Genomic DNA, 55,082 nt, shown 5'->3' with positions numbered 1-55,082 from the left:
CATGAGCATCAGCATCGGCTGGCCGCCGCTGGCCACCAGCAGCGACAGCGTGGCATGGCCGTTCTCCCAGTAGCTGTCGTCGGCGGCATCGACATGGGCCGGCAGGAAACCGCCGGGCGGCAGGCTCAGCAGGCGCACGCCGCGCAGCCTGGCGAACGGCAGCCGTTCGATGGTGGTGCGCGTCAGCGGGATGTCGTAGCGCGCATCCCAGTCCCAGCCGGCGCAGTCGTCGGCCTTCCGGGTCGTCACGCTGTCGTCCATCGTGGTGCCGGTCGGCCCGCGCCGCAGGCCAAGCCCTTCCAGCGAACGGTAGCGGCCGATGATGGCCTGGCCGTTGCGGTGGCGGTCCATGTGATCGAGCTGCTCGTCATCGGCCACCATGAACCAGCGCCGCCGGTTTTCCGGCAGCAGATGCCGTTCGTTGACCAGGATCGGCCGGAACAGCGGCACCAGCGCCAGCAGTTCAGCCTCGACCGCCGCCCGGTCGTAGTCGAAAGCCAGCGGCGCATAGACCGGCTGCCGGAAAAGCCCTTGCGTGAATTTGTTCATGTTTTACCCCATAATGCTCACAAGCATCTGGGGCGGCCCAAGGGCCGTTACAAGAGGTCGGAAGCAGCGGGAAATGGCTGGGGGACTAGGATTCGAACCTAGACAACCAGAGTCAGAGTCTGGGGTCCTACCGTTAGACGATCCCCCAGCAGGGATCGGGCCGGGATATAGCCGGTCCCGTAAGCCTTTGCAACCCTTCTCCCGGGCTGTGAGGGTACCGCCCTAACGCCTGAAAATGCTGAAGATTTCCAGATGCGGCGACCAGCGGAACTGGTCGATCGGCACGGCCTTTTCCAGCCGGTAGCCGGCATCGACCAGTCCCCGGGCATCGCGCGAGAAGCTGGAAGGGTCGCAGGACAGCATGACGATCAGCCCCGGCGCCTCGCCCAGCTTGGCGGCTTCGGCGATCTGCTGCACCTGGGCCTTGGCGCCGGCACGCGGTGGATCGAGCAGGATGGCATCCAGCTTTTTCAGCTCGGCCCGGCTGAGCGGCTGGCGTTCGAGATCGCGCGCCGTCGCGGTCAGGCGGCTGAGGCCCGCGGTCTTGGCGGCGGCCCCCAGCATGGCAATCGCCGGCCGGTCGGCATCCACCGCCCAGACGGTCTTGCCCACAGCCGCCAGCCGCAGCGCGAAGGCGCCGCAGCCCGAGAAGAGATCGGCGACCCGCTTGGCATCCTGCAACGCGTCCAGCGCCAGATCGGCCATCGCCTGCTCGGCCTCGGCCGTGGCCTGCAGGAAGCCGCCGGGCGCCAGCGTGACCGGCACATTGCCGAAGCGCACGCGCGGCGCCGCCTCGCCCTGGTACAGCAGTTCGGGATCGCCGCGTTCGTCGAAACGCAGGCTGAGCCGCGCCAGGCCGGTCGCCTTGGCCGCCTTGCTCAGCTCGATCCGCTCCTGCACCCGCATCTTCAGCTTGCCGGTGATCAGCACATCGGCGCCGGTCTCGGTCCAGGTCACCTTCAGGTCGACCGCCCAGCCATCGCCCAGCACGGGAAACATCATGCTGCGCAACTGCGGCAGCAACGCGAGCAGTTCGGGCCGCAGCACCAGGCATTCGGTGAGATCGACCACCTTGCGGCTCTGCGCCTCATGGAAGCCGAGCAGCACCTTGTCCTTCACGCGGCGGGTGATGAATTCGGCGCGACGGCGCGTGCGGTCGGGCACGGCGACCAGGTCGCCCACCGGCACATCGGCGAGCTCGCGGCGGGTGAGCGCAGCGCTCAGCTTGTCGCGTTTCCAGGCGCGATAGGGCGTCTCGGCCCAGTGCTGCAGGCTGCAGCCGCCGCAGGTCTGGAAATGGCCACAGGGGGCGTCGACGCGCTCCGGCCCGGGTGCTTCCAGCACGCTGAGCTGGGCGGCGAAGCCGTCGCCGCGCGGCTCGCCCACCTTGGCGGCGATACGGTCGCCCGGCACGGTGAAGGGCACGTAGAAACGCTCGCCGTCTTTCGACAGCACGCCATGGCCCTGCCCGCCCATCCGCTCGATCACGCCCTCGACATCACGCATCGTATTTCTCCGCCGCGATCAGAAACTCGCGGTTGCCTTCAGGACCCAGGATCGGGCTCGGTTCGATGCCCAGCACACGCCAGCCCGGCAGGCCGGACCACCAGTCGCCGATGGTGGCGCAGACTTCGTCATGCAGGGCCGGATCGCGCACCACGCCGCCCTTGCCGACGCGGCCACGACCGACCTCGAATTGCGGCTTGATCAGCGCCACCGCCCAGCTGCCCGGCTGCGCCAGGCCAAGTGCCGCCGGCAACACGGTCTGCAGGCCGATGAAACTGGCATCGCAGACCACGCAGGTGATAGCATCGGGGATCAGGGTAGCATCGAGATGCCGCGCATTGGTCTTTTCCAGCACGACGACACGCGGATCGGTGCGCAGGCGCCAGTCGAGCTGGCCCTCGCCGACATCGACGGCATAGACCTTCGCTGCGCCATGCTGCAGGAGCACGTCGGTGAAACCACCGGTGGAGGCGCCGACATCGATGGCGATGCGGTCCTGCGGCGACAGGCCGAAATGCTGGAGCGCATGCGCCAGCTTGACGCCGCCGCGGCTGACCCAGGGATGCGGCTTGCCGCGCAGTTCCAGCGGCGTATCGGCGGCGAGGCTGAGGCCCGGCTTGTCGAGCCGCTTTTCGCCCGAGAAAACCAGACCGGCCATGATCGCGGCCTGCGCCTTGGCCCGGCTTTCCGCCAGGCCGCGCTCCACCAGGATCTGATCGAGGCGCAACTTCGGGGCTTTCATGCGGCCGGCATCCTGTCCAGTCGCTGCAGCCTATGGGTCATGGCGTAAAAACGCCAGAGCAGCAGCACCGCCACCACCGCCAGCCCGACCACCAGGCCGGCCCACACGCCGATACCGCGCAGCGACGTGTAGAAGCCGAACCAGATCGCCACCGGAAAACCGACCAGCCAGTAGCCGACCAGCGTGATCACCATCGGCACGGCGGTATCCTTCAAGCCGCGCAGCGCGCCGTTGGCCACGCCCTGGGCGCCGTCGACCAGCTGGAACAGCGCGGCAATCCCGAGATAGGTGACCGCCAGCACGAACACCGTGCTGCCGGCATCCGCGACGAAGACCCGCACCAGCAACCCGCCGGAAAAATGGAAGATCAGCGCCGTGCAGAGCATGAAGGACATGCCCATGGCGATGGCGATCCAGCCGGCGCGCGCCGCGCCGGCGAAATCGCGTGCCCCGGCCGCCAGCCCGACCCGCACCGTGGCGGCCTGACTCAGGCCCATCGGCACCATGAAGGCGAGCGCCGCCCATTGCAGCGCCACCTGATGCCCCGCCACTTCGGCCGCGCCGAGCCGCCCCATCAGCAGGGCGGCGGCAGAAAAGAGTCCGATCTCGGCGCCCAGCGCCAGCGCGATCGGCGCACCGACGCGCAGGAAGGCGGTCATGCGTGGCCATGTGCTGCGCCACCAGCCGCGCGATATCCGATAGGCGGCGAATTGCGGATCGCGCGCGATATACCAGCCGAACACCAGCAGGATGAGCAGATTGACCAGGCTGGAACCGATACCGGCGCCGACCACGCCGAGCGTCGGCACGATCCAGAAGCCGAAAATCAGCACGGTATTCACCGCGGCATTGAGCAGCACTGCCAGCACGGTCAGCACCAGCGCGGCGCGCGGCCGCTCCAGCGCGGCAACAAAGCCGCGCAGCACCATGAACCATAATGCGGTGATGAACATACCGCTGACCGCCTGCATGAACGGCACGGCCAATGCGATCAGTTCGGGCGGCTGGCCGATCAGCACCAGAAAGGGTTCTATGAAGATGAGCAGCAGCGTGCAGGCCAGGCCGTAAAGACCGGTGGAGATCAGGCCGTCATGCACGGCGTGGCGAACGCCGTCGAGATCGTCGGGGTCATGACCGCGCGCCTGTGCGGCCAGCGCCGGCGTGGCGGTGGCCAGCCCCAGCCCGGCCATCCACAGGAAGCTGAAGATCGCCACGCCCAATGCCGCCGCGCCCAGCGCCTCGGCGCTGTAATGCGACAGCAGCCAGACATCGGTGGTGTGGATCGCCATCTGCGCCAGCTGCGTGCCGACAATGGGCAGCGCCAGCGTGAGCGTCGCCCGCGCTTCCTGGAGGATCATGCTGTGCTGTCCTGTTAGGCGCGGGCGGTGGATTCGCTCGGGTGACCGAGCGCCGAAAGTGCCATGGCGACGATCTGCGGCGCGTTCAGTCCGGCCTCGTCATACTGCTTCACCGGGTTGTCGTGATCGATGAAACGGTCGGGCAGCACCAGCGGGCGGATCTTCAGACCGTGATCGAGCAATCCGTCAAGACTGAGGAACTGCAGCACATGGCTGCCGAAACCACCGACCGAACCCTCTTCCAGCGTGATCAGCACTTCGTGGTTGCGCGCCAGCTGACGCACCAGATCGGTATCCAGCGGCTTGCAGAAGCGCGCATCCGCCACCGTGGTGGAAAGCCCGCGGGCGCCCAGTTCGTCAGCCGCCTTCAGCGCCTCGGCCAGATGGGCACCGAAAGAAAGAATGGCAATCTTGCTGCCTTCGCGGATGACGCGGCCCTTGCCGAGCGGCAGCACCAGGCCGCGCTCGGGCATGATCAGTCCGGTGCCCTCGCCGCGCGGGTATCTGAACGCGGACGGCCGGTCGTCGATGGCGGCGGCGGTGGCGACCATATGCATCAGCTCGGCCTCGTCGGCCGCGGCCATCAGCACCATGTCGGGCAGGCAGCCGAGATAGGCGATATCGAAACTGCCGGCATGCGTGGCGCCATCGGCGCCGACCAGGCCGGCACGGTCGATGGCAAAGCGCACCGGCAGCCTCTGGATCGCCACATCGTGCACCACCTGGTCGTAGGCACGCTGCAGGAAAGTGGAATAGATCGCGGCGAACGGCTTGAAGCCTTCGCAGGCCAGGCCGGCGGCGAAGGTCACCGCATGCTGTTCGGCGATGCCGACATCGAAGCAGCGCCTGGGGAATTTCTTCGCAAACAGATCGAGCCCGGTGCCCGAAGGCATCGCCGCCGTCACCGCCACGATCTTGTCGTCGCGCTCCGCTTCCGCGATCAGGCTTTCGGCGAAGACCTTGGTATAGCTCGGCGGACCGGCCTTGGGCTTGGCCTGGGTGCCGGTGACGACATCGAATTTCGACACGCCGTGATATTTGTCGTCGGCGGCCTCGGCCGGGCCGTAGCCCTTGCCCTTCTGCGTCACGACATGAATCAGCACCGGGCCGGTCTTGTCGGTGTCGCGGATATTCTTCAGCACCGGCACCAGATGGTCGAGGTTATGACCATCGACCGGACCGACATAATAGAAGCCCAGTTCCTCGAACATGGTGCCGCCGGCCACCATGCCGCGCGCATATTCCTCGGCCTTCTCGGCCATGTTGGCGAGGCCTTTCGGCAGAATCTTCTCGCCGATCTGCTTGGCGAGCTGGCGCAGGCCGAGATAGGAGCGCGAGGACAGCAGGCGCGACAGATAAGCGCTCATGGCGCCGACCGGCGGCGCGATCGACATGTCGTTGTCGTTGAGGATGACGATCAGCCGGGTATCCATCGAGCCGGCATTGTTCATCGCCTCATAGGCCATGCCGGCCGACATCGCGCCGTCGCCGATCACCGCGATGACATTGTTGGTCTCGCCCTTGAAATCGCGCGCCACTGCCATACCGAGGCCGGCAGAGATCGACGTGGAGGAGTGCGCGGCACCGAAGGGATCGTATTCGCTTTCGCTGCGCCGGGTGAATCCCGACAGGCCGCCGGGCTGGCGCAGCGTGCGGATGCGGTCGCGCCGGCCGGTGAGAATCTTGTGCGGATAGGCCTGGTGGCCGACATCCCAGATCAGCTTATCGTCGGGCGTGGCGAAGACGTGATGCAGCGCCACGGTCAGTTCGACCACGCCGAGCCCGGCACCGAGATGGCCGCCGGTGACCGAGACAGCATCGATCATCTCGCGACGCACTTCGTCGGCGAGCTGCTTGAGCTGGTCCAGGTCGAACTGGCGGATGTCCGCCGGTTTGCGCACCGTATCCAGCAGGGGCGTGCGATTGCTGATCATGGCTGAGCCGATGGTGTCACGAGCGGCGGGTTATAACAAACTCGGCCAGCTCCTGTAAAACCATGGAACGGGGGCCAAATTGCGACGCCAGCCGGTTTTTCGCGGAATTGGTTAACGCGCGCGCCTTGGCCCGGGCCGGCTCCAGCCCCAGCAGGCCCACGAACGTGGCCTTGCCGGCGGCGGCATCCTTGCCCACCGCCTTGCCGACCTCGGCGGCCGACCCCTCATGGTCCAGCAGGTCATCGGCGATCTGGAAAGCCAGTCCCAGTTCGGCGGCATAATCGCGCAAAACCGCGCGTTCCGCCGGCTTCGCCTGACCCAGGATGGCGCCGGCCTCGGCGGAAAAGCAGATCAGCGCACCGGTCTTGCGCGCCTGCAGATCGGCGATCTCCTCATACCCGAGCGGCAGCCCGGCCTCGCAGCGGGCCACCGCCGCCAGATCGATGGCCTGGCCGCCGACCATGCCGCGCGGTCCGGCCGCCAGCGCCAGCCCGGCCACCAGCGCCGCCTGCACGCCCGCATCGGCATGGGTGGCCGGATCGGCGAGTACCAGGAAGGCCTGGGCCTGCAGCCCGTCGCCGGCCAGCACGGCGCTCGCCTCGTCGAAGGCCCGGTGCACGGTCGGCTTGCCGCGGCGCAGGTCGTCGTCATCCATGCAGGGCAGGTCGTCATGCACCAGCGAATAGCCATGCAGCATCTCGATGGCGGCGGCGACCCGCAGGCTGCGCTCGCGCGGTACGCCGAACAGATCGGCCGAGGCCACCGCCAGCAGCGCGCGCAGCCGCTTGCCGCCGCCGAGGCTGGCATAGCGCATCGCACGGTCCAGCTTTTCGGTCGCGCCCTCCACAGCCGGCAGCAGGCGGTCGAGCGCGGCCTCGACGGCCGCCCCCACCTCCTGCATCGCCGCCGCGAGCGCGGGCGACGGCTGCTCGTTCATGTCAGTCGGCCTTGAAGGGCTGGGTGGCGGCCTGGCCATCGGCGCCGACCACGATCTTCTCGATCTTTTCCTCGGCGGCCTTCAGCTTGGCCTCGCAATGGCGTTTGAGCAGGGCACCGCGGCCATAGAGCGCGATCGAATCTTCCAGATCGACGCGGCCGCCTTCCAGTCTGGTCACGATCTCGTCCAGCGCCTTCAGCGCCGCCTCGAAGCTCATCGCCGCGATATCCGGCGGGATGGTCTCCTGATGGGCTTCCTTGTCAGCCTTGGACATGCCGCCTCCGTTCCACAAAGCCGCCACAGTTTACGGTCTAGCTTACGCCCCAACAACCCGTGCCACCGGCCGATTCGCCCAAAGCAGAGAGGCCGTATCCGGCGTGGCCGAAGCCATACAATGCGCTGTATAATTTGCCAACCCGCCAAGGGAGAATCCGCCATGTCCAGCCTCATCGCAAATCGCCGCACCCTCCTCGCCTCCGCCCTTGCGGGCGCGGGCTTCCTCATCCTCCGTCCGCTGCCGGCCGAGGCCGCCTCCGACGACCAGAGCCTGATCGATTCGGCGCGCATCACGGTCGACAACTTCGCCCATGACGGCCAGATGAGCGACCTGCGCCGCAAGCTCGCCCAGGCCAAAGGCGTCTTCGTGGTGCCGCAACTGCTGAAAGCCAGCTTCATCATCGGCGGCGAAGGCGGCAGCGGCGTGCTGCTGGCCAAGACCGGCACTGGCTGGAGCGAACCGGCGATCTATACCATGGGGGCCGGCTCCATCGGCCTGCAGATCGGCGGCGAAGCCTCGCAGGTGATGCTGGTGCTGATGAACGACAATGCAGTGAACGCCATCCTGCGCAACGAGTTCAAGCTCGGCGCCGATGCCACCGTGGCCGCCGGTCCGGTCGGCATGGGCGTGGAAGCCGCCACCACCAGCAATCTCGGCGCCGATATCTTTTCCTATGCCAAGACCAAGGGCCTGGCGGCCGGCATTTCGGTGGAAGGCGCGGTGATCTCCGCGCGGCACAGCCGCAACACCGCCTATTACGGCAAGGAAGCGCATCCGCGAAACATCCTCTACGACAACGTGGTGAGCAATCCGGGCACGCAGGCGCTGCGCCAGGCCCTGACCGCTGCCGAGATGCCGTGATCTCTCCCGCCACCCTGCGGGGCTACCGCGCCACCACCTATGCGGTGACCCTGCCCGACCGAAGCCTGATCGGCCTGCGGCTGGACGAACCCAGTCCGCAGGCCGACGCGTTTCTGCGCCACTGCAAGGCGCAATCGCTGACCTGCCTGAATGCCTGGAACCCGCGCAGCAAACGCTGGCCGGTCAGCCGCAACATGGCGGCGCATCAGGGGCTGCGGCGCGATCTGGCGGCGCGCGGCTATGTCGCACTGCCGCAACTCGGCGTGCCCGATCGCCGTAACTGGCGGCCGGAGCCGGGCTTCGCCGTGCTGGACCTGGAAACGGAAAAGGCCATGCCGCTCGCAGAACGCCATGGCCAGTTCGCTATCGTGTTTTACCCGCGTGGCGGTGTCGCGGAGTTACTCCTGACCCGCCTCGCCGTCACCTGACCAGGCGGCCTCGCCGCTTTAAGCCACCTCAAACAGCCCGGCGCCGCCCTGGCCGCCGCCGATGCACATGGTCACCACCACATATTTGGCACCGCGCCGCTTGCCCTCGATCAGGGCATGGCCGGTCATGCGCGCGCCCGACATGCCATAGGGATGCCCGATCGAGATCGCACCGCCATTCACATTGAGCAGTTCGTTCGGGATGCCGAGCTTGTCGCGGCAGTACAGCACCTGCACGGCAAAGGCCTCGTTCAGCTCCCACAGGCCGATATCGTCCATCTTGAGGCCGAAGCGCTGCAACAGCTTGGGGATCGCGTAGATCGGGCCGATGCCCATTTCATCCGGCTCGCAACCGGCCACCGCCATGCCGCGATAGATGCCGAGCGGGGCCAAGCCCTTCTTCTCGGCCAGCTTGGCTTCCATCACCACGCAGGCCGAAGCGCCATCCGACAGCTGGCTGGCATTGCCCGCCGTGATGACCTTGCCCGGGCCGCGCACCGGCTGCAGCGCCGCCAGGCCCTCCAGCTTGGTATCGGCGCGGTTACCTTCGTCCTTGGCCAGCGCGACATCCTTGTAGGAGACTTCCTTGGTCTCCTTGTCGACCACCGCCATCTTGGTCGGCATGGGCACGATTTCGGCATCGAACTTGCCGGCCGCCTGCGCGGCGGCGGTGCGCTTCTGGCTTTCCAGCGCGTAGGCGTCCTGCACCTCGCGGCTGATACCGTAGCGCTTGGCCACCACCTCGGCGGTGTCGATCATTGCCATGTAGATGTCGGGCTTGTTCTTCATCAGCCATTCGTCGCGGGCGCGGAAGGTATTCATATGCTCGTTCTGCACCAGCGAGATCGACTCCAGCCCGCCGCCGACCGCGACCGGCACGTTGTCGTGGATCACCTGCTTGGCCGCGGTGGCGATCGCCATCAGACCCGAGGCGCACTGGCGGTCGACGCTCATGCCGGCGACCGTGACCGGCAGGCCGGCGGCGATGGCGGCGTTGCGTGCGATATTGCCACCGGTCGCACCCTGCTGCAGCGCGGCGCCCATCACCACATCATCCACTTCGCCCGGCTCGATGCCGGCGCGCTTGACCGCTTCGCGGATCGCATGGGCGCCCAGCGAGGCGGCATCGGTGTTGTTAAAGGCACCGCGATAGGCCTTGCCGATCGGCGTGCGGGCAGTGGAAACGATGACGGCTTCGCGCATTTTATCCTCCCAAGAATGGCCAGAAATATTTATTGGGGCCGAACGCTAGACCCAAATTTCTTGCGGTGCAAACCTGCCGTTACGGCAAGCCTTTCCGCGTGCGTCAGGCCGGCCAGCGTTTGGCGATTTCCTCCAGCATCACCTCGGTGGCGCCGCCGCCGATGGGATGGATGCGGGCATCGCGCGCCATGCGCTCGATCTCAGAGTCGCGCAGGTAGCCGGCACCGCCGTGGAACTGCAGGCAGTCGTAGGTCACGGCATTGACCAGCTCGCCGCACAAAGCCTTGACCATCGAGACCTCGCGCACGGCATCGCGCCCTTCGCCCACCAGCCAGGCGGCGTGATAGACCAGCTGGCGCGCGGCTTCCACGCGCGCCTCCAGCATGGCGAGGCGCTGGCGGATCGCCTGCTTGTCGGCCAGCACACCGCCGAAGGCCTTGCGCGTCGTCACATACTGCCGGGTGATCTCCAGCGCGCGGCGGCATTCGCCGACGGCCATGGCGCCGAGCACCAGGCGCTCGTTCTGGAAATTGCGCATGATGGCATAGAAGCCGCGGTTCTCATCGCCCAACCGGTTTTCAACCGGCACGCGGCAATTGTCGAACACCAGCTCGGCGGTATCGGAGCAGAGCCAGCCATGCTTGCGTAAAGAACGCCCGACGCTGAAGCCCGGCGTGCCTTTCTCGACGGCGAAGATCGAGATGGCGCGCGAGCCTTTCGCCTCGGGGTCGGTCTTGGCCGCCACGAAATACAGATCGGCATGTACGCCGTTGGTGATGAACATCTTGCTGCCGGTCAGCAGGTAATGATCGCCGTCGCGCCTGGCCCGGGTGCGGATCGCGGCGACATCCGATCCCGCATCGGGTTCGGTGACTGCCACGGCGGTGATCAGCTCGCCGGCGATGACTTTGGCGAACCAGCGATCCAGCTGTGCCTTGCTGCCGGCATGGGCCAGATGCGGCGAGGCCATGTCGGTATGCACCAGCACGGTGGCGGAGAAGCCGCCGAAGCCGGACAACCCGCATTCCTCAGCCAGGATGGCGGCGGCAACCGGCGCCTGCTCGCTGCCGCCATAGGCTTCCGGGTAGCGGATGCCGAAGAAGCCGAGCGCGCCCATCTTGCGCAACGTCTGGCGCGGCACCATGCCCTGCTCTTCCCAGGCGGCGCCATGCGGGCGCACCTCCTGGTCGACAAAGCGGGCGATCTGCTCACGCAATGCTGCGTGTTCGTCGCTTTCGTAAATCGTGCGCAAAGGTTTCCTCCATGGTGATCTTTTTTTATTTGAGCTGCGGCACCAGGCGTTCGAGCGCCTGCGACAGCTTGGGCAGCGAGGCCGCGTAGCAGAGCCGGATACGGCCCTCGCCGGCCGGGCCGAAAGCGATGCCCGGCGCCAGGCCGACCTGGGCGTTGCGCGCCAGGTCGATGCAGGTCTGCAGGCTGTCGGTCATGCCGTCGAGCGCGAAGAAGGCATAGAAGGCGCCTTCCGGCTTGGCCAGCCGCACGCGCGGCAGCGGCGCCAGCGCCTGGTAGACCATGTCGGCGGCACGGCCGTAACGCTCGACCAGGCCTTCGATATAGCTGTCGCCCTCGTTCAGCGCCGACACGCCGCCCCACTGCACGAAGGTGGTGGGATGCGAGATGTTGAACTCGGTCATCTTCTCGACGGCGGCGCAGAGTCGCGGCGGCGCCACGATCCAGCCGAGCCGCCAGCCGGTCATCGACCAGCTCTTGGAAAACGAATTGACGATCACCACGGGATCTTCCGGCTGCGCCAGCGTGTAATAGCTCGGCGCGTGTTTCGCAGGCCCGTAGATGATGCGGCCGTAGACTTCGTCCGAGAGAATCCAGATGCCGCGTTCGCGGCAGAAATCTAGGATCGCCAGCAGTTCGGCCTCGCTCGCCACCCAACCGGTCGGATTGCCCGGGCTGTTGATCATGATCAGCCTGGTAGTCTCGTCGCAGGCATCGAACAGTTCATCAAGATCGAGCTTCCAGCGACCGTCGTCCTGGGCTTTCAGGAAGACGTCGCGCGGCGCGCCGCCCATCGCCGTGATCGCCGAACGGCCGTTGGGCCAGATCGGCCCCACCACCACGGCGCTGTCGCCGGGCTCGATCAGGCACTGGATGGTGATCATGATGGCGTTCATGCCCGAGGCGGTGACCACCATGCGGTCCGGCCCGATCTCGGTGCCGTAGCCGCGCTTCAGGTAATCGCTGATCGCCTGCAGCAGCGGGGCGATGCCGCGATTGGGTGCGTAGAAGGTCTCGCCCTTGTCCAGCGCGGCAGCGGCGCCCTTGCGCACAAACTCCGGCGTCGGCTCGTCGCCTTCGCCGAACCACAGCTTGATCATGTCGGGGATATCGGCCGAAGCGCGGGTGACAACGCGAATGCGGGAACCGGGCAGGTCGAGGATGGACTGGCAGATGGGAGCGTCGAGCATGATCACGTCTGTTTGGGGAGGCGGGAAAGCAGGAGGTCGATGATCTGATGGGAGGCGGCCTCGATATCGAGCCGGCCGGTCAGCACCGCATCGGCCAGCGTATCGAGTTCGCCGGCCGGCAGGTCGGTGAGGCCGCGGCGCAGGCGGTCGAGCACCAGATTCTGCAGCAGGCGGCGGGTGCGGGCGCGCGGATCGGGCCGCTTGCGCCGGCCGATGGCGGCGATGGCGTCGGCGAGTTCGGCGATACCCTTGCCGGTCGTGGCGCTGGTCTGCAACACCGGCACGGGAGCGGAACCACGCTGCGCGGTCATGGCGGCAAGCTGGCGGGCGGAGCGTTCGGCCAGGGGCAGGTCGGATTTGTTGACCACCAGCACATCGGCGATTTCGAGGATGCCGGCCTTGATCGCCTGCACGTCGTCGCCTAGGCCCGGCGCATTGACCACCACGCGCACATCGGCGATTTCGGCGATCTCGACTTCCGACTGGCCGGTGCCGACGGTTTCCACCACCACCACGTCGCGGCCCGAGGCATCGAAGACATCGATCACCCGCGCCGCCGTGCGAGAGAGCCCGCCGAGATGGCCGCGGCTGGCCAGGCTGCGGATGAAGACGCCGGGATCGGCGGCATGCTGGCTCATGCGGATGCGGTCGCCCAGGATGGCGCCGCCGGTGAGCGGCGAGGACGGATCGACGGCGACGACACCGACGCTCTGGCTGCGCTGGCGCAGCTCGCCGACATAGGCCGAGACCAGGGTGGACTTGCCGGCACCCGGCGCGCCGGTGAAGCCGACCACCAGGGCATGGCCGAGCCGGCCGCGGATCGCCTGCAATACCAGACGGGCATCGGCGGTCTCGTTTTCAACCGCCGTGATCGCCCGGGCGAGCGCGGCCCGGTCGCCGGCCAGCAGGGCCGGCAGCCAGTCCGGGACGGCCTCGGGCACCGCCCCGGGAGCGTCTTCTGGCGCGGCTGATTCGGCGGGCTTTTGCATCGCTGCACCATACGCGGTATGTAGACGGCCGAACAACAGCCCGAAGGCCTGACAAGCACAATGTCCGCCCCGCTCCCGTCACCCTCCACGCTCGCGCCCCGCGCCTACGGCCCGGTCAACTGGCTCGGCCTGTGGACGCTGTATGTCAAGGAAGTGCAACGCTTCCTCAAGGTGATCACGCAGACCGTGCTGGCGCCGATGGTGACGACGCTGCTGTTCTTCGCCGTCTTCGCGCTGGCGCTCGGCGGTGCCGTGCGCCATGTCGCCGGCCTGCCCTTCGTGGATTTCCTGGCGCCGGGCCTGATCATGATGGCCACGACGCAGAATGCCTTCGCCAACACCTCCTCCTCGATCATGATTTCCAAGGTGCAGGGCAATATCGTCGACGTGCTGATGCCGCCGATCAGCCCGGGCGAGTTGCTGGTCGCCTATGCGCTGGCCGGCGTGACGCGCGGCCTGCTGGTGGCGCTGGCGGTGGCGCTGGCGATCTGGCCCTTTGCCGCCATCCACCTGCATGACGCGGCGGCGGCGCTGTATTTCGTGCTGGCCGGCTCGCTGATCCTCAGCCTGATCGGCATTCTCGCCGGGCTGTGGAGCCAGAAATTCGACCATATGGCGGCGGTGACCAATTTCGTCGTCACGCCGCTCGCGTTTCTCTCCGGCACCTTCTACTCGGTGCAGCAGCTGCCGCCCTTCTGGTATGCCGCCGCCCATGCCAACCCGTTTTTCTTCATGATCGACGGCTTCCGCTATGGCCTAACCGGCCATACCGACGGCGACGTGCTGCTCGGCGGCAGCGTGCTGGGCCTGGTGGCGCTGGGCCTGTGGGTGGCCTGCTACCTGCTGCTGAAACGCGGCTATCGCCTGCGGCCATAAGCCGGATTTGAGCCGGACTGGGCCATTTTCGGCCCAGGACGGGCCAATCGCCCGCCAATCCGCTGCCAGGCAGGGCCAGTTCGGGGCCAGTGCGAGCCAACGCGAGCCAATCTGAGCCAACGCGAGCCAATTCCAGCCAACCGGGACCAATGCGGGCGCCCGAGTACCGGTCTTAAAGCCGAACCGGTCTCTAAGGCCATCCGGGCTTTCAGGACATCCCCCGGGCGTCCGGCTGCGCGACACGTGCCAGCGCCCGGAGCGGGTGGCCGGCAAGCGGAACATTAAGGGTACATCGGGCCGGGAAAAAGTCAATGTCCATGGCCGCGCGGCGGCGGCCGGAGGTCCGGCGCTTACTGCGCCGGCTTGCGCAGCGGCAGCACCAGCAGCAGGCCGCTGCCGAGCAGGGCCGCCCCGGCCAGCACGGCCGAGACACGGTCGTTATCGGCGATGGCAAACACCGCCACGGCGGCGGCGGTCAGCCCGACCAGAACGATCCGCCAGGTGCCCGGTTGCGCCGGCGTGATTTTCGGAAACTGCATGCGACGTCTTCCCCTCGCGCGCACGCTGACTGCAGCGGCGCATCCTGCCTGCGCGCAGCATAGCGAGGACGACAAAAATTTGGGATCGAAATTAGCAGTCACCGATGTCGCAGGACGGCTGACGGCAAAGCTGCGCTGATTGCTACATGACCTTCTTCATGGCCGCATACTGGCCATTGGCCCTGACCGTCACCGTCACATCAGTGCGGGTGCGGTTGCGCCAGAACCAGCCGTGATTGCCATCGAAAGCGGCGGTGAAGCTGCCTTCATCCTTCGCCACGCCGCGACCCTTCTTGTAGCTGGTCTCCTTGCCGGAACCGTCGCCGTGCAGGTCGTAATTGACGTCACCCGTGGCCGACCACGAATAGCTGACTGTGGCGCCCTGCTTCATTGCCAGCTTGATCTCGGTGCCCTGGCCCGGCTTCAGCGTCACGGACATTTCGTCGCTGCGCGCTACGACCGGCGCGGCCTGGGCGTGCGCGGTGCCGACGAACAGGGCGACAATGGCGCTGCCGATGCCGGAGCGGCGATCCAGCAGAAGCTCCTGATCCCGTCGCCGGTCTTCCTCGGCTTCCTTCGCCAGTTGCTGCTTGATCTCGCCCATTTCGGCGAGGCCCAGCACGCGACCGATGCCGGTGGGATCGATGGCGTATTCGGCAGGCAGCACGATGGTCACCAATATGGCGGCGGCGGCCAGAATGGCGATAACGGTGGAGCGGATCAGCTGCGCGGTCGACGGCAGTTCGGCGCGGGTCGGCAGGTCGGAGTTATACATCGATGGCTCCTCTATGATCAGGACATGAAATAGCCGGTCAGCTGATAGCCGACCAGTACGAAGCCCGCCGTCATCATCACGACATTGGCGGTATAGGCATGGTGCAGGAAGCTGGGCGTGCGCCGCCAGAAACCCATGACAATCAGGATCGCCGCCAGCGCCAGCAACTGGCCGACTTCGACTCCGACGTTGAAAGCCAGCAGATTCGGCAGCAGGCCATCGGGCGCGATGTCATAGTCGATGATCTTGGAGGCCAGGCCGAAGCCGTGGAACAGGCCGAAAACCAGTGTGGCCAGTTTCGTGTCGGGCTGGACGCCGAACCAGCGCTGGAAAGCGCCGAGATTGTCCAGCGCCTTGTAGACGATGGAGCCGCCGATGATGGCGTCGATCAGGTAGCTGTTGATGCCGAAATCGAAATAGACGCCCAGCAGCATCGTGGCGGAATGGCCGAGCGCGAACAGGCTGACATAAATGGCGATATGCTTCATCCGGTAGAGGAAGAAGATCACGCCGAGCAGGAACAGGATGTGGTCGTAGCCGGTGACCATATGCTTGGCGCCGAGATACATGAACGGCAGCAGCAGAACCCCGCTGACTTCCTGGATATAGCCCTTGTCGCCCTCGGCCACGGCATGGGCGAGTGCCGGCGGCGCCCATCCGATAAGCCATGCCGCCAGCGCGGCCAGAGCGATACCAAGATTGCGCATATCTGCCTGTCTCCGTGCTGGCTTGCCGTATCCTCCCCGGGGGGATATCATACCCCACATGAGCGAGCAACACCTGCACACCACCCATCCCGCGATCGCCAAGCGCCTGAAGCGCGCCGAAGGCCATCTGCGCAGCATCACCGCCATGATCGAGGACGGGCGCAACTGCCTCGATATCGCGCAGCAGCTGCACGCGGTGGAGAAGGCCATATCGCAGGCGAAGAAGACCCTGATCCAGGATCACATCGACCACTGCCTGGAGCAGGCCGCAGGTGCGCAGCCGAAACAGCGGCAAAGCTCGATCCGAGAATTCAAGGACATCACCAAATACCTGTAGCGAGGCAAAGGATGCAGGCCGCCGCCCGGCACTGGACTGGCATCGGGTTTGCCCTGGGCGCGGCGGCCCTGTTCGGCGCCAGCACGCCTCTGGCGAAATCGCTGCTCGGCGATGTATCGCCCTGGCTGATGGCCGGTCTGCTCTATCTCGGCGTCGGCCTTGGCCTCGGCGCGATCCGTACTGTCGCCCGCATGAAAGGCGGCGAGCGCCGGGAGGCGCCCCTGCGGCGGCGCGATGCCGGCTGGCTCGCGGCCGTGATCCTGTTCGGCGGTGTCGCCGGGCCGGTGCTGCTGATGCTGGGACTGAGCGCCACGCCGGCCTCCACTGCGGCGCTTCTGCTCAATCTGGAAGGCCTGGCAACGCTTGCCATCGCCTGGATCGTCTACCGCGAGAATGTCGATCTGAAAATCGGCCTGGGCGCGGCGGCGATTCTGGCCGGGGCGGTGGTCTTAAGCTGGGATGGCGGCGGGATCGGCTTCGACACGGGCATCGTTGCGATCATCATGGCCTGCCTCTGCTGGGGGATCGACAACAACCTGACCCGCAAACTGTCCTCGGCCGATCCGGTGCAGATCGCCATGCTGAAGGGCTTGGTGGCCGGCGGTGTGAATATCGCCCTGAGCCAGTGGCAGGGCGCGACCTTCCCCTCGTGGCCGATGGCCGCCGGGGCGATGGCGCTGGGCTTTCTGGGCTACGGCGTCAGCCTGGTGCTGTTCATCTATGGCCTGCGTCATCTCGGCGCGGCGCGCACCGGCGCGTATTTCTCGCTGGCGCCCTTTATCGGCGCCGCCATCGCGGTGCTGGCTTTCGGCGAGCCGGCCTCCGGCCGGCTTGGCATTGCGGCAATCCTGATGGGGATCGGACTGTATCTGCATCTGGCCGAACGGCACGACCACGATCATGTCCATGAGGAACTGGTGCATGAACATGCCCACCGGCATGACGAGCACCATCGGCACGAGCATACGCCGGACGATCCGCCCGGCGAGTCGCATGTGCATGTCCATCGGCATGCCCGGCTGATCCACCGTCATCCGCATTACCCGGATATCCATCATCACCACCGCCACGGCTAGCGCCTGCCGTCAGGCTTCGCTGGTGCGCGCTACGCGTTCCTCATAGGCCGTGCAGAGCACGATTTTCCAGCCATCCGCGAAGCGATGGAGCGTGTAGCCGGTGCGAAACCGCCAGGGCGCAAGACCCTCGCGACGCGCGACCGTCCAGACCAGATTCGCCACCGCATTATCCGCGCCCTGCAGCAACAGCTCCGCGAGACTGCAGGACGCGCCGGCATAGCCGCCGTCGCGATACAACGCGACCAGCGCCACCATATTGGCGAGGATATCCTCCGGTCGCGTCCAGACCCGCGGCGCGCCATCGATCAGCATGCCCGGCACGGCGAAATGCGCCGCGATGGCGGCAGCATCGAGCCGGTCGAAGGCCGCGCGGTAGCTGTCGAAGAAAGCCTGTAGTTCAGAATTCATGAGAGCCCCGTCATGCCACGCTTAGTAAAACTAAGAAACTCGTGGATGCTCGGGTCAAGCCCGAGCATGACGATTATTTCTCGTGCAAGCAGAGACGGTGATTGCAGCCCCTATAAAACCCGTCATCCTCGGGCTTGACCCGAGGATCCATCGCATCTCACCGCGAGAGATGACCCACCGGGCCTGCCGTGAACATCCGTGTTCGTTCTGCCTGAGATCCTCGGGACAAGCCCAAGGATGACGAGTATGGGATTGGGATGTGGGCATGCCGCACGCTCTCTTCGTCATGGCCGGGCTTGTCCCGGCCATCCACGCCTAGTTGTCGCGTGAAAAAGAAACTCGTGGATGCCCGGGCCCAGGAATGCTTCTTGGCCGGGCATGACAGCAGTGTTTTAACCGACCAGCAGCTTCTCCAGCGCCGCGCGGATGCGCGGCGGGATCGGCACCGGCTTCTGCACGCCGCGCTCGACAAACACATGCACGAAATGCCCGGTGGCGGCGGGATGCGGGTCATTGGCGCGGAACAGCGCGATCTCGTGGCGCGCCGAGGAATTGCCGAGTTTCGTGGTGCGAAGCCAGCCTTCCACCGTTTCGGGATAATTCAGCGACTTGTGGAAGCGGCAGCCGCTTTCCGCCAGCAGGCCGATGACCGGATCGCCGACCATGTCGAGGCCGCCGAAGCGGATCATGTAGTCGTTCACCAGCGTGTCGAAATACGCGTAATACTGCACGTTGTTAACATGCTGGTAGACGTCGATATCCGACAGCCGGGTGGGAATCAGCAGGCTGTGGCGGTAGTTGTCGCGCGTCTCGGTGCGCGGATCTTTCGCATCGCTCATAGGGCCTGCTCGTAGATTTTCAGGGCGTCGTCGTAACCGACCTCGCGCGGGTTGTTGACCAGCAGGCGCTGCTGATTCATCGCGTCCTTCGCCAGCATCGGCAGGTGATTGTGGCTGATGCCGACTTGGGCGAGGCGCTTTTCCAGCTTCACATCGTCGATGATCGCTTCCAGTTCGGCCAGCAATGCACCGGCGCCCGTCGATGGCGTGCTGAAACTCTTACCAGGAAGGAGGATCGGCGCCAGTTCGGCATACTGGCCGGCGGCGGTTTCGACCTCCAGGTTGAAGCGCAGCACATGCGGCAGCATCAGCGCATTCGACAGGCCATGCGGCACATGGAAATGTCCGCCCACGGGATAGGCCAGCGCATGTACCGCCGCCACCGGCGCATTAGCGAAGGCCATGCCGGCCAGCATGGCGCCGAGCAACATCTCGGACCGCGCCGCGCGGTCCTTCGCGCCTTCGGCCGAGCACACCGTGCGGATGTTTTTCGACAGGAGCCGCAGCGCCTCGCGGCCCAGCGCATCCGACATCGCGTTCTTCTTGTGCTTCGAGGTATAGGCCTCGATGGCATGCACCATGGCATCCACGCCGGTGGCCGCCGTGACGGAGCGCGGCAGGCCGAGCGTGAGATCGGCATCGAGCAGGGCGATGTCGGGCAGCAGCAGCGGTGAGACCACGCCCTTCTTCTCAGATTCACCTGTCGTGATGATGGCGATGCCGGTGACTTCCGAGCCGGTGCCGGCCGTGGTGGGCACCTGGATCAGCGGCAGGCGTTTGCCGCGCGCATTGCCGACACCATAAACCTCGCTGAGCTGCTGCGTGGCGACGGGGAGGAAGGCGACCAGCTTGGCGATATCCATCGACGAGCCGCCGCCGAAGCCGATCACGCCGTCGGCTTTGAAGTCCTTCGCCACTTTGACGGCCTCATGCACCAGCTTTTCCGGCGGGTCGGCCTCGGTGCGGTCGTAGATGGTGACACTGATCCCGGCGGCCTTCAGGCTGTCCAGCCCGGCCTGCGGCAGGCCGAGTTTCATCACGCCCGGATCGGTGACCAGCACCACGCGGCTGGCGCCCAGGTCGGCCATCAGGGCGCCCAGTTTGGCGCTGGCGCCCGGCTCGCAATAGACCCGCCGCGTGGTCTCGAAGCTCAAGCTGGTCATGGCGGGCCCTCCGGTAATAGTTGAGTGTTTTCCTGACACTAGCCCGAGCCCCGGGGCCCTGCCAGCCCCGGGACGGCCTGCCCCGACGGCAGCCACGACCGGCCCGCCCAGTATCTCTCCGGCAACCCTCTGGCAACCAATGTCCCCCTACATTCGCTGAATTGACACAAGGCCTTATCGACCCTTAGAGTCCGGGCTTACCGCCAGCCCGGCCGCGTAAAACCCGGGGCTGGCTTCATTATTTTCTGGGCCCGGACCTGTTCTTCATTCCGAAGACTGGCCGGACCCTTTTGACCCAAGGAGAGATGTCGTGAGCGAAGCATTGATGTCGACCTACGCGAGGCAGGACCTTGCGTTCGAGCGGGGCGAGGGTTCCTACCTCTACACCGCCGACGGTCGACGTTATCTCGACTTCGGCTCCGGCATCGCCGTCACCGCGCTCGGCCACAGCCATCCCCATCTGGTGAAGGCGATCCAGGAGCAGGCGGCCAAACTGTGGCACACCTCCAACCTGTTCCGTATCCCGGAGCAGGAGAAACTGGCCCAGCGGCTGGTCGACCACTCGTTTGCCGACAAGGCCTTCTTCTGCAACTCGGGCGCCGAGGCCAATGAAGGCGCCGTGAAGGTGGCGCGCAAGTATTTCGCCTCGAAGGGCAAGCCGGAGAAATTCCGCATCATCACCTTCGAGGGCGCCTTCCATGGCCGCACGCTGGCCATGCTGGCGGCGACCAACAACGCCAAGTATCTGGACGGCTTCGGCCCCAAGGTGGAAGGCTTCGACCAGGTCGCCTTCGACCTGAAAGCGGCGAAAGCGGCGATCACGCCGGAAACCGCCGCCTTCATGATCGAGCCGATCCAGGGCGAGAGCGGCATCCGCAGCGTGCCGACCGAGATGCTGCGCGGCCTGCGCCAGCTCTGCGACGAAAACGACATGCTGCTGATCCTGGACGAGGTGCAGACCGGCATGGGCCGCACCGGCAAGCTGTTCGCCTATGAATGGTCGGGCATCACGCCGGATATCATGTCGCTGGCCAAGGGGCTGGGCGGCGGCTTCCCGGTCGGCGCCGTGCTGGCCACCAAGGAGGCCTGCTCCGGCATCGTGCCGGGCACCCATGGCACCACCTTTGGCGGCAACATCCTGGCGATGACGGCCGGCAATGCCGTGCTCGATGTCATGCTGGAAGACGGCTTCTTCGACGGCGTGCAGAAGCGCAGCTCGTATTTCATGCAGCAGCTGGTGATGCTGAAGGACCGCTATCCCGAGGTGATCGAGGATGTGCGCGGCCAGGGTTTCCTGACGGCGATCAAGACCAAGCCGCTGAACACCGACTTCCAGGCCGCCATGCGCGACGAGCATATCCTCGGCGTCACCGCCGGCGACAATACCGTGCGCCTGATTCCGCCGCTGACCATGCCGGAAAAGGATCTGGTGGAAGGCATCCGCCGGCTGGAAGCCGCCTGCCAGAAGCTGCAGGACAAGGCGAAAGTCGCGGCATGATGAACCGCAACGGCATTCGCCATTTCCTCGATCTCGACCAGTTCGCGCCGGACACCCTGCGCGGCATCCTCAGCCATGCCATGCGCATGAAGGCCGGCCGCAAGGGCCTGCCCAAGGGCACCGTGGAAAAGGACCGGCCGGGCCGCGACCGGATTCTGGCGATGATCTTCGAGAAGCCCTCGACCCGCACCCGGCTCTCCTTCGACAGCGCCATGCGCCAGCTCGGCGGCGAGACCATCGTGGTGCGCGCCGACGAGCTGCAGATCGGCCGCGGCGAAAGCATCGCCGATACCGCCAAGATCCTGTCGGGCAATGTCGACGCCATCATGATGCGCACCAGCAAGGCGCAGAACCTGCGCGAGCTGGCGGCCAACGCCTCCGTGCCGGTGATCAACGGCCTGACCGACGACAGCCATCCCTGCCAGGTGATGGCCGATGTGATGACGTTTGAGGAAAAGCTCGGCCCGATCAAAGGCCAGAAGCTGGCCTGGGTCGGCGACGGCAACAACATGGCCACCTCGCTGATCCATGCCGCCGTGCAGTTCGGCTTCCGCCTCGACCTCGCCTGCCCGCCGGAGCTGCAGCCCGATCCCAAGGTGCTGAAATGGGCCGCCGAGCGGCAGGGCCAGATCCGCGTCACCAGCGATCCGGTCGAAGCGGTGAAGGATGCTGCCTGCGTCATCACCGACACCTGGGTGTCGATGGGCATGAAGGACGCCGAGCGCCGCCACAAGATCCTGGCGCCGTTCCAGGTCAATGCCGAACTGATGCGCAAGGCGGCGCCGAATGCCATCTTCATGCACTGCCTGCCCGCCCATCGCGGCGAGGAGGTGACCGCCGAGGTGATCGACGGGCCGCAGTCGGTGGTGTTCGACGAGGCGGAAAACCGCCTGCATGCGCAGAAGGCGATCCTGGCCTGGTGTTTCGGCGCCTAGTGTCGAAACCCCCGCGCCGGATTATAGTGGGCCCGTGAGTACGCTTTCCCTTCACGACGACCTGTCGCTGCCCTTCCAGATCGAGCAGTGCGATACGCGCGGCCGCCTGGTGCGGCTGGGCCCGGCGCTCGACCGCATGCTGGCGCGCCACGCCTATCCCGAACCGGTGGCGCATCTGCTGGCCGAGGCCACCGCGCTGGTCGCCACCATGGCCAGCGCGCTGAAATTCGACGGCATCTTCTCGGTGCAGGCCAAGGGCGACGGCCCGGTGTCGACCCTGGTGGTGGATTACCGCACGCCGGGCCATCTGCGCGGTTATGCCAGTTTCGATGCCGGGCGGCTGGACGGGCTGGAACTCGGCCCGGGCTCGGACCGCGCCCTGGTGCCGCTGCTGCTCGGCAAGGGCTATCTCGCCTTCACCATCGACCCGCAGGGGCCGGACATGGAGCGCTACCAGGGCATCGTCGATCTGTCCGGCGCCACGCTGGCGGAAGCGGCGCATGCCTATTTCGCCCAGTCGGAACAGCTCAATGCCCGCGTCGTGCTGGGGGCGGCCCATCGCAAGGGCGCCGACGGCCGCAAACACTGGCGCGCCGGCGGCATCCTGCTGCAGCAGTTGCCGCAGCAGCCGGGCGGACTGTCGGCGGAGGACAGAACCTTCGCCTGGGAAAAGGTGACCGCCCTGCTCGGCACGGCGAAAGCCGACGAGCTGACCGATCCGGGCCTGACCCAGAACGAGCTGCTGTTCCGCCTGTTCCACGAGGATGGCGTGCGGGTGTTCGAGACGGCCGCGCTGCAGGACCGCTGCACCTGCTCGCAGGAGAAGGTGCGCGGCATCCTCGCCACCTTCAGTCCCGACGAAATCACCGATATGACGACCCCGGACGGCCTGATCACCGTGACCTGCCAGTTCTGCAGCGACAGTTACAGTTTCCCGGCCGAGGCGATCAGCGCCGAGGCCCGGAATTAGGGTTCGGGGCGAAAAACCGGGCGATGCCGCGGCCAGGCTGCGCTGACGAACCCCGCGCCCGAACGTTCTGCTTGGCAAGTCCATCCCCGTTCATCAGCCCGCAGCCGTCCTCCGCACCCTGTGCGTCCGGGTGTAACGGTCCCGCTGTTGTCATGGGTGGGCCTTGAATTTGCCCCAATTCGCCGCCTATTAGAGGGCGGAAAACAAGGAGAAACGACCCATGCGCAGCCGCCTCGCCTCCCTGCTCGCCGTCCTCGGCCTCTCGCTCGCCGTCGCCGCCTGTTCGGGCCCGATGGAAAAGTCGATCCTGCCGGAGATCACCTTCGCCGATCAGCCCAAGCTGACCTTCGCCGCCAGCTCGGTCGAGACCATCCTGGAATACCAGCCGACAGCGCAGCCGCCGCATATCGAACTGGCGATCCCGCAGCCGCCGGCGAGCGTCGCCACCCGCTGGACCCGCGACCGCATCGCGCTGGACATGAGCCAGCAGAACCGCGTCACCGTTGTCATCCGGAAGGCCGGCGTCACCGAGGTCGACCTGAAGAAGACGCCGGGCCTGCGCGGCAGCTTCACCGAGGACCAGGTCGCCCGCTTCGATACCGAGGTGGAAATGGCGGTCGAGGTGCGCGATGCCCGCGGCTTCCGCGTCGGCGAGGCCACGGCGTCGGCCCGCCGCTCCAACTCGATGGGCGAGAAGGCGACGCTGAACGACCGCGACCGCCTGATCCATGCCCTGGTGCGCGAAACCATGATGGACGTCAATCGCGAGCTGGAGCGCAACATCCGCCAGTATATGCCGCTTTACGTCCGGTAAGGCCCGGCCGGTAAGCTGTTGATCGCGCTCCGTTCGTATACGAACGGAGCGCTCCCGACGCACATGGTGCCCTGCCGCAAGGTCATTCTTTAGGCAGCAGTTTTCGACCCGGTCGAGGTTTGTCTCCGCCGGGTCGATCTGCTAGAGAGAGCCCAAAGAGCCTCAACTCTGACCACTCCTGCCGGGAAGCGGAAACGCCTGTCATGCCAACGCCGAAAAAGCGCCCCCTGGTGATCGTGACCCGCAAGCTGCCGGATCCGATCGAAACCCGGATGATGGAGCTGTTCGACACAAGGCTGAACATCGCCGACAAGCCGATGAGCCAGGCCGAGCTGATCGATGCGGTGAAGACCGCCGATGTACTGGTGCCGACGATCACCGATCACGTCGATGGCGCCGTGCTGGCCCATGCCGGCCCCAATTTCCGCCTGATCGCCAATTTCGGCACCGGTGTCGACCATATCGACCTGGCCGCCGCCCGCGGGCGCGGCATCACCGTGACCAACACGCCGGGCGTGCTGACCGAAGACACCGCCGACATGACCATGGCGCTGATCCTGGCCGTGCCGCGCCGCCTGGTGGCTGGCGCGCTGGCGCTGCGCGAGGGCAAGTTCGAAGGCTGGTCACCGACCTGGATGCTGGGCCAGCGCATCTGGGGCAAGCGGCTCGGCATCATCGGCATGGGCCGCATCGGCCAGGCGGTGGCGCGGCGCGCCAAGGCTTTCGGCCTGTCGATCCACTACCACAACCGCAAGCGCGTGCATGAGAGCGTGGAGCAGGAGCTGGAGGCGACCTACTGGGAAAGCCTCGACCAGATGCTCGCCCGCATGGACATCATCTCGGTGAACTGCCCGCATACCCCGGCCACCTTCCACCTGCTGTCGGCGCGCCGGCTCGACCTGCTGCCGCCGCATGCCTATGTGGTGAACACCGCGCGCGGCGAGATCATCGACGAGAACGCCCTGGTGCGGAAACTGCGCAAGGGCGAAATCGCCGGCGCCGGGCTGGATGTGTTCGAGCATGAACCGGCGGTCAACCCCAAGCTGCTGGAGCTCGACAATGTCGTGCTGCTGCCGCATATGGGCTCGGCCACGCTGGAAGGCCGCATCGACATGGGCGAGAAGGTGCTGATCAACATCAAGACCTTCGCCGACGGCCATGCCCCGCCCGACCGGGTGATTCAGGGCCTGCTCTAGGATCGCACTGTTTTTGGGCGGAGTCGTTCGCCGGCAGGTCTGGCCGGGCGTCAGCCTGATCTACCGGAGCGGGCTGTAGTGGCGGGATGCGGAAATTTCCATTCCCAGTTGCCCGTCGCCTGCGCCATACTCCGGGCCAACCGACTGCCGATCCCGGATGACCGCCATTAGCCCTTACGCGCCCTGCCCGCCCCGCTTCAACGAGCTGCTGGACTCGCATAACCGTTTCGTCTCCTCGCTGGGCAGCCAGGTGCCGATGGGCCGCCGGCTGCAATGCGAGCGCATCGATTTCGGCGCCATCAAGCTGATGAAGCAGAACCTGCACCGCGCCTCGCTGCCGATGTGCAAGCTCAGCTGCGCCGACCTGCGCGAAAGCAATTTCGTCGAGGCCGAGATGATGGCCTGCGACATGAGCGCCGCCGACCTGACATCGGCGAATTTCGCCAAGGCCGATCTGCGTGGCGCTGATTTGAGCCGGGCGGTGCTGACCAACACGCGCTTCAACGATGCCCAGCTCGGGCCGTATCAATCCTCGCGCGACGAGTTCGGCGTCGCCACCAAGCTGCATTCGGCCAGGATCAAGGGCGCCAGCTTCTCGGGCGCCATGCTGAACGAGGCCGCCTTCGACAAGGCCAATCTGCAGGACACGTCGTTTGCCTATGCGCGGCTGGAGAATGTGAGTTTCCGCGGCGCCGACCTGCGTGGCGCCAGCTTCGCCAAGGCCGATCTCGGCTCCGGCATGGCCGAAATGATCGAATCCGCCGGCGGCAAGGTCGAGCGGCCGATGAGCGTGGCCAACCTGGCCGAAGCCATCGCCCAGCATCTGGAGTGGATCCACAGCGACGGCCGCCGCGGCAGCCGTGCCGTGCTGCGCGGCCTCAATCTCGCCGGCGGCCGCTTTGTCGGCGCCGACCTGAGCGGCGCCGACCTGAGCGAGACCAACCTGGCCGGCGCCGACCTCTCCGGCGCCAAGCTGATCTGCACCGATCTGCGCGGCGCCAACCTGAGCCGCGCCGTGCTGGAAAAAACCGATTTCCGCGGCGCCATGCTGGACGGCTGCTTCGGCTTCATGCCGAGCGGGAGTCTTTAAACGGGCCGCCGTCACCCCGGGCTTGACCCGGGGTCCCATTCAAAAAAAGAAAATGGAATCTCTGCCCGTCGCGCTTTGCGCGACAATACATGCATGGCGGCAAAGCCGCCGGGCGCGGGGATGACACGACAATTGAAAAACAGAAAACCGTCACCCTCGGATTTAGTCCGAGGGTCCATCTGCGTGTTCCGATGCGCGGATGGTGCAAATGGACCCTGGGGACAAGCCCCAGGGTGACATCTGTGTTTGTGTGTTAGCGCGTTACGCGATCGCCTTCAGCTCGTTGACGCCGGCGAGGTCGACGCTGACCAGCGTGGAGACGCCGCGTTCGGCCATGGTGACGCCGAACAGGCGGTCCATGCGCGCCATGGTGATCGGATGGTGGGTCACCACCACGAAGCGCGTGCCCTCGCCGATGCTGGAGGTCTGGCGCGCCATCGCTTCCATCAGGTTGCACAGGCGCTCGACATTGGCGTCGTCGAGCGGCGCGTCCACTTCGTCCAGCACGCAGATCGGCGCCGGGTTGGTGAGGAAGACGGCGAACAGCAATGACAGCGCGGTGAGCGCCTGCTCGCCGCCCGAGAGCAGCGACATCACCTGCAGCCGCTTGCCCGGCGGCGAAGCATAGATTTCCAGGCCGGCCTGCAGCGGATCATCGCTTTCCACCAGCTGAAGGTGCGCCTTGCCGCCGCCGAACACCTCGACGAACAGCTTCTGGAAGTGACTGTCGACCTTCTGGAAGGCCTCCAGCAGGCGCTCGCGGCCTTCCTTGTTGAGCGAGGTGATGCCCTGGCGCAGCTTTTCGATGGCCGAGACCAGATCGGTCTGCTCGGTGCTGAGCGCCGTGAGCTTCTCCTCCACCTCGTTGGCTTCCAGCTCGGCGCGCAGGTTCACCGGACCCATATTGTCGCGTTCCTTGCGCAGGCGTTCGAGGCGGTTCTCGACCACATGCAGCTCGGGGAATTCCTCGTCGTCTTCGACTTCGCCGGCCTTGAGCACGGCATCGAGCGTGCAGTCGAGCACCTCGCGCACGCGGATCGCCAGCTCGTCCAGGCTGACGCGCTGATGCTCCAGGTCGCTTTCGGCCTTGACGCGGGCTTCGCGGCCGGTGCCGAGCAGCTGTTCGATCTCGCGCGCGGTTTTCGCGGCGAGCTGCTGCGCCGCCTCGGCATTGGCGAGGTGATCGGCGGCTTCCCGGCGCGCGGTTTCGGCGACCGAAATCTGCTCGAGCAGGGCGCTGCGGCGGCTTTCGATCTCGCGCGGAATCTGTTCCAGCTTTTCCAGTTCGGCACTCGCCTCGGCCTGGCGGGCGCCAAGCTGGGCGAGCTGCTGGCTGGCGCTTTCGTTGCGCGCATTGGCGGCGCGACGCTCGATCACGATGGCGTCCAGGCGACGGGCGCGGGCCTGGGCATCGAGGCGCAACTGTTCCAGCGCGGCGCGGCGCTCGACCAGCACCTGGCGCAGCGCATTCACCTCGTCGCGCAGCATACCGATCAGCTGGCGCACCTCGTCTTCCGCCGGCATGGCGGCCAGGGCGGCCTCTTCGGCGCTGCGGGCCTGTTCGGCCTCGGCGATCTCACTGCCGGTCTGCTGCTTCTGCTCGGCCAGGGCGGCCAGCCGCGACTGGCGCTCGGCTTCCTTGCGCACCATCTCGGCCTGGCGGTCGCGCGCCTGGCCCAGTTCGCGATCGGCGCGGGCGATATCCTGGTTGGCGCGTTCGCGCGCCGCATGGCGCTCGCGTTCGGTGGCGGCGATCGCCCCCGTCGCATGCTCGCGCGCCGTGTTGCGGTCGCGTTCGGCGGCGACGACGCCCTGGTTGGCGCGATCGCGCGCGGCCTGGCGCTCGCGCTCGGCGGTCTGCACCACCGCGCTGGCCTGATCGCGGGCCTCGGCGGCGGCGCGCTCGGCGGCCTGCACGATGCCGCTGGCGGCTGAGCGGGCCTCGGCGCGGTTCTGCTCGGCGGTCTGCACCACATTGGCGGCCTGCTGGCGCGCGGCATTGCGGGTTTCTTCCGCCGCGGCGACGGCCTGGCGCGCGGCGCGTTCGGCGACGGCGGCCTCTTCGGTGGCGCGGCGGGCCTCTTCATAAGCGGCCTGCGCCTCGCGCAGACGGCCTTCCAGATCGCGCAGTTCCTCGCGCAGATCGGCGAGGCGGTTGCGCTGCTCCAGCTTGATCGACGCCGAGGTCGGCGCACCGGCCTTGACGGTGAAGCCGTCCCAGCGCCACAGCGCGCCGGACTTGGTCACCAGCCGCTGGCCGAGCTTCAGATCGGCGCGCAGGCGGGCGCCATCGGCATCATCGGCGACGAGGCCGATCTGGCTCAGGCGGCGCTGCAGGGCGGCGGCACCGGTGACGAATTTCGACAGCGGCTCGGCGCCGAAGGGCAGAGCCGGCGCATCGGTCAGCGGCGGCAGCGCATCCCAGTGCATCGGCGCATTCGGATCGGTGGCGGCATTCAGCTCGTCGGCCAGCGCGGCGCCGAGCGCCTTCTCGAAGCCGGGCTCCACCGTGACCTGGTCGATCAGCGGCGGAAAGAGATTGCTTTCGTCCAGCTTGAGCAGCTTGGTCAGGCCGGTCTCTTCCGCCTTCAGGCGGGTGAGTTCGCCCTGCGCGCCCTGCCAGGCCTCGCGGCTGGTCTGCTCGGCCTGCTGTTTCGCGGCCCGTGCGGCTTCGGCGGCCTCGACGCCGCCGCGGGCGGCGGCGATCTTCTCGGCATGCTCGGCCTCGACGGCATTCAGGCCGGCACGGGCGGCTTCGATCTTCTGCGCATGTTCGGCCTCGACGGCATTCAGCCCGCCGCGCGCGGCCTCGATTTTCTGCTCATGCTCGGCACCGGCCTGGGCCAGCGCGGCGCGGGCCGCGTCGATCTTCTGCGCATGCTCGGCCTCGACGGCCTCCAGCGCGGCGCGCGCGGTTTCGATCAGCCGGGCCTGTTCGGCCTCGACGGCTTCATAGGCCTGGCGCGCGGCATCGATCTTCGCCGCATGCTCGGCCTCGATGCCATCCAGCGCAGTGCGCACGGTTTCGACCGCAGCCTGTTTGGCCTCGACCTCGGCATTGGCGGTTTCGGCTTCGGCCAGCGCCTCGGTCTGCTCCTGCAGGCGCTGCTCTTCGGCGCTCAGCTCGGCAAGGCGGGCATTCAGCCGCTCCAGACGGCGGCCGGCATCCTCGATGGCCTGGCGCAGGCGGGCACGCTGGGCCTGCTCTTCCGCCGCACGGTCGGTCAGCGTGTCGAGTTCGGCCTGGCTGGCATCGACCCTGCCCTGCGCTTCGCTCACGCCGGCCTCGGCGGCGGTCTGGGCTTCGGCCTCGCCGGCGCGCTGGGCTTCCAGCTCCCCGGTCTCGGCGGCGAGCCGCGCCACGGTCTCTTCGGCATCCTGCGACAGCGCGCTTTCGCGCTCGGCATCGGAGCCAATCTGCGCCAGACGCGCGCGCACCTGCTCGGCGGCCTCCTGGGCACGGGCGGATTCCGCATCCAGGCCTTCGCGCGCCACCGTCAGGCGATGCAGGCGGGCGCCGGCCTCGGCCTCATGCTGGCGCAGCGGCGGCAGCGCCTCGGCGGCGACGCGCTCGGATTCATGCGCCTCGGAAACCTGCAGGGTGCGGTCGGCCACCTCGCGTTCGGCGGCCTGCAGGGCCTGCTCGGCCTCGGCCAGCGCATGTTTCAGCGCATCATGCTTGAGATGGAACAGGGTCGCTTCGGTCTTGCGGATCTGGCCGGCGATGTTGCGGTAGCGGCTGGCCTGGCGGGCCTGGCGCTTCAGGGACTGCAACTGGTTGTCGAGCTGGCCGATCACATCGACCACGCGTTCCAGATTCTGCTCGGCCGCCTTCAGCCGCAGTTCGGCCTCATGCCGGCGCGAATGCAGGCCGGAAATGCCGGCCGCTTCTTCGAGCAGCATGCGGCGGTCGGTCGGCTTGGCATTGATGATGGCGCCGACACGGCCCTGGCTGACCATGGCCGGCGAATTGGCGCCCGAGGCAAGATCGGCGAACAGCAGCTGCACGTCGCGCATGCGCACGTCATTGCCGTTGATCGAATAGTCCGAGCCCTTTTCGCGCTCGATCTTGCGCGTGATCTCGACCATTTCCTGTTCGTTGAAGGCGGCCGGGGCGGTGCGCGTGGCATTGTCCAGCGTCAGCGTCACTTCGGCGATATTGCGGGCCGGCCGCGTGGCCGTGCCCGCAAAGATCATGTCGTCCATGCCCGTGCCGCGCATGCGCTTGGCCGAGTTTTCGCCCATCACCCAGCGCAGCGCTTCCACCAGATTCGACTTGCCGCAGCCGTTCGGACCGACAATCCCGGTCAGGCCGGGATGGATGACGAAATCCGTCGGCTCGACGAAGGACTTGAAACCGGACAAGCGCAACTTGGTGAACTGCACGGGGACTCCCTTTCAATAACGCAGCGCGGCGATTACTTCGCCAGCGCGTCGAGTTTCTTGCGCATATCGTCGATGCTCGGCACGCCGGACTCGGCCTTGCCGTTGATGATCAGAGTCGGCGTCGAATTGACGTTGAACTTCTGATTGCCTTCGAGGCGCGAATTCAGGATGTAATCGCCGAGCGGCTTGTCGGCGAGGCATTTGTCGAACTGTTCGGCCGACACGCCGCCGAGGCGACCGATCTGGGTCAGCGCGGCTTTCGGATCGGGCGAGCCGGCCCACTGGCGCTGCTGCGCGAACAGCACGTTGAGATAGGTGTAATACTTTTCCGGGCCGCCGCAGCGCGCCAGCACGGCGCCGGCGAAGGCAAGCTGGTCGAGCGGGAAGTCGCGGAAGATCAGTTTGGCCTTGCCGGTATCGATATACTCGGTCTTCAGCGCCGGCAGCACGTCGGCATGGAAGGCCGCGCAATGCGGACAGGTGAGTGAGGCATATTCGATGATGGTGACGGGCGCCTCGGCCTTGCCGAGCACCATGTCCTGCAGACGCGGGTCGCCGCCTGCGGCGCCGGCCTGAGCCTGGACACCACCTGCGAAGAAACCACCGAAGACCAAAACCAGGGTCAGGACGAAACGCTGTATATATTTCATGGAGATGCTCCGACCCCCTACATCTTGGGGGCATTGTATGGTTGCAGGTCCGGCTGGCAACCGGACTCTGCCGTTATCCACAAGAATCTGGCGCGCTCAAGGCGCCTCAGCGACTCGCACCAAAAAGTGATTGCCCAAGATTCTCAAGGGCTTGTCGCAACTCGCGATCTTCGACTCCGGCCAGCAATTCTTCCAATCTGGCACGCTGCTCGGCATTCAGTGGCCGAATGCTCCGCTCCGGTTGCCGTACCGACTCGGGACGGCGGATCGGAGTCTGTTTCAGGCGCAGCTTCTCGACGGCGCGGAAACCGAAATAGCCGTTGACCTTGTCGATGATCAGCGGGCTGAGATGCTGCAGCTCAAGCGCGAAAGCCGGACTGACGCCGATCTCCAGCGTGGCGGCATGGCCGGCGCCCGAGGCATAGACCATTTTCTCGGGCTGGGTTTCCGCCGTCAGCAGCGGGCCGGCGATCTCGGCCCAGTGGTTGATGATCTCGGCCAGCGCCACGCCGCGCTGCTTCATGATCGGCCGGGTCAGGCGACCGAGCGAGACGCCGAGCGCCTTCGGTGCGTTGGTGCGCTGCGAGGGATCGCGCGGTTTTTTCGGTTCGGTCACGTCGCCACGACGGCGCGGATGACGGCAAGGCCGGCGAAGAGTCCGGCCACGGCAAGCACCGCCGAGCCGAGCATGTAGAGGCCCGCAGCCAGGAATTCACCGCGCTCATACAACAGCGCGGTTTCCAGCGAGAAGGCGGAAAAGGTGGTGAAGCCGCCGAGCAGGCCGGTGGTGAGGAACAGGCGCCACTGCTGCGGCAGGCCGCTTTTCAGGGCAAAATATTCCGCCACCAGCCCCATGACAAAGGAGCCGGCGATATTGATCGTCAGGGTGCCCCAGGGAAAGCCGGCGCCGATCAGGCGCATGGCGGCGAGATTGACGCCATGGCGCAGCGCCCCGCCGATGCCGGCGCCGAGAAAGACGATCAGGTAGCTCATGGCGCCCAGTTTAGCGCAGGGCGATTTAATAGCCCACCGCTTCGCTGAGGCGCTCGTAGCGCGGCCCCTGCAGCCGGTAGATATAGGCCTGCCGGGTGCCCTGGCGGCCGCCATCGGCAAAGGCCTGCAGGGTGCCGCCGAACAGGTCGCGCCAGCCGCGGATGCTGGCCACCGCCCGGGTCAGACGCGCCAGGCCGGTTTCGCCCTCGGCGCGGTCGAGCGTCAGCACGGCCAGATCGGCGATGGTGGCGCCGTAGATCGCGCCGGCATTCGGCTCGACATTGAAGCGGGTCTTGTAGGCATCCATCCAGGCCACCACCTCGGCCGAGGCCGTGGCGCGGTCCGGCAGCGCAATGGACGACACGCTGTACAGGCCCTGGGTGGCGCCGCCCGGCGCCTGCGCCAGCAGGTAGTCATGCGTGGTGGAGGGACCGAGGAAGGCGACGTCGGTCCAGCCCGTGGTTTTCGCCACCGCCATCGGCAGGATGGTGTCGCGCAGCAGGGTGGCGAGCACGACCAGGTCGCAGCCGCTGCCGCGCAGGCGCGCCACCGGCGCGGTGAAATCGGTGTCGGTGGGGCGATGCGTGACCACGGCTCTGGTGGTCTGGCCATGCTGCGCCAGCTGGTCGCGCACGGCCTGCTGCACCTCCTCACCGTAATCGGTGCCCTGCGCCAGCACGCAGACGGCGCGCTTGCCCTGGGTCTCCACCATCCATTTCACGCCGGCGCGGATCTGGTCGTAATAGAGCGAGCCGGAAATCCAGCTGATCGAATCGGCGGCCTGCACCAGCTCGCGATTGGCGGCCATCGGAAACAGGTTGGCCCGGCCGGCGGCGCGCAGCTGCGGCTGCACCGCCTGCACCTGCGCGGTGCCGAGCGAGCCGACGAAAACCTGCGCGCGATCGTATTTGATCAACTTGGCTGCCGCCTGCACCGCGCGCGGGACCTGGAACTGATGATCCTCGACCACCAGCCGCAGCCGGCGGCCGCGGATGCCGCCGGCGGCATTCACCGCATCGAAGCGCAGCCGCATCGCATTGACCACGGCATGGCCGTAGACCGCGGCCGGGCCGGACAGGTCGGTGAGCGTACCGATGACGATGTCGGATTTGTCCGCAGCGAAGGACGGGGTCGGCAGGGCCAGGCCGATCAGGCCGGACAATGCCGCTGCAAGCAGGTGGCGCCGCATGAGCTTCTCCCAATGAAGGCGGGCACAAGGTGGCGCAGGCGGCACCGGCAATGCAAGCGGCACGACGTGGCAGGAAGCGAATCTCGATGCTAGTGTTCGGCCCATGCACAAACCCCGCGCCAGGACACCGGATATCGCCTCATTGGTGTTGGCCTGGTATGACCGGCACCATCGCAGATTGCCCTGGCGCAGCCCGCCCGGCACGCCGCCGCCCGAACCCTATCGGGTCTGGCTCAGCGAGGTCATGCTGCAGCAGACCACCGTGCCGGCAGTGAAGCCGTATTTCGAGACATTCCTCAGCCGGTGGCCGAGCGTGCATGACCTCGCCGCCGCGCCGGTGGAACAGGTGATGGAGGCCTGGGCCGGGCTCGGCTACTACGCACGGGCCCGCAACCTGCATAAATGCGCGAAAGCCGTGAGCGAACAGCATGGCGGCATATTCCCCGCCAGCGAAGCCGGCCTGCTGGCGCTGCCCGGCATCGGGCCCTATACGGCAGCCGCCATCGCCGCCATCGCCTTTGACGAACCGGCTGCCGTGCTGGACGGCAATATCGAACGTGTGCTGGCACGGGTTTTCGCGGTCGAAACGCCGCTGCCGCAGGCGCGGACTGAGCTGCGCAAACTGGCGGCACAGGTCACGCCGCAAAAACGCCCCGGCGACTTCGCGCAAGCCATGATGGATCTCGGCGCGACGGTCTGCACGCCGAAATCGCCCGACTGCCTGCTCTGTCCGCTGCAGGCGCGCTGTGAAGCCTTCAAACGCGGCATCGCCGCCGAGCTGCCGCGCAAGGCGGCAAAAGCCGCACGGCCGGTGCGCCATACCATCGCCTTCCTGCTGCAGCGCGCCGAGGACGGCGCCGTGCTGCTGCGGCGCCGGCCGCCGCAGGGCCTGCTCGGCGGCATGCTGGAAGTGCCCAGCGCGCCGTGGCGCGAGACGCCCTGGGCGAGCGCCGAAGCGCTGGCGCACGCCCCCGCGACACTCGACTGGCTGCCGCTGAACGGCGCGGCCGCGCATGTGTTCACGCATTTCGAGCTGAGGATCGCCGCCCTGCTCGGCCGCATCGACGCGCGCAGCGCCGGCAGGCTGGACGGGGTATGGCAGCAGCCGCAGGAGGCGGCTTTGCCCACCGTGATGAAAAAGATGCTCGGCCTGCTGCCAGGCGATGACGAAATCAGATCGACGAAAAATCGCCGTGGCGGCCGAGCCCGCTCTTGAAGCGGGCGGCGCCGGCGATCGATTCCTGCGCGATGATCGGCAGGCCGGCCGAAGCCTCGTCATGCAGCGCGGCATCGAGCGACATGTCCCACTGGCGATAGCTGGAATGACGGTCGGCCAGCATGCAGGCCTGCGGGAAGCGGCTGATCTCTTCCGCCAGCGCCTCGGCGGCGATGCGCGCCTGCCCCGTCGGCACCACACGATTGGCCAGGCCGATCTGCAAGGCTTCCTGGGCATCGACTGCACGACCGGTCAGGATCATGTCGAGCGCACGGCTGTGGCCGATCAATCTCGGCAGACGCACCGTGCCGCCATCGATCAGCGGCACGCCCCAGCGCCGGCAGAACACGCCGAACGTGGCATCGGCCTCGGCCACGCGCAGGTCGCTCCACAGCGCCAGTTCCAGTCCGCCGGCCACGGCATAGCCGGACACGGCGGCGATCACCGGCTTGGACATCATCAGGCGTGTTGGCCCCATCGGGCCTTCCGATTCAGGCGAGACATCGTTGCGCTGGTCGCCATCGGCCACCGCCTTGAGATCGGCGCCGGCGCAGAAATGTCCGCCCGCGCCCCAGAGCACGGCCACCTTCGCCGCATCGTCGGCATCGAAATCCTTGAAGGCCTGGCGCAGCGCATCGGCAGTCGGCCGGTCGACCGCATTGCGCGCCTGCGGCCGGTCGAGAATCACCGTGGTGATCGCGCCGCGCTTTTCCACATGCACCGCCATGGCGCTGCCCTCCCTGTTTCTATGATCTTGAGCGATGGCCACAGGCTGACAGCGGCGGCGATGCGCCGCAAGCCCCTGCGCGTGGCTCTTTCATTGGGGTTCCCGTTACGGCAATGTGCGGCGGAACGATTTCCGGCTATAGACCTTTCATGCGTTTCGACTGGCGACGATTGATCTGGCGCGGCACCGGGCACCTGCTCGGCCCGCTGGTACGACTGTGGCTGCGCCGCCGCGTGACGCAGGGCAAGGAAAGCGCCGCGCGGCTGGGCGAACGCTTCGGCCGCGCCGGACGACTGCGACCGCCCGGTGCGCTGATCTGGGCGCATGGCGCCAGCGTCGGCGAGGCGCAGGCCCTGCTGCCCCTGCTGCAGCACCTGCATGCGTTACGGCCCGACCTGACTCTGCTGCTCACCACCGGCACCGTCACCTCGGCGGCGCTGGTCGAACAGCGCACCGGAACAGGCAGCGGCATCCTCCACCAGTTCGTGCCGGTCGATCTGCCCGGCGCAGTCGACGGCTTCCTCGATCACTGGCGGCCCGACCTGGTGCTGTGGAGCGAATCCGATTTCTGGCCGGGCATCCTGAGCGAACTGCGCCGCCGCAGCATTCCTGCCCTGCTGGTCAATGCGCGGCTGTCGGAACGCTCCTGCGCGCGCTGGCAAGGCGCGCCAGACACCGCGCGCTGGCTGATCGACAGCTTTGCCGCCATTTACGCGCAGACCGCCGGCGATGCCGAACGCCTGCGCCGGCTGGGTGCGCAGCAGGTGATCGAGGCCGGCAACCTGAAACAGGCGGCGCCGCCGCTGCCGGCGGATCAACAGGCCGTGGCGGAATGGGGGCAGCGCCTGGGCAGCCGGCCGCGCTGGCTGGCGGCCAGCACGCATGACGGCGAGGAAGCCCAGATCGTCGCCGCGCACCGGCTGCTGAAGACGCGCTTCCCCGATCTGCTGACCCTGATCGCGCCGCGCCATCCCGAGCGCGGCACCGATCTGTGCCAGGCGCTGGCCGCGCCGGACCTGCGGATCGCGCTGCGGTCGCGCGGCGATGTTCCGGCCGCGGAAACCGATCTCTATATCGTCAATACACTGGGCGAACTCGGCCTGTGGTATCGCCTCAGCTCCATCGTGATGATGGGCGGATCGCTGGTGCCGGTCGGCGGCCATAATCCGCTGGAGCCGGCGCGGCTGGGCTGCGCCGTGCTGTTCGGGCCGCAGATGTTCAATTTCGCCGAAGCGGCGGCAAGCCTGCTGGCCGCCGGCGGCGCACTGCCGGTGCGGGACGCCGAAACACTGGCATCGGCCGTGACCGAGTTGCTGCAGCAGCCGGACCGACGGCACGCCATCGCCATGGCAGCGAAAGACTATGCCGACGGCGACAGCGCCATCCTGGAAACGCTGTCTGCCGCCATCCTGGAGCGGCTGCCGGCATAGTCCGCGAAAAGTCAGCCCACAAAGGGCTTGGCGATATGGCCGACTTCTTCCATCGACGAGCCGAAATGCTGCGGCTTCGACATGTCGGTGATCTTCGCGTAGTTGGCGGCGAAATCCTCGACCGTGACCTTCGCATCGACGCCGAAGAACATGCCCTGCGATTCCATGACCTGCATCTTGGCGTAGAAACCGGCGCCGGCCGAGATGATGTCGCCGGTGGCGGTGCAGCCCTCCGAACAGAGATAGGCCACGGCCTGCGAGACGTATTCCGGCTTGAGATGCGGCAGCAGCTGCGGCGGCAGCAGCGCCTCGGTCATGCGGGTGGCGGCCACCGGCGCAATGGTGTTGACCAGGATGCCGTATTTGGCGCCTTCCTGCTTGAGCGAATTCATCAGCCCGACCACCGCCATCTTGGCGCCGGCATAGTTCGACTGGCCGAAATTGCCGTAGAGGCCGGAATTCGACGAGGTCATGACGATACGGCCGTATTGCTGCTGCTGCATGATCGGCCAGGCCGCCTTGGTGACATAGGCCGAACCGAGGAAATGCACGTCGACGACGGTATCGAAATCGGCGATCTCCATCTTGGCGAAACTCTTGTCGCGCAGGATGCCGGCATTGTTGACCAGGATATCGACGCGGCCGAAGGCCTCCATCGCGGTTCGGACGATATTGGCGGCGGCGGCGACGTCGGAGACGCTGTCGTGATTCGCCACCGCCTCGCCGCCCTTCGCCTTGATCTCGGCCACCACGGCATCGGCCGCCCTGGACGAACCGCCGGTGCCGTCCACCGCGCCACCCAGATCGTTGACCACCACCTTGGCGCCGCGACCGGCCAGCAGCAGCGCGTGGCTGCGGCCGAGGCCGGCGCCTGCCCCGGTGACAATGGCAACGCGGCCCTGGAAATCGATGGCCATGATACTTCTCCTTTTTTGTGCGATCAGACTTTGTGTTCGAGCAGCAGGTCGCAGACCTCGCGCACCGCGCCGGCGCCGCCGGCGGCCTCGGTGATATAGGCCGCGGCATTTTTCACCGCCGGACGCGCATTCGACACGGCAACCGGCAGACCGACCGCGCCCATGACATCAAGGTCGTTGACGTCGTCGGCCACATGGCAGACCTCGTTGAGGCCGATGCCAAGCTCGGCGCAGATCTCTTTCAGCCGGGGCAGCTTCTCGTAAATGCCCATCAGGCCGAAACGGATTTTCAGGCGGTCGATGCGCTTCTGGATCGCCGGCGTGTCGCTGCGGGTGATCAGCGCCACCTCGATGCCGGCGTCTTTCACCAGCAGGATGCCGAAGCCGTCCTGCACATGGTATTTGCGCAGCTCGCTGCCGTCCTCGGCATAATAAAGCCCACCGTCGGTCAGCGTGCCGTCGAGATCGAGCGACAGCAGCTTCACCGCCCGGAAGCGGGCCGCGAGATCGGCATCGATGGCTGGCAGGCTGAACATGAACACCCCCGAACTTCTCTTGGCCCGGCAGGGCCGTGTATCGCAGATACCGGGCAGATTAGCGGGGAAGCCGGTGCCAGTACCAGTGCCGGGGCCAGCAGCGGGGGTCAGCAGCGGGCCCGCCATGGACCGGCATCTGCCGCTGCGTCACAGGTCTATCTCGTCAGGCCTATCTAGTCAGGCTTGCGCTGCTGGATCAGCGGCGTCGGCCGCGACGACGGCGGCGTGCGCTCCTGCAGGCGCAGCTCCTGCTGCCGGCGCTGGTCCTGGCGTTCGGCCTCGCCACGGCGCTCGCGCTGCTGCTCCAGGAAACGCTGCTCGCGCTCCTGCTCGACGCGACGGGTTTCGGCCTGGATGCGGTCGGCGTCGGTCTGCGGCGCGATCTGCGCCGAGACGGCAAAAACCGGCAGCAGCAGAGCCACGGCCATCAGCAAGACCTGCGCTGAACGGGAAACCGGAGATGAACGGAACACCATGACACCCATTTGGGACACCATTTGGGATATCCACCTGGGACACCCACCTGACGAAAACGGCACTGCCAGAACAACGCCGGCCGGCGGCGGCCGTTCCCCCAGACTGAGCGTTTCTTCGGCTGAGCGTTTCTTCGGCCTATCGTTTTTTGGGTTTGGGCGGCCCCTTGTCGTCGAGCCAGTAGACGACATGGTCTTCCAGCTCGCCGGCCTCCTTTTCGGAGATGCAGCGGCCGGCCACCGAGATGCCGGCCTGGTGCACGGTCTCGCGGCTGCCGCTTTTCAGCGGATGCCACCAGTAGAGGTCCCTGCCCTGCGCCACCAGGCGATACCCGCAGGTGGCCGGCAGCCAGTTCATCTTCTGCACCTTGCCGGGCGTCAGCTGGATGCAGTCGGGGACGAGTTTCTTGCGTTTTGGGTAATTGCTGCACTGGCCGGTGGCGCAGTTCAGCAGCTTGCAGGCCACGTTGGTCTGCTCCAGTGCGCCGGTATCCTGGTCTTCGAGGCGGTAGAGGCAGCATTTGCCGCAGCCGTCGCAGAGCGACTCCCATTCGGACGGGGTCATCTGATCGAGGCGCTTGCGGCGCCAGAAGGGCAGGCTGCGGGGCATGGCGACAGAGTACGCCGGAACGGCGCGGCTATAAAGACGGCAGCGGGAGCTTAGCGCCGGCGGGGCGCCGAGGCGTCATGCTGGCGGATGAAGGCGGTGACGCGCGGGGCGATTTCCTCGCGCCAGCGGCGGCCGTTGAACACACCGTAATGGCCGACGCCGGCCTGCAGATAATGGCCGCGCATGGCCTGGGGGATATTCGGACAGAGATCATGCGCCGCCATGGTCTGGCCGACGCCGGAGATATCGTCCTTCTCGCCTTCCACGGTGAGCAGGGCGGTCCTGCGGATCGCCGCGGTCTCCACCTTCTCGCCGCGGCAGGTCATGGTGCCGCGCGGCAGGGCATGATCCTGGAATACGGTCTTCACGGTCTGCAGGTAGTATTCGGCCGGCAGATCCATCACCGCCAGATACTCGTCGTAGAAATCGGTATGCGCCCTGGCGCTGTCGCCATCGCCCTTGATCAGGTGATGGAACAGGCGGACATGGGCGCCGACATGGCGGTCCAGATTCATGGTCATGAAGCCGGTGAGCTGGATGAATCCGGGATAGACCTGCCGCATGAAGCCGGCATGCGGCAGCGGTACGTGGTTGATCACGCTGTGCTCGAACCATTCGATGGAATGTTCCTGCGCCAGATTGTTGGGCACCGTGGGGCTGATGCGGGTATCGATCGGGCCGCCCATCAGGGTCATCGAACGCGGCACATGCGCGTCATTCTCGGCCGACATCATGGCGACGGCGGCCAGCACCGGCACCGAGGGCTGGCACACGCCCATGACATGCGCGCCGGGACCGAGCGTGACGAAGAATTCGCGGATATAGTCGATGTAGTCGTCGAGATCGAACTTGCCCAGACGCAGCGGCACGTCGCGCGCATCGATCCAGTCGGTGATATAGACTTCGTGATTGGGCAGCATCGCTTCCACCGTGCCGCGCAGCAGCGTGGCATAGTGGCCCGACATCGGCGCGACGATCAGCAGCCTGGGGTCGTTGCGGCCATCGCAGCCTTCGCGCTCGAAATGCTTCAGATTGCAGAACGGCAGGCTGAGCACGTCATGCTCGGTGACCTTGCGCGGAGTGCCGTCGACCATGGTGGTGGCAAGGCCGAAGGCGGGCTTGGGATAGCGGCGGGTGATATTGCTGAAGACTTCCAGGCCGGCGGCCAGCGTGCGCGCCGCCGCCGTGTAGTTCATCGGCAGATAGGGCAGCTTGAGCGCCCGGGTCTGTGCTTCGACCATGGCGCGGACCGGCCGCAGGGCGGCATGATGGAATTCGTAAAGCGAGTAGAGCATCAGGTCCCACCCTTCTGCTGGAACGCGGCCCGGGAAACGATCCTGGGCGGCGGCCGCGAAACAAGGATCGGACAAACCTGTTAGAGAATCGTGCCTGTCCGGATAACGAGACGACAGTGTACGCCTCCTGATCCGTGGCCGCACGATTTATTTTGCACTGCAACATATGCGTGCAATTGTTATGTTATCTATAATATTCAGAGTCTTAGAGGCGGGCGCGGATTTTCTGCACCATCTGATCCGGCGTCGCATCATGGCGGAAATGGCTGAGATACTGCCCCTTGCCGTCCATCAGATAGATGAAGCCGGAATGATCGACCGAGTAGCCCAGGCTGGACTCCTTCAGCGTCACCTTCTGGTAATAGACCCGGTAGGCCTTGGCCACGGCGGCGATCTGCTCCGGCGTGCCGGTCAGGCCGACCAGACGCTCATGGAAAGCCTGCACATATTCCTTCATCACCGGCGGCGTGTCGCGTTCGGGATCGACCGTGATCAGGATCGGCTGCACTTTCGCGGCATCGGCGCCCAGCTCGTCCATCGCCAGCGCGATGGTCTGCAGGCCGGTGGGGCAGATATCGGGGCAGTTGGTGAAGCCGAAATAGACCAGCATCAGCTTGCCGGCGAAATCCTTGTCGCTGACGATACGGCCATCCTGGTCGGTCAGGCTGAACGGCCCGCCGATCGAAACCACGCCGCTGCCGGCGGTTTCGCCGCCGTCGCCCCGTTGCGGCAGCAGCTGCGGCACGGCGAGATAGCCGATGACACCGAACAAAGCGACGATGGCGGCCAGGATCAGGCCGCGTTTGAGACCGCGCGAGGCTGCGCTCATGATTTACTTTCCTTTGCCGCCGAGTGCCGCCGCAGCGGCCTCGATGAAGGTCGCCAGTTTCACATCGCGCTCGCTCAGGCCGTTCGCATCATGCGTGGTGAGCGTGATCTCGACGCGGTTGTAGACATTGAACCATTCGGGATGGTGATCGGCCTTCTCGGCTTCCAGCGCGACGCGCGTCATGAAGCCGAAAGCGGCATTGAAATCGGCGAACAGGAAGGTCTTCGCGATGGCATCGCGGCCCGTGGCTTCCTGCCAGCCCGGCAGGGACTGCAATGCGGCCTGGCGGGCGGCGCCTTCCAGTTTCGCGATGGCCATGTCATCCTCCTCACGCCGCGCAATCACAGAGCCGTGATCATCCCGGCATCCCGATGCCGCGCAAGCTAGCGCGCAGGCATCGCCGCTTCAACCAGCCGCCGCCGCTTGAGACCATCTGCCGCATGACTTCCGCCGACCGCACCGCCCCCAGTCTGGACGATCTTGCCGCCATCGGCGAGGCCGAGCTGAACCGCCTGCGCCCGGCGCTGGGCCGCTATATCGACGGCGTGCCGATCCAGGTGGCCGACTTCGCCGATGACGAGACGCTGGAGGAAATGGGCTGCGAGACGCCCTTCGATCTGCTCGGCCTGTATCAGGGCGGCAGTTTCCTGGCCGAACAGCGCGGCGAGACCGGCACGCTGCCGGCGATGGTGTTTCTCTACCGTCGGCCGCTGCTGGATTACTGGTGCGAAAGCGGCGAATCCTTACGCCGCGTGGTGCGCCATGTGCTGATCCACGAGATCGGCCATCATATCGGCCTGTCGGACGACGACATGGAGCGGATCGAGGCCGGCATCGAGTGATCTTGCGGCTGTGCAACGGCATGAACGGCCATCGCAGGGATGGCCGTCTCTTCATGCCTCTGCAGCCTATTTTGCCTCGACGGCGATCTTCTGCGTCTTGGCCTCCGCCTCTGGCGGCCGCACCAGGCTGACCTTCAGCACGCCCTTGGCGAATTCCGCCTTCACCGCATCGGGTTTCGGCGCGAAGGGCAGCGGGATGACGCGCTGGAACATGCCGTAGGACCGTTCCATGACATGGAAATTGTCCTTCTTCTCGTCCTTTTCCAGCTTCTTCTCGCCCTTGATGGTGAGCGTGTCGTCCGCCAGTTCGACATTGATTTCCTTCTCGTCCACCCCGGGCAGTTCGGCGGTGACTTCGAGACCGGTCGGGGTTTCCTTGACATCGACACGCGGCGCCAGGAAGCCATTGCCGCCGAAGGCGGCCGGCAGATGATGGCCGCGCCAGACATCGTCGAACATGCGATTGATCTCGCGCTGCAGGGCGCCAAAGGTGTTATCGCCGTCGGCCGGCGTCCGTCCGAACGGCATCAGGGATTTGAAATCCATTCTTGCCTCCTCGAAAAAATCTATGTCCGCAATCCGGACACGCGAATTGCAACACAAGAGGCAAAGCCCGTCCTTGATTCAGCGCAACACGGCTACGTTGTGGCGAGCAGGCGCTGCACGAAAGCCGGCACCACGTCCGTGGCCGGACCGTAAATCTTTTCGGCGAACAGCGAAAAACCGTCGGACGGATCGAGGTTGAGCTCGACCGTATGGGCCTGGCCGCGGCGTCGCACATCTGCAACAAATCCGGCCGCCGGATAGACTTGGCCCGAAGTGCCGATCGAGACGAACAGGTCGCACAGCGCCAGCGCGTCGTCGATCGCATCCATATACAGCGGCATTTCGCCGAACCACACCACATGCGGCCGCAGGCTGCCGGCCGTGCCGCAGGCCGGGCAGGCGGTGACGAGGTCGAGATCGTCGCGATGGGGACGCACCATGTCGCAGCGCTCGCAGCGGATTTTCAGCAGCTCGCCATGCATGTGCAGCAGCTTCTGCGAGCCGGCACGTTCATGCAGGTCGTCCACGTTCTGCGTCACCAGCAGGAAGTCGCCGTCGAAGCGGCGCTCCAGTTCAGCCAGCGCCGCATGCGCCGCGTTGGGCGTGGCTTCGACCAGATTCCTGCGCCGGGCATTGTAGAAGTCGTGCACCAGCACCGGATTGCGCGCGAAGCCCTCCGGCGTCGCCACATCCTGCAGGTCGTATTTCGTCCACAGCCCGTCCTTGTCGCGGAAAGTGCCAAGCCCGGATTCGGCCGAGACGCCGGCCCCGGTCAGCACGACAATGGAGCGCGGCCGAGGCGTCATTCAGCGCCGTAGGCCGCCGCTTCCGCCTTGTCCCAGTCGCCATGATCCTCGGCCCAGGCCTCGGCCTCGTCAGCCATCCAGTCCGGCTCGGCATCCTCGGCCATGCCGCCATCCAGGCGATAGACATGCTCGGGGGTATAGATCGCGCCCGACGAGGACAGGAAACTGGAACAGAGCACGAAGCGGTCGCAGTGATAGACCGGCCCGGCATAGAGCGCGTGATGGCTCAGGAAAGCGCCGATCCGGTCGAACGGCGCATTGTTGAGGCGCGCCAGCGTCACATGGGGCGTGAATTTGCGCCGGTCCGGCGGCAGGCCGACGCGCAGCATCGCATTGTCGACCTTTTCCTGCAGGCGGTTGAGCGCCGGATTGGGTCGCACGCCGGCCCAGAGCGTATTGGCCCGGCGCTTGTCGCCGAAGGTGCCGGTGCCGAACAGTTCAAGGTCGAAGTCCGGCATGATGACGCTGGAGAGTTCTTCCGAGATCGCCCGGGCCGTGCGGCCGTCGACCTCGCCGATGAAGCGGAGCGTCAGGTGGAACTGGTCGGGTCTGGCCCAACGGGCGCCAGGCACGCCGGCACAGAGTGCGGCTAGCGACCGACGGATGTCGTCGGGGAATCTCAGGGCAACGAACAAGCGGATCATGGCTGGGCCCTCCGCTGGAGGTGGCCTTGCGGCCTGGATCGAACGCTTAATCAGGCGCTCGGGTTCGGATGCTCGCGGTGAATTGCCTCAATGCCGTCGATGACCTCCTGGGACAGTTTCACGGTGATGCTGTCAATATCGGCCTTGAGCTGCGCCAGCGAGGTGGCGCCGATGATGTTGGAGGTGACGAACGGCCGGCTGTTCACATAGGCCAGCGCCATCTGGCACGGATCGAGGCCGTGCTGCTGCGCCAGCGCCACATAACGCTCGGTCGCCCGCTCCACACGCGGGTTGCTGTAGCGGGTAAAACGGGTGAACAGGCTCAGACGTGCCCCGGCCGGCCTGGCGCCGCCGAGATATTTTCCGCTCAGCACGCCCATGGCGAGCGGCGAATAGGCGAGCAGGCCGACGCCTTCCTGCTTCGTCACTTCCGAGAGCGAGGTTTCGTACCAGCGATTCAGCAGGCTGTAGGGATTCTGGATCGACGCCACGCGCGGCAGGGCCGGGTTGGCCTCGGCGCTGCTGAGATGGCGCGTCACGCCCCAGGCGGTCTCGTTCGACACGCCCATGGCGCGGATCTTGCCGGCCTTGACCAGCTCGGCCATGGCATCGAGCGTTTCGGCGATCGGGATCGCGGCTTCGTCATTCCAGGGATATTCGGCCTTGCCGAAATTGACCGTCAGGCGGTCGGGCCAGTGGGTCTGATAGAGGTCGATATAGTCGGTCTGCAGCCGCTGCAGGCTCTTGTCGACCGCCTCGAAAATCTGCCTGCGGCTCAGGTTCGGCGGCTGCTTGTCGTCGCGCAGCCAGTCGAACTCGCCGCGCGGCCCGCCGCCGCGCCCGGCCACCTTGGTGGCCAGCACGATCTTGTCGCGGTCCTTGCGGGTCTTCAGCCAGGTGCCGATGTAGCGCTCGGTACGGCCCTGGGTCTCTGCCTTGGGCGGCACCGGGTACATTTCGGCGGCATCGATGAAATTAACCCCATGGTCCAGCGCGTAATCGAGCTGGGCATGGGCTTCGGCCTCGGTGTTCTGTTCGCCCCAGGTCATGGTTCCGAGACAAATCAGGCTGACCTGCATGTCGGTGCGGCCTAAGCGACGGAACTCCATGACAAAACTCCCAACTCAGTCCGGGCGGAAACGGCCACCGGCTGTTTCGGCGCCATGCTCATCTTGTCGGCACGACTCGGCTTTTACAACAACGAATTGAGGTTATTGGCCCAGGAACCGCAAAATGTGGGGGAGCGTGCGGTCGACCATGATGGCGACGCCCTCCCGGGTCGGATGCAGGCCGTCGCCCAGATTGAGCCTGGCGTCGCCGGCCACCCCGTCGAGGAAGAAGGGGTAGAGCGGCAGACCGTATTTGGCCGCCAGATCGGGATAGATGCCGTTGAAGCGTTTGCCGTAATCGGCGCCCAGATTGGGGGCCGCCAGCATGCCGACCAGCATGGTGGGCAATCCGGCCTGCTTCAGCTTGCCCAGGATGCTGTCCAGATTGGTCCGCGCCTGTTCCGGCGCCAGGCCGCGCAGCATGTCGTTGGCGCCAAGCTCGACCAGCACATGGGTCGGCCGGTCGGCCAGGGCCCAGTCCAGCCGGCCGGCCGCCGCCGCGGTGGTGTCGCCGGAAACGCCGGCATTGAGCACGGTGACATCGAGGCCTTTGGCCTTCAGCGCCTTCTCCAGCTGCACCGGATAGGCGGCATCCGGCGGCAGATTGTAGCCCGCCACCAGGCTGTCGCCGAACACCAGCAGGCGAACGGGGGCGGCCTGAGCGGCTGACATCAGCGTGATCAGCATCACGGCCAGCAGGCCCGCCACATTGCAGCCGCGCCGGAAAAACCCATATCTTCCGTATAACTTCACAATCTGCCTTCCTGACAAGGACCGCACCACCGATGGCGTCATCTAGCGCAACCCCGTCCGCTGTCGAGCGCGAGCCCATCATTCGCCTGAACGACGTGCAGCTCACTCTCGCCAGCACGGCCGGGCCGGTCAACATCCTGCGCGGCATCGATCTCAGCGTGCGGCCGGGCGAGCGCATCGGCATCGTCGGTCCGTCGGGCTCGGGCAAATCCACCCTGCTGGCCGTGCTGGCCGGGCTGGAGCGCGTCAGCAGCGGCAAGGTTCATGTCGCCGGCGCCGACCTCAACGGCCTGAGCGAGGACCGGCTGGCGCTGTGGCGGCGCAACCGCGTCGGCATCGTGTTCCAGAGCTTTCACCTGATCCCGACCATGACGGCGCTGGAAAACGTGACGGTGCCGCTGGAGCTGGCCGGCGCCGCCGATGCCGTCGCGCGCGCGCGCGCCGCGCTGGCGCAGGTGGGACTGGCGAAGCGCGAGACGCATTATCCGGCGCAGCTGTCCGGCGGCGAGCAGCAGCGCGTGGCGCTGGCCCGGGCCGTGGCGCCGCGCCCGGCCCTGCTGCTGGCCGACGAACCGACCGGCAACCTGGACGGCAGCACCGGCCATGCCATCATTGACCTGATGTTCGGCGAGGCGGCGCGGCTGAACTCGACACTGATTCTGATCACCCATGACGAAAATCTCGCAGGCCTGTGCGACCGCGTCGTGCGCATCGAGGACGGCAAGGTGAAGTCCATCGAGAGCCGCCCGGACAACAAGGCACCGCAGCAGGCGGCCGACTGATGCTGTCGCTGCGCTTCTCCCTGCGTGAACTGCGTGGCGGCCTGCGCGGCTTCCGCCTGTTCGTCGCCTGTCTCGGCCTCGGCGTCGCCGTCATCGCCGGTATCGGCACGCTGTCGGCCTCGATCGTCACCGGCCTGGAACGCGATGGCCGCAGCCTGCTGGGCGGCGATGTGGAATTCCGCCTCATTCACCGCGGCACGACGGCGCAGGAACAGACTTTCCTCCAAAGCCGCGGCAGCGTGTCGGAAACCGTGCAGATGCGCGCCATGGCGCATGCGCTGCGCAGCGACGAGCGCACGCTGGTGGAACTGAAAGCCGTGGATGCCGCCTACCCGCTTTACGGCAAAATAGATCTGGAACAGCCCGGCGATCTTGCCGACCTTCTGGCCGCGAAGGATGGCGGCCTGCCGGGCGCCGCCGTCGATCCGCAGGCGCTGATCCGCCTGAATGCCCAGCCGGGCGACCGGCTCGGCATCGGCGAGGCGGAGTTCGAGATCCGCGCCGTGATCGCACGCGAACCCGACCGCGCCACGGACGGCCTGACGCTCGGCCCGCGCGTGATGATCGCCGCCGATGCGCTGCAGGCCACCCAGCTGGTGCAGCCCGGCACGCTGGCCTACTGGCATTACCGGGTGAAACTGCGGCCGGGCCTGACCGCGGCGCAGATGCAGGATATCGCGCAGAAGGATTTCGCCGCCTCCGGCTGGCGCATCCGCGACTGGAAAGAAGGCAGCCCCGGCATCCGCCGCTTCCTCGACCGTGCCGGCCTGTTCCTGGTGCTGGTCGGCCTGACCGCGCTGCTGATCGGCGGCGTCGGCGTCGCCAATGCCGTGCATGCGCATCTGGATGGCAAGACGCCGACCATCGCGACGCTGAAATCGCTTGGCGCCACCACCGGGCTGATCTTCCGCGTCTATCTGTGGCAGACCCTGCTGCTGGCGGCATTCGGCATCGGCATCGGGCTGGTTGCCGGCGCCGCCCTGCCCAACCTGGCGGCGGGCGCCCTCGCCGAGGTGCTGCCCCTGCCGCTGGTGCCCGGTTTCTACTGGCAGCCGCTGGCGCTGGCCGCGGCCTATGGCCTGCTGGTGGCGCTGGCATTCACCATCTGGCCGCTGGCGCGCGCCGCCGAAATCCGTCCCGCCGCGCTGTACCGCGACCTGGTGGCGCCCGGCAAACGCCTGCCCCGTCCGGCCTATGTCATCACCACATTGCTGCTGTTTGCCGCACTGGCCGCGCTGGCCATCTTCGGTGCCGAGGAGCGCCGCTTCGCCGGTGCCTTCGTCTTCGCCGCCATCGTCGCTTTCGTGCTGTTCCGCCTGATCGCCATCGGCATCGCCCGGACGGCCCGGCATATCCGCCCCCGCAATGTGCGGCTGAAGCTGGCATTTGCCAGCCTGCACCGGCCCGGCGCGGCCACCTCGGCCCTGCTGCTGTCGCTCGGCGTCTCGCTCACCCTGCTGGTCGCCATCGCGCTGGTCGAAAGCAACCTGCATGCCCAGGTGGAGGAACGCCTGCCCGACGAAGCGCCGGCTTTCTTCTTCGTCGATATCCAGCCCGCCCAGATGGACGACTTCCGCAGCACCGTGCTGGGCTCGGCCGGCGCGCGCGATCTCGAAACCGTGCCGAACATGCGCGGCCGCATCGCCAGCGTGAAAGGCGTGCCGGCCGAGCAGATCGAGGTATCGCCGGACCAGCGCTGGGTGCTGCAGGGCGACCGCGGCCTGACCTATGCGCGCGACCTGCCGGCCGGCTCGACGCTGCTGGCCGGCCAGTGGTGGCCGCGCGATTATGACGGCCCGCCGCTGATCTCGATCGAGGACAGGGCCGCCAAAGGCCTTGGCGTGACTGTCGGCGACAAGCTGGTGGTGAATGTGCTCGGCCGCGATATCGAAGCCGAGGTCGCCAGCATCCGCCAGCTCGACTGGAGCTCGTTCGGCATCAATTTCGTGCTGGTCTTCTCGCCCGGCCTGCTGGAACGCGCGCCGCACACTTTCCTCGCCACCGTGAAAGCCGGCCCGGCGGCGGAGCTCGCGCTGTTCCGCGCAGTGACGCAGAAATTCCCAAATATTTCGGTGGTGCGCATGAAGGACGTGCTGACCGAACTGAACACCATCGTGCTGAAACTGGGCGCCGCCGTGCGCGGCGCCGCCGCCATCACGCTGATCGCCGGACTGATCGTGCTGGCCGGCGCGCTGGCGGCCGAGCATCGCCGGCGGCTGAAGGAAGGCGCGATCCTGAAAGCGCTGGGCGCGACGCGCCGCGATGTCATTCTCGCCCATGTGATCGAATACGGCAGCGTCGGGCTGGTGGGCGCGGTGATGGCCTTCGGGCTGGGCTGGGCGGCGGCCTGGGCGATGGTGACGCTGATGATGAATGCCACCTTCTATTTCGCCCCGGGCGTGGCGGCGGCAACGGCACTGGGCGGCGTGGCGGCCACGCTGCTGCTCGGCCTCGCCGGTGCCTGGCAGGCGCTGGCGGCCAAGCCGGCGCCGCTGCTGCGCACGGCCTGATCCGCAATGCCAGATCCAGGAACGACTGGGCGGCCCGATGACATCATCGGACTGTATGAGCGCCATGCGCACGAACTCGATGCAGTGCGGAGCCGCGCGCTGTTCGAAAAACCATGGCTGGAGCGTTTCCGTACGCTGCTGCCCGAGACGGGCACCGTGCTCGATCTCGGCTGCGGCCATGCCGAGCCGATCGCGGCCTGGCTGATCGCGCAGGGCTGCGCCCTCACCGGCATCGACAGCTCGCCGACCCTGCTTTCAATCTGCCGCCGGCGCTTTCCCGCACAAACCTGGATCGAGGCCGACATGCGGGGCCTTGCGCTCGGCCGGCAGTTCCACGGCATTCTCGCCTGGGACAGTTTCTTCCACCTGCCCTTCGACGACCAGCGCAGCATGTTTCGCGTTTTCCGCGAACATACAGCATCCGGTGCCGCACTGATGTTTACCAGCGGGCCGGCACATGGCGAAGCCATCGGCAGCCATGCCGGTGAGTCGCTGTATCATGCCAGCCTGGCGCCGGAGGAATACCGCGCGCTGCTGGCTGCTGCCGGCTTCGAGGTCGTGGATTTCCGAGCAAACGATCCCGACTGCGCCGGCCATACCGTGTGGCTGGCGCGCCGGCAGGACTGAACCGGTTCACCGCACCAGAACCAGCCGCGCCGCCAGGCCGCTGAGGCCGCAGACCGCCACGATCACCGCCATCGACAGCGCCGCATCGCCATGCAGCAGGCTGACGATGCCGCTGGTGAGCGCGCCGAGGGTGAACTGCAGCGTGCCCATCAGCGCCGCCGCCGAACCGGCGCGTTCGGCTTCTGCCGCCATGGCGCTGGCGGCCGCATTGGGCAGCACGCCGCCCAGGCTGGCGATGTAGAGGAACAGCGGCAGCCATAGGCCAAACATGCCGCCGATGGAAAACACGGCGGCAACCAGCAGCAGAAATCCGGCGGCCGCCATGACCGAGACCGCGACGATCAGCACTTCGTCCAGCGTGAAGTGACGCAGCAGCGCGCGGTTGACCTGCGAGAAACCGATGATGCCCACCGCGTTGATGCCGAAGACCCAGCCATAGGCCTGCGGCGACAGGCCGTAGAGGTCGATGAAGACGAAGGGCGAAGCGGCGATATAGGCGAACAGCCCGCCCATGCCGAGGCTGGAGGCCAGCGTATAGCCCATATAGCGCCGCGTGCTGAGCAGCCGGCCATAGACGCGCAGCACCGATCCCAGCGTGAGCCGCAGATCGGGCCGCGCTTCGCGGCTTTCCGGCAGCCACAGGCGGGCCGCCACCATCGCCAGCAGCGCGAAACCGCCGAGGAACCAGAAGATCGCGTGCCAGTCGAACCAGACCATGACATAGCCGCCGAGCAGCGGCGCCAGGATCGGCGCCACGCCCATCACCAGCATCAGCAGCGACATGACGCGCGCACCCTCCCTGGGCTCGAACAGGTCGCGCACCATGGCGCGCGAGATCACCAGGCCGGCGCAGGAGCCGAAGGCCTGCACGAAGCGCGCGGCGATCAGCGTGTCGATGGTGGGCGCCAGCGCGCAGGCCACCGAGGCGACGATATAGAGCAGGTTGCCGACCAGCAGCGGGCCGCGGCGGCCGAAGCGGTCACTGATCGGGCCGTAGAACAGCTGGCCGATGGCGAGGCCGAGGAAGAACAGCGACAGGGTCTGCTGCACCTTGCCCGAATCGGTGACCAGAGTGCGTTCCAGCGCCGGCAGGGCCGGCAGATACATATCCACCGCCAGCGGCGTGAAGGCGCTGAGCGCCCCCAGAATCAGGGTCAGGCGCCACAGGGACGTGGCGCGCGGGGTCTCGGTCATCGGGAACTCGGCAGATCTGGCGGTTTTCCGCCGTTAGGGGAAGGTTTCTATGCTTACGCCACCCACCGTGTACTGACGAGTACCGGCGTCACAGAATCGGTTTTTGCCCAAAATGGCGCCGAACCGGAATTGTCTGAAGAAATTACGTCACCAGAATGACTTATCAAGAAAATTTATGCCGGGTTTATTCTTGAATTTTGCCCCGGCACTGACAATATGCTGAACACAATCTTTGTCTGAGGAGGCAATACCATGTCGACCCCGTTCAACCAGCCGCGCTTTGGCTACGGCACCACCACGATCGACCGTGCGGTGGTGGATGAGGCCCTGCGCAGCTACATGCTGCGGGTCTACAACTACATGGGCTCGGGCCTGGCGCTCAGCGCCATCGTCGCCCTGTTCGTGTCGCAGTCCCCCGCCCTGATGAGCACGCTGTTCACCGGCGGCCTCAGCTTCGTCGTGATGCTGGCTCCGCTCGGCATCCTGCTGGTGATGAGCTTCGGCGCCAACAAGCTGTCGGCCGGCGCCGTGCAGGGCCTCTACTGGGCTTTCACCGCCACGATGGGCCTGTCGCTGTCGGCCATCTTCATGGTCTACACCGGCACCTCGATCCTGCGCATCTTCTTCATCACCGCGGCGATGTTCGGTGCGATGAGCCTGTATGGCTACACCACCAAGCGCGACCTGACCGGGTTCGGCACCTTCCTGTTCATGGGTGTGATCGGCCTGGTCATTGCCAGCGTCGTGAACATCTTCCTGGGGTCGAGCGTGCTGCAGATGGCCGTCTCGGCGATCACCGTGCTGGTCTTCACCGGCCTGACCGCCTTCGACACCCAGCGCATCAAGTCGGAGTTCTACGAGGGCAACCCGGCCGATATCCAGACCAAGCAGGCGATCTTCGGCGCCACCTCGCTGTATGTGAACTTCCTGAACATCTTCATGGCCCTGCTGCAGCTGTTCGGCCAGAAGAACGAATAATTCCGGCTTAACACCCGGTCCGAGAAGCCCCGGCAGGCAACTGCCGGGGCTTTTTCTTTGCCGCGACCGCCGTATCGGCCGTGACAAAGCCGGTGGCGCGGTTTTAAGCTTTCGTTCGTCTGCCTACGAATTACCCAGCCGGCCCATTCATCCAATCCAGGGAAATCCCGCCCCATGAAGCTTGTCCTCGCGATGGTGAAGCACGAGACCAACACCTTCTCGCCGATCGTCACCGATTTCGCCCGCTTCGAATCCTGGGGCCTCTATACCGGCCAGGCCGCCATCGACGCCTATGCCAAGACCAACATGCCGCTCGGCGTCTACCTGGGCCTGGCCAGAGACTATGGCGCCGAGGTGGTGCTGCCGATGGCGGCCGAGGCCATGCCCGGCGGCCTGGTGACCAGGGAGGCCTGGAAGCGCCTGACCGATCCGATCCTGGAGGCGGTGCGCGCCGGCTGCGACGGCTGCCTGCTCGACCTGCATGGCGCCATGGTGGTGGAGGGGCTGGAAGACGGTGAAGGCACGCTGCTGGAACAGATCCGCCAGATCAGGCCCGACCTGCCGATCGCCGTGACGCTGGACCTGCATTGCAACCTGACGCCCAAGATGGTGGCGAACTGCACGGCGCTGATCGGCTACAAGACCTATCCGCATGTCGACATGGACGTGGTGGCCGGCCAGGTCGGCCGCGTGGTGATGGAGTTCCTTGCCGGCAAGCGGCCCAAGCCGGCGATGGCGCTCCGCCAGCTGCCGCTGCTGTCGCAGACGCTGTGCCAGGGCACCGACGACGAACCGATGAAATCCGCCATCCAGGCCTGCGTGGACGAGGAGGCCAAGGGCCTGCCCTGCGCCAGCGTGTTCGGCGGTTTCGCCATGGCCGATATCCGCGATGCCGGCACCACGGTGATCACCGTGGGCAACGACCAGACACAGGCCGATGCCGCCGCCGATGCGATTGCCGCCAAGGTATGGGACAAGCGCGACATCCATATCTACCAGCATCGCGACCTGGCCGAGACGGTGGCCAAGGCGAAGCAGGCCGCCGCCAAAAACCTCGGCGGTCCGGTGATCCTGCTCGACCATGCCGACAATTGCGGCTCCGGCGGCACGCAGGATGTGATGATGGTGATCGCCGAAGTGCTGAAGCAGGGCCTGGAGGACGTGGCGGTCGGCGCGGTCTGGGATCCCGAGGCGGTGCAGATCATGCAGAAGGCCGGCACCGGCGCCACGGTGACGCTGGAGCTCGGCGGCAAGAGCGACATGCCGTCGCTGAAGCTGAAGGGCAAGCCGCTGAAGGTCACCGGCAAGGTCCGCACGCTGACCGACGGCGAATGGGTCGTGCGCGGCCCGATGTATCACGGCTACAAGGTGATGATGGGGCCGACCGCCGTGCTGGAGATCGAGGGCAGGATGCAGATTGTCGTCGTCTCGCGCCACCATGAACCCTGGGATACCGGCGTGTTCACCTCGGTCGGTATCGACCCGCAGCACAAGCGTTTCGTGCTGCTGAAATCGCGCATCCATTACCGTGCCGGGTTCGCGCCGCTGGCCAAGGCGACCTTCACGCTGGATGGCGAAGGCGTCACCACCTCGGACAACAGCATCCTGGATTACAAGAACGTGCGGCGGCCGATCTATCCGCTCGACAAGATCAACGACTGGCAGGATGCCGCCAAATAAGAGGCGAAGGAATGCTGAAGGACCGCTGGGGCCTTGAGGTTGCCACCGACAATCCCGTCACGATCGAAGGCCTGAACACCTTCGATACCAGTTTCCTCACCTATGGCACCACGGCGGGCGCGATCTGGGATGCCGCCCGCGCCGAGCCGGCCTGCGTGATGGCGCAGGCCAAAGCGGCGGCGCTGGAACTGTTCCTGCAGACCGGCGCGTCGGTTTCCAGGGCGCGGCCCTGGCTGGCCGGCGCCGAACCGCATCTGGCCAGAGCGACCGAACGCGAGCGGCTGTGGCATGCCCAGGTGAGCGCCTGGGTGGCCGGCGATGCGGCAAAAGCCATCGCGCTGACCGAAGACATCGCCACGCGCTGGCCGCAGGACCTCGCCGCGGTGAAGATGACGCAGTTCCACATGTTCCATGTCGGCGACCTGGCCGGGATGCTGCGCGTGGCCGAGGCTGCCCTGCCCCATCACCGCGATGTCGCCGAGATGCATGGCATGCTGGCCTTCGGGCTGGAGGAGATGAACCGGCTGGCGGAAGCCGAGGCGGCGGCGCGGCAGGCGATCGATTTGCAACGCGCCGAACCCTGGGCGCATCACGCGCTCGCCCATGTGCTGGAAACCCAGGGCCGCTGTGCCGAGGGCCTGGAGACCATGCTGGGCTTCTCCGATACCTGGGCCGAGAAAAACTCCTTCATGCGCAGCCATAACTGGTGGCATGCCGCGCTGTTTGCCATCGACAGCGATCAGCCCGATGCCGCGCTGCGCCTCTATGACGAACAGGTCTGGGGTGTGTGGAAAGACTACAGCCAGGATCAGGTCAATGCCGTGGCCCTGCTGGCGCGGCTGGAATTCGCCGGCCTGGATGTGGGCGACCGCTGGCAGGACGTGGCCGACTATATCGAGCGGCGCGGGCCCG

General features: G+C 66.5%; 56 protein-coding genes and 1 tRNA gene (1 of these 57 running past the window's edge). 20 read left to right on the top strand and 37 right to left on the bottom strand.

Annotated elements, in window-relative coordinates; all coding sequences use genetic code 11:
- The 8 genes from OJJ21_RS19800 to OJJ21_RS19765 form a co-directional block, all read right to left on the bottom strand.
- Positions 1 to 549, bottom strand: partial view of a hypothetical protein gene (locus OJJ21_RS19800; protein WP_297689094.1) — the 5' portion only. It extends 150 nt beyond the left edge of the window; the window shows 549 of its 699 coding nt (coding positions 1–549); the start codon lies at positions 547 to 549; the stop codon falls past the left edge of the window.
- 74 nt (positions 550 to 623) lie between these two features.
- Positions 624 to 697 (bottom strand) — tRNA-Gln (locus OJJ21_RS19795).
- A 74-nt stretch (positions 698 to 771) separates the two neighbouring features.
- Entirely contained in the window at positions 772 to 2,055 is a 1,284-nt protein-coding gene (locus tag OJJ21_RS19790; RefSeq protein ID WP_297689091.1) for an RsmD family RNA methyltransferase, read from the bottom strand.
- A complete protein-coding gene (locus OJJ21_RS19785; RefSeq protein ID WP_297689088.1) occupies positions 2,048 to 2,797 on the bottom strand; it encodes a TlyA family RNA methyltransferase in 750 nt (249 codons plus the stop codon). Before OJJ21_RS19785 ends, OJJ21_RS19790 begins: the two co-directional genes overlap by 8 nt.
- Positions 2,794 to 4,155: an MATE family efflux transporter gene (locus OJJ21_RS19780; RefSeq protein ID WP_297689086.1), complete on the bottom strand. Its 1,362-nt coding sequence runs from the start codon at positions 4,153 to 4,155 to the stop codon at positions 2,794 to 2,796. The genes OJJ21_RS19785 and OJJ21_RS19780 overlap by 4 nt, the downstream gene beginning before the upstream one ends.
- Before the next feature lie 14 nt (positions 4,156 to 4,169).
- On the bottom strand, positions 4,170 to 6,089 hold the full coding sequence (dxs, locus tag OJJ21_RS19775) for a 1-deoxy-D-xylulose-5-phosphate synthase (RefSeq protein WP_297689084.1): 1,920 nt from the start codon (positions 6,087 to 6,089) through the stop codon (positions 4,170 to 4,172).
- 16 nt (positions 6,090 to 6,105) lie between these two features.
- Positions 6,106 to 7,026 carry a polyprenyl synthetase family protein gene (locus tag OJJ21_RS19770; RefSeq protein ID WP_297689082.1) on the bottom strand — a complete coding sequence of 307 codons (921 nt, stop codon included), beginning with the start codon at positions 7,024 to 7,026 and terminating at the stop codon, positions 6,106 to 6,108.
- A 1-nt stretch (position 7,027) separates the two neighbouring features.
- Entirely contained in the window at positions 7,028 to 7,300 is a 273-nt protein-coding gene (locus OJJ21_RS19765) for an exodeoxyribonuclease VII small subunit (RefSeq protein ID WP_297689080.1), read from the bottom strand.
- Between the two features lie 162 nt (positions 7,301 to 7,462).
- On the opposite strand from OJJ21_RS19765, the gene OJJ21_RS19760 reads away from it, so the two are divergent.
- A complete protein-coding gene (locus OJJ21_RS19760) occupies positions 7,463 to 8,164 on the top strand; it encodes a lipid-binding SYLF domain-containing protein (RefSeq protein WP_297689078.1) in 702 nt (233 codons plus the stop codon).
- Complete coding sequence (locus tag OJJ21_RS19755) at positions 8,161 to 8,592, top strand: DUF3293 domain-containing protein (RefSeq protein ID WP_297689076.1); 432 nt, start codon at positions 8,161 to 8,163, stop codon at positions 8,590 to 8,592. The genes OJJ21_RS19760 and OJJ21_RS19755 overlap by 4 nt, the downstream gene beginning before the upstream one ends.
- Positions 8,593 to 8,610: 18 nt before the next feature.
- On the opposite strand, the gene OJJ21_RS19750 is transcribed toward OJJ21_RS19755, so the two are convergent.
- The 4 genes from OJJ21_RS19750 to meaB all read right to left on the bottom strand — a co-directional run bounded on the left by OJJ21_RS19750 (position 8,611) and on the right by meaB (position 13,225).
- Positions 8,611 to 9,795: an acetyl-CoA C-acyltransferase gene (locus OJJ21_RS19750; RefSeq protein ID WP_297689075.1), complete on the bottom strand. Its 1,185-nt coding sequence runs from the start codon at positions 9,793 to 9,795 to the stop codon at positions 8,611 to 8,613.
- A gap of 103 nt (positions 9,796 to 9,898) precedes the next feature.
- Positions 9,899 to 11,047, bottom strand: a complete 1,149-nt coding sequence (locus tag OJJ21_RS19745; RefSeq protein WP_297689074.1) for an acyl-CoA dehydrogenase family protein — start codon at positions 11,045 to 11,047, stop codon at positions 9,899 to 9,901.
- Positions 11,048 to 11,072: 25 nt separating this feature from the next.
- A complete protein-coding gene (locus OJJ21_RS19740; RefSeq protein ID WP_297689073.1) occupies positions 11,073 to 12,236 on the bottom strand; it encodes a pyridoxal phosphate-dependent aminotransferase in 1,164 nt (387 codons plus the stop codon).
- Positions 12,237 to 12,238: 2 nt separating this feature from the next.
- A complete protein-coding gene (gene meaB / locus OJJ21_RS19735; protein WP_297689072.1) occupies positions 12,239 to 13,225 on the bottom strand; it encodes a methylmalonyl Co-A mutase-associated GTPase MeaB in 987 nt (328 codons plus the stop codon).
- Between the two features lie 60 nt (positions 13,226 to 13,285).
- On the opposite strand from meaB, the gene OJJ21_RS19730 reads away from it, so the two are divergent.
- A complete protein-coding gene (locus OJJ21_RS19730; protein WP_297689071.1) occupies positions 13,286 to 14,101 on the top strand; it encodes an ABC transporter permease in 816 nt (271 codons plus the stop codon).
- 350 nt (positions 14,102 to 14,451) lie between these two features.
- On the opposite strand, the gene OJJ21_RS19725 is transcribed toward OJJ21_RS19730, so the two are convergent.
- The 3 genes from OJJ21_RS19725 to OJJ21_RS19715 form a co-directional block, all read right to left on the bottom strand.
- Positions 14,452 to 14,640, bottom strand: coding sequence for a hypothetical protein (locus OJJ21_RS19725; RefSeq protein WP_297689070.1), 189 nt, complete (start codon positions 14,638 to 14,640; stop codon positions 14,452 to 14,454).
- 142 nt (positions 14,641 to 14,782) lie between these two features.
- On the bottom strand, positions 14,783 to 15,415 hold the full coding sequence (locus OJJ21_RS19720; protein WP_297689068.1) for a transmembrane anchor protein: 633 nt from the start codon (positions 15,413 to 15,415) through the stop codon (positions 14,783 to 14,785).
- A 17-nt stretch (positions 15,416 to 15,432) separates the two neighbouring features.
- Positions 15,433 to 16,122 (bottom strand): HupE/UreJ family protein, encoded by a 690-nt coding sequence (locus OJJ21_RS19715; protein ID WP_297689066.1) that lies wholly within the window; start codon positions 16,120 to 16,122, stop codon positions 15,433 to 15,435.
- A 58-nt stretch (positions 16,123 to 16,180) separates the two neighbouring features.
- On the opposite strand from OJJ21_RS19715, the gene OJJ21_RS19710 reads away from it, so the two are divergent.
- Together OJJ21_RS19710 and OJJ21_RS19705 are read left to right on the top strand one after the other, a co-directional pair.
- Positions 16,181 to 16,459, top strand: a complete 279-nt coding sequence (locus OJJ21_RS19710) for a metal-sensing transcriptional repressor (RefSeq protein ID WP_297689064.1) — start codon at positions 16,181 to 16,183, stop codon at positions 16,457 to 16,459.
- Between the two features lie 11 nt (positions 16,460 to 16,470).
- On the top strand, positions 16,471 to 17,535 hold the full coding sequence (locus OJJ21_RS19705; protein WP_297689062.1) for a DMT family transporter: 1,065 nt from the start codon (positions 16,471 to 16,473) through the stop codon (positions 17,533 to 17,535).
- 9 nt (positions 17,536 to 17,544) lie between these two features.
- On the opposite strand, the gene OJJ21_RS19700 is transcribed toward OJJ21_RS19705, so the two are convergent.
- From OJJ21_RS19700 to OJJ21_RS19690, 3 genes are all read right to left on the bottom strand, one after another.
- Entirely contained in the window at positions 17,545 to 17,943 is a 399-nt protein-coding gene (locus OJJ21_RS19700; protein WP_297689060.1) for a hypothetical protein, read from the bottom strand.
- A 392-nt stretch (positions 17,944 to 18,335) separates the two neighbouring features.
- A complete protein-coding gene (locus tag OJJ21_RS19695) occupies positions 18,336 to 18,782 on the bottom strand; it encodes a thioesterase family protein (protein ID WP_297689059.1) in 447 nt (148 codons plus the stop codon).
- Entirely contained in the window at positions 18,779 to 19,945 is a 1,167-nt protein-coding gene (locus OJJ21_RS19690; protein WP_297689057.1) for an iron-containing alcohol dehydrogenase, read from the bottom strand. Before OJJ21_RS19690 ends, OJJ21_RS19695 begins: the two co-directional genes overlap by 4 nt.
- Before the next feature lie 310 nt (positions 19,946 to 20,255).
- Here OJJ21_RS19690 and OJJ21_RS19685 point away from each other — a divergent pair, with 310 nt between their 5' ends.
- The 6 genes from OJJ21_RS19685 (at position 20,256) to OJJ21_RS19660 (ending at position 26,448) form a co-directional block, all read left to right on the top strand.
- Entirely contained in the window at positions 20,256 to 21,443 is a 1,188-nt protein-coding gene (locus OJJ21_RS19685) for an aspartate aminotransferase family protein (RefSeq protein WP_297689056.1), read from the top strand.
- On the top strand, positions 21,440 to 22,378 hold the full coding sequence (gene argF / locus OJJ21_RS19680) for an ornithine carbamoyltransferase (RefSeq protein WP_297689054.1): 939 nt from the start codon (positions 21,440 to 21,442) through the stop codon (positions 22,376 to 22,378). Before OJJ21_RS19685 ends, argF begins: the two co-directional genes overlap by 4 nt.
- A gap of 34 nt (positions 22,379 to 22,412) precedes the next feature.
- The gene (locus OJJ21_RS19675; RefSeq protein ID WP_297689052.1) at positions 22,413 to 23,348 is read left to right on the top strand and encodes an Hsp33 family molecular chaperone; all 936 of its coding nucleotides are present in this window, start codon (positions 22,413 to 22,415) and stop codon (positions 23,346 to 23,348) included.
- A 220-nt stretch (positions 23,349 to 23,568) separates the two neighbouring features.
- A complete protein-coding gene (locus OJJ21_RS19670) occupies positions 23,569 to 24,162 on the top strand; it encodes a hypothetical protein (RefSeq protein WP_297689051.1) in 594 nt (197 codons plus the stop codon).
- A gap of 203 nt (positions 24,163 to 24,365) precedes the next feature.
- Positions 24,366 to 25,358, top strand: coding sequence for a D-glycerate dehydrogenase (locus OJJ21_RS19665; RefSeq protein ID WP_297689049.1), 993 nt, complete (start codon positions 24,366 to 24,368; stop codon positions 25,356 to 25,358).
- Positions 25,359 to 25,515: 157 nt separating this feature from the next.
- The gene (locus OJJ21_RS19660) at positions 25,516 to 26,448 is read left to right on the top strand and encodes a pentapeptide repeat-containing protein (protein ID WP_297689047.1); all 933 of its coding nucleotides are present in this window, start codon (positions 25,516 to 25,518) and stop codon (positions 26,446 to 26,448) included.
- Between the two features lie 261 nt (positions 26,449 to 26,709).
- Here OJJ21_RS19660 and OJJ21_RS19655 read toward each other — a convergent pair whose 3' ends face one another.
- The 5 genes from OJJ21_RS19655 to OJJ21_RS19635 form a co-directional block, all read right to left on the bottom strand.
- Positions 26,710 to 30,834: an AAA family ATPase gene (locus OJJ21_RS19655; RefSeq protein ID WP_297689045.1), complete on the bottom strand. Its 4,125-nt coding sequence runs from the start codon at positions 30,832 to 30,834 to the stop codon at positions 26,710 to 26,712.
- Positions 30,835 to 30,866: 32 nt separating this feature from the next.
- Entirely contained in the window at positions 30,867 to 31,484 is a 618-nt protein-coding gene (locus OJJ21_RS19650; protein ID WP_297689043.1) for a DsbA family protein, read from the bottom strand.
- Between the two features lie 106 nt (positions 31,485 to 31,590).
- Positions 31,591 to 32,100, bottom strand: coding sequence for a DciA family protein (locus OJJ21_RS19645; RefSeq protein WP_297689042.1), 510 nt, complete (start codon positions 32,098 to 32,100; stop codon positions 31,591 to 31,593).
- Complete coding sequence (gene crcB / locus OJJ21_RS19640) at positions 32,097 to 32,477, bottom strand: fluoride efflux transporter CrcB (protein WP_297689039.1); 381 nt, start codon at positions 32,475 to 32,477, stop codon at positions 32,097 to 32,099. Before crcB ends, OJJ21_RS19645 begins: the two co-directional genes overlap by 4 nt.
- A 25-nt stretch (positions 32,478 to 32,502) precedes the next feature.
- A complete protein-coding gene (locus tag OJJ21_RS19635; protein WP_297689037.1) occupies positions 32,503 to 33,666 on the bottom strand; it encodes an ABC transporter substrate-binding protein in 1,164 nt (387 codons plus the stop codon).
- Positions 33,667 to 33,769: 103 nt separating this feature from the next.
- Here OJJ21_RS19635 and mutY point away from each other — a divergent pair, with 103 nt between their 5' ends.
- Positions 33,770 to 34,882: an A/G-specific adenine glycosylase gene (gene mutY / locus OJJ21_RS19630; RefSeq protein ID WP_297689034.1), complete on the top strand. Its 1,113-nt coding sequence runs from the start codon at positions 33,770 to 33,772 to the stop codon at positions 34,880 to 34,882.
- Here mutY and OJJ21_RS19625 read toward each other — a convergent pair.
- Positions 34,839 to 35,609 (bottom strand): crotonase/enoyl-CoA hydratase family protein, encoded by a 771-nt coding sequence (locus OJJ21_RS19625; RefSeq protein WP_297689032.1) that lies wholly within the window; start codon positions 35,607 to 35,609, stop codon positions 34,839 to 34,841. The two genes, mutY and OJJ21_RS19625, sit on opposite strands and share 44 nt — an antisense overlap.
- Positions 35,610 to 35,758: 149 nt before the next feature.
- On the opposite strand from OJJ21_RS19625, the gene OJJ21_RS19620 reads away from it, so the two are divergent.
- Entirely contained in the window at positions 35,759 to 37,039 is a 1,281-nt protein-coding gene (locus OJJ21_RS19620; RefSeq protein WP_297689029.1) for a 3-deoxy-D-manno-octulosonic acid transferase, read from the top strand.
- 11 nt (positions 37,040 to 37,050) lie between these two features.
- Here the strand turns inward: OJJ21_RS19620 and OJJ21_RS19615 are convergent, their stop codons facing one another.
- The 7 genes from OJJ21_RS19615 to OJJ21_RS19585 all read right to left on the bottom strand — a co-directional run bounded on the left by OJJ21_RS19615 (position 37,051) and on the right by OJJ21_RS19585 (position 42,041).
- Positions 37,051 to 37,956, bottom strand: coding sequence for an SDR family NAD(P)-dependent oxidoreductase (locus tag OJJ21_RS19615; protein ID WP_297689027.1), 906 nt, complete (start codon positions 37,954 to 37,956; stop codon positions 37,051 to 37,053).
- A gap of 23 nt (positions 37,957 to 37,979) precedes the next feature.
- A complete protein-coding gene (locus OJJ21_RS19610; protein ID WP_297689025.1) occupies positions 37,980 to 38,492 on the bottom strand; it encodes an HAD-IIIA family hydrolase in 513 nt (170 codons plus the stop codon).
- 173 nt (positions 38,493 to 38,665) lie between these two features.
- Positions 38,666 to 38,920, bottom strand: a complete 255-nt coding sequence (locus OJJ21_RS19605; protein ID WP_297689022.1) for a hypothetical protein — start codon at positions 38,918 to 38,920, stop codon at positions 38,666 to 38,668.
- Between the two features lie 184 nt (positions 38,921 to 39,104).
- Positions 39,105 to 39,575 carry a YcgN family cysteine cluster protein gene (locus OJJ21_RS19600; RefSeq protein ID WP_297689019.1) on the bottom strand — a complete coding sequence of 157 codons (471 nt, stop codon included), beginning with the start codon at positions 39,573 to 39,575 and terminating at the stop codon, positions 39,105 to 39,107.
- A gap of 50 nt (positions 39,576 to 39,625) precedes the next feature.
- Positions 39,626 to 40,870 (bottom strand): polyhydroxyalkanoate depolymerase, encoded by a 1,245-nt coding sequence (gene phaZ / locus OJJ21_RS19595; protein WP_297689017.1) that lies wholly within the window; start codon positions 40,868 to 40,870, stop codon positions 39,626 to 39,628.
- Positions 40,871 to 41,075: 205 nt separating this feature from the next.
- Entirely contained in the window at positions 41,076 to 41,699 is a 624-nt protein-coding gene (locus tag OJJ21_RS19590) for an SCO family protein (RefSeq protein WP_297689015.1), read from the bottom strand.
- A 3-nt stretch (positions 41,700 to 41,702) separates the two neighbouring features.
- Positions 41,703 to 42,041 carry a 4a-hydroxytetrahydrobiopterin dehydratase gene (locus OJJ21_RS19585; protein ID WP_297689209.1) on the bottom strand — a complete coding sequence of 113 codons (339 nt, stop codon included), beginning with the start codon at positions 42,039 to 42,041 and terminating at the stop codon, positions 41,703 to 41,705.
- Between the two features lie 29 nt (positions 42,042 to 42,070).
- Between OJJ21_RS19585 and OJJ21_RS19580 the strand changes: the two genes are divergently transcribed.
- Positions 42,071 to 42,541 carry a metallopeptidase family protein gene (locus tag OJJ21_RS19580; RefSeq protein WP_366093397.1) on the top strand — a complete coding sequence of 157 codons (471 nt, stop codon included), beginning with the start codon at positions 42,071 to 42,073 and terminating at the stop codon, positions 42,539 to 42,541.
- Between the two features lie 66 nt (positions 42,542 to 42,607).
- Here OJJ21_RS19580 and OJJ21_RS19575 read toward each other — a convergent pair whose 3' ends face one another.
- From OJJ21_RS19575 to OJJ21_RS19555, 5 genes are all read right to left on the bottom strand, one after another.
- Positions 42,608 to 43,087 (bottom strand): Hsp20/alpha crystallin family protein, encoded by a 480-nt coding sequence (locus OJJ21_RS19575; RefSeq protein WP_297689013.1) that lies wholly within the window; start codon positions 43,085 to 43,087, stop codon positions 42,608 to 42,610.
- A gap of 92 nt (positions 43,088 to 43,179) precedes the next feature.
- Positions 43,180 to 43,893: a Sir2 family NAD+-dependent deacetylase gene (cobB, locus tag OJJ21_RS19570; RefSeq protein WP_297689011.1), complete on the bottom strand. Its 714-nt coding sequence runs from the start codon at positions 43,891 to 43,893 to the stop codon at positions 43,180 to 43,182.
- Positions 43,890 to 44,537 (bottom strand): RNA 2',3'-cyclic phosphodiesterase, encoded by a 648-nt coding sequence (gene thpR / locus OJJ21_RS19565; RefSeq protein ID WP_297689009.1) that lies wholly within the window; start codon positions 44,535 to 44,537, stop codon positions 43,890 to 43,892. The genes cobB and thpR overlap by 4 nt, the downstream gene beginning before the upstream one ends.
- 50 nt (positions 44,538 to 44,587) lie before the next feature.
- Positions 44,588 to 45,646, bottom strand: a complete 1,059-nt coding sequence (locus tag OJJ21_RS19560; protein WP_297689007.1) for an NADP(H)-dependent aldo-keto reductase — start codon at positions 45,644 to 45,646, stop codon at positions 44,588 to 44,590.
- 102 nt (positions 45,647 to 45,748) lie between these two features.
- A complete protein-coding gene (locus OJJ21_RS19555; protein WP_297689005.1) occupies positions 45,749 to 46,354 on the bottom strand; it encodes an arylesterase in 606 nt (201 codons plus the stop codon).
- A gap of 77 nt (positions 46,355 to 46,431) precedes the next feature.
- On the opposite strand from OJJ21_RS19555, the gene OJJ21_RS19550 reads away from it, so the two are divergent.
- From OJJ21_RS19550 to OJJ21_RS19540, 3 genes are read left to right on the top strand one after another with little or no spacing between them, the layout of a single operon-like run.
- Entirely contained in the window at positions 46,432 to 47,181 is a 750-nt protein-coding gene (locus OJJ21_RS19550) for an ATP-binding cassette domain-containing protein (RefSeq protein ID WP_297689003.1), read from the top strand.
- Positions 47,181 to 49,691 carry an FtsX-like permease family protein gene (locus tag OJJ21_RS19545; protein ID WP_297689001.1) on the top strand — a complete coding sequence of 837 codons (2,511 nt, stop codon included), beginning with the start codon at positions 47,181 to 47,183 and terminating at the stop codon, positions 49,689 to 49,691. Before OJJ21_RS19550 ends, OJJ21_RS19545 begins: the two co-directional genes overlap by 1 nt.
- A gap of 6 nt (positions 49,692 to 49,697) precedes the next feature.
- Complete coding sequence (locus tag OJJ21_RS19540; protein ID WP_297688998.1) at positions 49,698 to 50,318, top strand: class I SAM-dependent methyltransferase; 621 nt, start codon at positions 49,698 to 49,700, stop codon at positions 50,316 to 50,318.
- 6 nt (positions 50,319 to 50,324) lie between these two features.
- Here the strand turns inward: OJJ21_RS19540 and OJJ21_RS19535 are convergent, their stop codons facing one another.
- Positions 50,325 to 51,512: a Bcr/CflA family multidrug efflux MFS transporter gene (locus tag OJJ21_RS19535; RefSeq protein ID WP_297688994.1), complete on the bottom strand. Its 1,188-nt coding sequence runs from the start codon at positions 51,510 to 51,512 to the stop codon at positions 50,325 to 50,327.
- 252 nt (positions 51,513 to 51,764) lie between these two features.
- On the opposite strand from OJJ21_RS19535, the gene OJJ21_RS19530 reads away from it, so the two are divergent.
- The 3 genes from OJJ21_RS19530 to OJJ21_RS19520 all read left to right on the top strand — a co-directional run.
- Positions 51,765 to 52,490 carry a Bax inhibitor-1/YccA family protein gene (locus tag OJJ21_RS19530; protein WP_297688992.1) on the top strand — a complete coding sequence of 242 codons (726 nt, stop codon included), beginning with the start codon at positions 51,765 to 51,767 and terminating at the stop codon, positions 52,488 to 52,490.
- Positions 52,491 to 52,664: 174 nt separating this feature from the next.
- The gene (locus OJJ21_RS19525; RefSeq protein ID WP_297688989.1) at positions 52,665 to 54,170 is read left to right on the top strand and encodes a M81 family metallopeptidase; all 1,506 of its coding nucleotides are present in this window, start codon (positions 52,665 to 52,667) and stop codon (positions 54,168 to 54,170) included.
- A gap of 11 nt (positions 54,171 to 54,181) precedes the next feature.
- A partial coding sequence (locus OJJ21_RS19520; protein ID WP_366093391.1) for a hypothetical protein occupies positions 54,182 to 55,082 on the top strand: 901 nt, incomplete at its 3' end.

The organism is Ferrovibrio sp., assembly GCF_025869515.1.
GTDB lineage: Bacteria > Pseudomonadota > Alphaproteobacteria > Ferrovibrionales > Ferrovibrionaceae > Ferrovibrio.
The sequence above is the reverse complement of the archived record's forward strand: the minus strand, read 5'-3'. Positions and strand labels throughout refer to the sequence as shown.

Bases quoted from the DNA above. Each gene is read 5' to 3' on its own strand.
- crcB (WP_297689039.1), bottom strand. From the start codon at position 32,477: ATGAGCTACCTGATCGTCTTTCTCGGCGCCGGCATCGGCGGGGCGCTG.
- OJJ21_RS19525 (WP_297688989.1), top strand. From the start codon at position 52,665: ATGAAGCTTGTCCTCGCGATGGTGAAGCACGAGACCAACACCTTCTCG.
- OJJ21_RS19620 (WP_297689029.1), top strand. From the start codon at position 35,759: ATGCGTTTCGACTGGCGACGATTGATCTGGCGCGGCACCGGGCACCTG.
- OJJ21_RS19590 (WP_297689015.1), bottom strand. From the start codon at position 41,699: ATGAGCGCAGCCTCGCGCGGTCTCAAACGCGGCCTGATCCTGGCCGCC.
- OJJ21_RS19790 (WP_297689091.1), bottom strand. From the start codon at position 2,055: ATGCGTGATGTCGAGGGCGTGATCGAGCGGATGGGCGGGCAGGGCCAT.
- dxs (WP_297689084.1), bottom strand. From the start codon at position 6,089: ATGATCAGCAATCGCACGCCCCTGCTGGATACGGTGCGCAAACCGGCG.
- OJJ21_RS19670 (WP_297689051.1), top strand. From the start codon at position 23,569: ATGCGCAGCCGCCTCGCCTCCCTGCTCGCCGTCCTCGGCCTCTCGCTC.
- thpR (WP_297689009.1), bottom strand. From the start codon at position 44,537: ATGATCCGCTTGTTCGTTGCCCTGAGATTCCCCGACGACATCCGTCGG.
- OJJ21_RS19615 (WP_297689027.1), bottom strand. From the start codon at position 37,956: ATGGCCATCGATTTCCAGGGCCGCGTTGCCATTGTCACCGGGGCAGGC.
- OJJ21_RS19730 (WP_297689071.1), top strand. From the start codon at position 13,286: ATGTCCGCCCCGCTCCCGTCACCCTCCACGCTCGCGCCCCGCGCCTAC.
- OJJ21_RS19530 (WP_297688992.1), top strand. From the start codon at position 51,765: ATGTCGACCCCGTTCAACCAGCCGCGCTTTGGCTACGGCACCACCACG.
- cobB (WP_297689011.1), bottom strand. From the start codon at position 43,893: ATGACGCCTCGGCCGCGCTCCATTGTCGTGCTGACCGGGGCCGGCGTC.
- OJJ21_RS19650 (WP_297689043.1), bottom strand. From the start codon at position 31,484: ATGAAATATATACAGCGTTTCGTCCTGACCCTGGTTTTGGTCTTCGGT.
- OJJ21_RS19765 (WP_297689080.1), bottom strand. From the start codon at position 7,300: ATGTCCAAGGCTGACAAGGAAGCCCATCAGGAGACCATCCCGCCGGAT.
- OJJ21_RS19600 (WP_297689019.1), bottom strand. From the start codon at position 39,575: ATGCCCCGCAGCCTGCCCTTCTGGCGCCGCAAGCGCCTCGATCAGATG.
- OJJ21_RS19580 (WP_366093397.1), top strand. From the start codon at position 42,071: ATGCCGCGCAAGCTAGCGCGCAGGCATCGCCGCTTCAACCAGCCGCCG.
- OJJ21_RS19625 (WP_297689032.1), bottom strand. From the start codon at position 35,609: ATGGCGGTGCATGTGGAAAAGCGCGGCGCGATCACCACGGTGATTCTC.
- OJJ21_RS19725 (WP_297689070.1), bottom strand. From the start codon at position 14,640: ATGCAGTTTCCGAAAATCACGCCGGCGCAACCGGGCACCTGGCGGATC.
- OJJ21_RS19665 (WP_297689049.1), top strand. From the start codon at position 24,366: ATGCCAACGCCGAAAAAGCGCCCCCTGGTGATCGTGACCCGCAAGCTG.
- OJJ21_RS19710 (WP_297689064.1), top strand. From the start codon at position 16,181: ATGAGCGAGCAACACCTGCACACCACCCATCCCGCGATCGCCAAGCGC.
- OJJ21_RS19740 (WP_297689073.1), bottom strand. From the start codon at position 12,236: ATGCTCGACGCTCCCATCTGCCAGTCCATCCTCGACCTGCCCGGTTCC.
- OJJ21_RS19550 (WP_297689003.1), top strand. From the start codon at position 46,432: ATGGCGTCATCTAGCGCAACCCCGTCCGCTGTCGAGCGCGAGCCCATC.
- OJJ21_RS19540 (WP_297688998.1), top strand. From the start codon at position 49,698: ATGCCAGATCCAGGAACGACTGGGCGGCCCGATGACATCATCGGACTG.
- OJJ21_RS19560 (WP_297689007.1), bottom strand. From the start codon at position 45,646: ATGGAGTTCCGTCGCTTAGGCCGCACCGACATGCAGGTCAGCCTGATT.
- OJJ21_RS19690 (WP_297689057.1), bottom strand. From the start codon at position 19,945: ATGACCAGCTTGAGCTTCGAGACCACGCGGCGGGTCTATTGCGAGCCG.
- OJJ21_RS19605 (WP_297689022.1), bottom strand. From the start codon at position 38,920: ATGGCCGTGGCTCTGCTGCTGCCGGTTTTTGCCGTCTCGGCGCAGATC.
- OJJ21_RS19545 (WP_297689001.1), top strand. From the start codon at position 47,181: ATGCTGTCGCTGCGCTTCTCCCTGCGTGAACTGCGTGGCGGCCTGCGC.
- OJJ21_RS19610 (WP_297689025.1), bottom strand. From the start codon at position 38,492: ATGTTCAGCCTGCCAGCCATCGATGCCGATCTCGCGGCCCGCTTCCGG.
- OJJ21_RS19760 (WP_297689078.1), top strand. From the start codon at position 7,463: ATGTCCAGCCTCATCGCAAATCGCCGCACCCTCCTCGCCTCCGCCCTT.
- OJJ21_RS19635 (WP_297689037.1), bottom strand. From the start codon at position 33,666: ATGCGGCGCCACCTGCTTGCAGCGGCATTGTCCGGCCTGATCGGCCTG.
- OJJ21_RS19785 (WP_297689088.1), bottom strand. From the start codon at position 2,797: ATGAAAGCCCCGAAGTTGCGCCTCGATCAGATCCTGGTGGAGCGCGGC.
- OJJ21_RS19660 (WP_297689047.1), top strand. From the start codon at position 25,516: ATGACCGCCATTAGCCCTTACGCGCCCTGCCCGCCCCGCTTCAACGAG.
- OJJ21_RS19720 (WP_297689068.1), bottom strand. From the start codon at position 15,415: ATGTATAACTCCGACCTGCCGACCCGCGCCGAACTGCCGTCGACCGCG.
- mutY (WP_297689034.1), top strand. From the start codon at position 33,770: ATGCACAAACCCCGCGCCAGGACACCGGATATCGCCTCATTGGTGTTG.
- OJJ21_RS19575 (WP_297689013.1), bottom strand. From the start codon at position 43,087: ATGGATTTCAAATCCCTGATGCCGTTCGGACGGACGCCGGCCGACGGC.
- meaB (WP_297689072.1), bottom strand. From the start codon at position 13,225: ATGCAAAAGCCCGCCGAATCAGCCGCGCCAGAAGACGCTCCCGGGGCG.
- phaZ (WP_297689017.1), bottom strand. From the start codon at position 40,870: ATGCTCTACTCGCTTTACGAATTCCATCATGCCGCCCTGCGGCCGGTC.
- argF (WP_297689054.1), top strand. From the start codon at position 21,440: ATGATGAACCGCAACGGCATTCGCCATTTCCTCGATCTCGACCAGTTC.
- OJJ21_RS19715 (WP_297689066.1), bottom strand. From the start codon at position 16,122: ATGCGCAATCTTGGTATCGCTCTGGCCGCGCTGGCGGCATGGCTTATC.
- OJJ21_RS19695 (WP_297689059.1), bottom strand. From the start codon at position 18,782: ATGAGCGATGCGAAAGATCCGCGCACCGAGACGCGCGACAACTACCGC.
- OJJ21_RS19700 (WP_297689060.1), bottom strand. From the start codon at position 17,943: ATGAATTCTGAACTACAGGCTTTCTTCGACAGCTACCGCGCGGCCTTC.
- OJJ21_RS19705 (WP_297689062.1), top strand. From the start codon at position 16,471: ATGCAGGCCGCCGCCCGGCACTGGACTGGCATCGGGTTTGCCCTGGGC.
- OJJ21_RS19770 (WP_297689082.1), bottom strand. From the start codon at position 7,026: ATGAACGAGCAGCCGTCGCCCGCGCTCGCGGCGGCGATGCAGGAGGTG.
- OJJ21_RS19750 (WP_297689075.1), bottom strand. From the start codon at position 9,795: ATGCGCGAAGCCGTCATCGTTTCCACTGCCCGCACGCCGATCGGCAAG.
- OJJ21_RS19780 (WP_297689086.1), bottom strand. From the start codon at position 4,155: ATGATCCTCCAGGAAGCGCGGGCGACGCTCACGCTGGCGCTGCCCATT.
- OJJ21_RS19535 (WP_297688994.1), bottom strand. From the start codon at position 51,512: ATGACCGAGACCCCGCGCGCCACGTCCCTGTGGCGCCTGACCCTGATT.